8 protein-coding genes (1 of these 8 cut by a window edge) are annotated in these 41,339 nt (G+C 75.9%); all 8 read left to right on the top strand.

The features are described from left to right. A protein-coding gene (locus tag DTB53_RS22625) for a siderophore-interacting protein (RefSeq protein WP_012377808.1) crosses the window boundary here: on the top strand, positions 1-121 show its end. 773 nt of this gene lie to the left of the window's left edge; only the last 121 of its 894 coding nucleotides appear in the window; the start codon falls outside the window, past its left edge; it ends in the stop codon at positions 119-121. A gap of 300 nt (positions 122-421) precedes the next feature. Next, positions 422-1,489, top strand: a complete 1,068-nt coding sequence (locus DTB53_RS22630; protein ID WP_012377807.1) for a FecCD family ABC transporter permease — start codon at positions 422-424, stop codon at positions 1,487-1,489. Continuing rightward, positions 1,486-2,634: a FecCD family ABC transporter permease gene (locus tag DTB53_RS22635; RefSeq protein WP_012377806.1), complete on the top strand. Its 1,149-nt coding sequence runs from the start codon at positions 1,486-1,488 to the stop codon at positions 2,632-2,634. The genes DTB53_RS22630 and DTB53_RS22635 overlap by 4 nt, the downstream gene beginning before the upstream one ends. Positions 2,635-2,798: 164 nt before the next feature. Further along, positions 2,799-3,017 carry an MbtH family protein gene (locus tag DTB53_RS22640; RefSeq protein ID WP_003964309.1) on the top strand — a complete coding sequence of 73 codons (219 nt, stop codon included), beginning with the start codon at positions 2,799-2,801 and terminating at the stop codon, positions 3,015-3,017. Continuing rightward, positions 3,014-5,041, top strand: a complete 2,028-nt coding sequence (locus DTB53_RS22645) for a multicopper oxidase family protein (RefSeq protein ID WP_052295613.1) — start codon at positions 3,014-3,016, stop codon at positions 5,039-5,041. The genes DTB53_RS22640 and DTB53_RS22645 overlap by 4 nt, the downstream gene beginning before the upstream one ends. Before the next feature lie 228 nt (positions 5,042-5,269). Then, positions 5,270-22,690, top strand: a complete 17,421-nt coding sequence (locus tag DTB53_RS22650) for a non-ribosomal peptide synthetase (protein ID WP_042495437.1) — start codon at positions 5,270-5,272, stop codon at positions 22,688-22,690. After that, positions 22,687-38,268, top strand: a complete 15,582-nt coding sequence (locus DTB53_RS22655; RefSeq protein WP_012377803.1) for a non-ribosomal peptide synthetase — start codon at positions 22,687-22,689, stop codon at positions 38,266-38,268. The genes DTB53_RS22650 and DTB53_RS22655 overlap by 4 nt, the downstream gene beginning before the upstream one ends. Then, the coding region (locus DTB53_RS22660) for a non-ribosomal peptide synthetase (protein ID WP_172595282.1) at positions 38,265-41,339 on the top strand (3,075 nt) is incomplete at its 3' end. The genes DTB53_RS22655 and DTB53_RS22660, both read left to right, overlap by 4 nt.

Consider the following 41,339-nt stretch of genomic DNA (forward strand, 5'->3'; position numbering starts at 1 on the left):
GTACGAGGCGCTGCCCGACGCCGTGCGCGCCGAGTTGGAGGCCCTCTGGGACAACCCGGCCGGTGACTCCGAGGACCTCACCATCCGCTACGAGGCCCGGCTGAGCGACCTCGGGCTCTGACCGGGGCCCGGGTCCGGCGGGGCCGTCACGTCGCCGCTCCGCCGGACCGGCCTCCTCAACCGGCGCCAACTTGGGTAAGGTCAGCCTTACTTCGCGGGGGTTCCGTTTCGCTCGAACCGGTCGACCGGCCAGTGGTACAGGCCGGTCGGCAGCGTGCTGCGCCGCCGCGACGACAGCGGACGCGACGGAAGGCAGCACCATGCGGGTGGTCATGTTCGGCTCCGGGATCCGGAGGCCTCACGCGCCGCGGGCGTCGGACGCCCGCTCCCATCGGCCGCTCCGGACGGGCGGGGCGCCGGCGTGACCGCCCCGCCCGCCGCTCTCGGCCGCCGGTCCGCCGCCCGCAAGCCGCCGCCGGAACCCACCGCCGTCCGGTCCGCCCTGCGCGGCGGCGGCCTCCTCGTCCTCACCGGGCTGCTCCTGCTCCTCGTCGTGCTGAGCACCTGGATCGGCACCAAGGACACCACGCTCGGCCAGGTGTGGACCGCGCTCTGGAACGACGACGGCTCGTACGCCACCGACGTGATCCGCCAACTCCGCCTGCCGCGCACGCTCGTCGGTCTGATGACCGGTGCGGCGCTCGGCGTGGCGGGGGCGGTGATGCAGGCCGTCACCCGCAACCCCCTGGCCGACCCGGGGCTCCTCGGCGTCAACGCGGGGGCCTCGGCGGCGGTCGTGTTCGGCATCGGCGTCGTCGGCCTGGCCGGTTTCGGTTCGCTGGTGTGGTTCTCCTTCGTCGGCGCGGCGCTCACCACCGTGATCGTGTACGTGCTCGGCGCCTCAGGACGGGCGGGGCCCACGCCCGTGCGCCTCGCGCTGGCCGGTGCCGCGGTGAGCGCCAGCCTGAGCGGCGTCATCGCCGGACTCACCGTCTTCGACTCCGCGACCTACGACTACCTGCGGTTCTGGATGGTCGGATCGCTTGCCGGGCGCGAACCCGAACTCGTCGTGCAGTTGCTGCCGTTCGTGGCCATCGGCCTGGTCATCGCCCTGCTGCTGGCCCGGCCGCTGAACTCCCTGGCTCTGGGAGAGGAGTTGGGGAGGGCGCTCGGGGCGCGCATCGCCCGGACCCGGATCGCCGCGGTGATCGCCGTCACCCTGCTCTGCGGCGCCTCGACGGCCGCCGCCGGGCCCATCGGCTTCGTGGGCCTGGTCGTTCCGCTGGTCGCACGCTGGCTCACCGGGCCGGACCTGCGCTGGGTGCTGCCGTACTCGATGCTGCTGGCCCCGGTGCTGCTGCTGGTCTCCGACATCATCGGCCGAGTGGCCCTCCCCGGTGACGAGTTGGAGGTCGGCGCCGTGACAGCGGTGATCGGCGCGCCGGTGTTCATCGCGATGGTCTGCCGGCGCAAGGAGGCTTCGCTGTGACGGCGACGGAGATCCGCCCCGCCCCGAAGCCCGGCGGGACGTCGGACGCCGCCCGCCCGGTGCGCTGGTGGTCCGGACGGGTCAGCTTCCGCCTGCACCGGCGCACGGCCCTGGTGAGCGGCTGCGCCCTGCTGCTCGCGGCGCTCCTGCTGCTGGTCAGCCTGGGCGTCGGCTCCTACCCCGTGCCGGTGCCCGACGTGGCGCGCGCCCTGTTCTACGGGACGGGCGACCGGCTGGCCGTCCACTTCGTCAACCGGGAGCGCCTGCCCCAGGCCCTGCTGGCGATCCTGGTCGGGGGTGCGCTCGGAATGAGCGGCGCGATCTTCCAGAGCGTGTCGCGCAACGCGCTCGCCAGCCCTGACGTCATCGGGTTCAACAGCGGGGCGGCGACCGGCGCCATCCTGGTCATCGTGGCGTTCGGGGGCGCCGCCGCCCCGGTGGCCGCCGGAGCGATCGTCGGCGGCCTGGTCACCGCACTGCTGGTCTCGGTCCTGGCGAGCAGGGGAGGGCTGCACGGCATCCGGCTGGTCCTCATCGGGCTCGGCGTGACGGCGATGCTCGGCTCGGTCAACTCCTACCTGCTGACGCGGTCCTCCCTCAACGACGCCCAGAACGCGCACATCTGGCTCGTCGGGACGCTCAACGGGCGGGGCTGGAGCTCCGTGCAGATCATGGCCGTCGCCCTGGCACTCCTCCTGCCGCCGGTGCTGCTGTTCGGCAGGCGCCTGCGGATGATGGAGCTCGGCGACGATCTCGCCACCGGTCTGGGCGTCCGGGTGAACAGCTCGCGGCTCGCCCTGACGGTGCTGGGGATCGGGCTGTGCGGCGTGGCCGTCGCGAGCGCCGGGCCCATCCCGTTCATCGCCCTGGCCGCCCCGCAGATCGCCGCCATGGTCAGTCGCAGCCCGGGTGTCAGCCTGGTCTCGGCGGGGGCGGTGGGCGCCGGACTCCTCTCGGCCGCACACCTTGCTTCCAGCCAGTTCTTCTCCGCCCTGGTGTGGGCCGACCGGCAGGTCGGATGGGTCCACGTCGTGGAGGAGTCCCAGCGCAACAACCTGCTGCCGGTGGGCGTCACCACCGCCGTGCTGGGCGGTGCGTACCTGGGCTGGGTGCTGTTCAAGCGGCGCGGAACCGGCACCGCGTGAGGGGGAGCCCTGGAAGCGGAGAGGGCCGGAGCGCTGATTTCCGGCCATCAAAACCGGTGGGGAAGAAGAGAGTTGTGGGATTCGGTGCGTCAACCGCGAAAGGGATGGGTAGGGTCGCTAGCGATCAAGTAAAGATAGCCTTACCTAAGTAGATGGAGGATGCGGTGACCAATCCGTTCGAGGACGAGGACGGCACCTACCTGGTGCTCGTCAACGACGAAGGACAGCACTCCTTGTGGCCCGCGTTCGCCGAGGTGCCCGCCGGATGGACCGTGGCCCACCCGGAGGACACCCGCCAGGCCTGCCTGGACTACGTCGAGCGGAACTGGACCGATCTGCGGCCCAAGAGCCTCATAGAGAGCATGGCGGCCGATCCCACATGAGAACTCCCCCCAAGCTGTCGGACCTGGTCGCCCGCCGGGGGTTCCTCATCGGAGCCGGCGTGGCCGGCGCGGGGGCGGCGCTCGGCACCGGACTCGCCCTCCCCGGCGGATCCGGGAGCGCCGTGGCCGCGACCGCGCCACCGCGGTCCGCCCTGATGACGGCGGCCCTCGGCGCCCCGCTCGACGACCTGCCCGAGGCCGTGCGCGAGGCCGGGAAGGCCGGGCCCCGGCCCGGCCCCGCCGCCACCGAGCGCGCCGCCCGCGCGGCGAAGGCGGCGAAGGCCCTCGTGCCCTTCCTGGACCCGCTGCCCGTTCCCCGGGTGATCACCGGCCGCAAGGGGGAGTTGACCGTCACGATGCGTTCGGCCCGCGTGCGCCTCCACCGCAGTCTCCCGTACACCCGGCTGTGGACGTACGAGGGCACGCACGTCGGGCCCACCATCGAGGCGCGGCGCGGCAGCCGGCTCCGTGTCGCCTGGGAGAACGACCTCACCGGCGACTACCCGCTGCCGGCCGTCCGGGTGCCGTTCGCCTACGACCCCGAGCTGCCCCTCATGTGGGACCGCCCGGGGCGGGAGGGGGCCGGGGTCCGCGCCGACGTCGCCGCCCTGCCCCCGTGGGCCGTGGTGCACCTGCACGGAGCCGTCACCGGCGGCGGCAACGACGGCTGGGCGGAGAACGCCGTCCTGCCGGGCGCGGCCCAACTCGCCGAATATCCCAACGAGCAGCCCGCCGCCGCACTCTGGTACCACGACCACGCCATGCACATCACGCACCTCAACGTGATGACCGGCCTCGGCGCGGGCGCCTACCTCATCCGGGACGAGGAGGAGCGCCGGCTGCGCCTGCCCGCCGGCGACCGGGAGGTCCCCCTCGTCTTCTTCGACCGCAATCTCGACCTCGACGACGACGGGGCGTTCACCGGCGACCTCCTCTACAAGGGGATCGTCGTCGCCGACGACCCCTATGAGCTGGTACGTCCCTTCACCGGGCCGTTCAACCTGGTCAACGGAGTCATCTGGCCGCACCTGGAGGTGGCGGCGGGGTGGTACCGCTTCCGCGCCCTCAACGCGTCGAACAACCGCCCCTACCTCCTGAAGATCCTCGACGAGGAGGGCGGCGAACTCCCCGCCGACGCCTTCCGGCTCATCGGCACGGACAGCGGTCTGCTGCCGAGGTCCGTGCCGGTCACCGGCGGCGTCCCGCTGACCCCCGGTGAACGCGCCGACCTCCTGGTGGACTTCTCCGCACTGCGCGGCAGGCGCCTCCGGCTCGTCAACGCCCTGCCCGAACCGGGGGCGCGGCCCGACCTGATGGAATTCCGCGTCGCCTCGCGGGCCGGACACGACACGTTCGTCCCGCCGAAGCGCCTCGCGACCTCCTTCACCCCGGTGGAGCCACCGGCCGACGCCCCCGAACGCCTCGTCATCGTCACCCCCGTCTACCCCAAGGACCCCGAACTCTGGGAGATGGAGGAGACCGAGGCCCCCGAGGGAAGCCTCCCCGTCGACGGAATCGTCCAGATCCAGGACGAGCGCGGCACGGTCCGCACCTTCCGGCGGGTCTCCGCCACCTTCGAGGACCCGGTCCGGTTCACCGTCGCCCGCGGCGCCACGGAGCGCTGGCGCTTCCTCAGCCTGGAGAAGTCGGCGGGCGCCTACCCGCACCCGATGCACCTCCACTCCGTCGCGTTCCAGGGGCTGAGCCGCGAGGTGTATGACGTCAGCTCCTTCACCTTCTTCGAGCTGCCCGGCGGCGGATACGGGGCCGGCACCACCACCCCGATCCGCTGGCGCGAGAACGCCCCGCTGACCGCGGCCGAACAGGGACCCAAGGACGTCATCTCGCTCGCGCCCGCCCAACTCATCACCGTCGGAGCCACGTTCGACGGCCCGCCCGGCCGGTTCATGCACCACTGCCACGTCTACGAGCACGAGGACATGATGATGATGCGTCCCTTCGTCGTGCAGCCGAAAGCCGTCATGGACCTCGCCCCCCACCACGGCCACAGACCGCGCGCCTGACCCACGCCCGCGGGGACGACCGCACCGGGACACCGGCCCGCACCACCGGCCGGTCCCGGTGCGCCCCCGCGCCCGTGCGGGCCCGCCCGAGGCCTGCCCCGCACCCACCACCAACGCCACCACCGTCGCGCCGACGGTCTCGTCCGCGTGCCCTGCGGCACGCCCAGCCCACGAACCTGTCCACCCCGCCGGGAGATCCGGCCGGGGTTTTCTGCCGGGAGAATGCGCATGAGCACCCACCGCGAACGCCTGCCGCTGACCGAGGCCCAGCTCGGTCTCTGGTCCGCGCAGCGAATCGACCCGGCGAGCCCCGTGTACCTCACCGCGGAGTACGTCGAGTTGACGGGACCGCTGGACGAGCGGGCGTTCGTGGCGGCCGTGACCCGGGCCGTCGGCGAGGCCGACGGCCTCTCCGTACGCTTCACCGCCGACGGCGACGACGTCCACCAGGAAACCGGCGCGATCCCGCCGACGGGTCCCGGCCTCCACGACCTGCGCACGGCCGAAGACCCGGGCACCGCCGCCCTGGACTGGATGGAGGAGGAACGCACCGCCCCGGTCGACATGGAGCACGGCGCGCTCTACCGGCACGCGCTCCTGCGCACCGGCGACGAGCGCTGGCTGTGGTACCACCGCTGCCACCACATCCTGCTCGACGCCTACGGTTACGCCCGCGTCGCCGAACGCGTCGCCGAGCTCTACGGCCACGCGTGCGCGGGCACCGAACCCCCCGCGTCCCCGTTCGCCCCGCTGCGCGACGCGGTCCAGGAGGACCGGCGCTACACGGACTCCGAACAGCACGCCGCCGACGCCCGGTTCTGGCAGGACCTGCTCGCCGACCGCCCGCACCCGCCGACCCCGGCCCGCACCGCACCCACCCGCGTCGCCCCCCGCTCCCTGCGCAGCCGCCGCACCCTCGGCGCCGCCGACGCCGAACGGCTCGCCGCCTTCGCCCAACGGTCCCGTGCCACCTGGCCCGAGGCCGTGACCGCCGCGTGGGCGCTGTACCTGACCCGCCTCACCGGCACGCCCGAAGCCGTCATCGGACTCCCCGTCAGCAACCGCACCGGCAGCGTCCTCGCCCGCACCCCCGTCACCGCCGTGAACGTCGTACCGCTGCGGGTCGCCGTCGACGAACGGGAGCCCGTCGGCGACCTCCTGCGCCGTGTCACCGCGACCCTGCGCCGCCAGCGCCGCCACCAGCGCTACCGGGGCGAGCGACTCCGCCGCGACCTCCAGCTGTTCGGGCACGGGCGGCGGCTCGTCGGCCCCCAGCTGAACATCAAGCCGTTCGCCACGGACCTCGCCTTCGGCGACTGCGCGGGCACGGTCCACTCGCTGGCCGCCGGAGCCGTCGAGGACCTCAACGTCACGGTGGGCGGACGGGGCGGCCCGGACGGTCTCACCGGCCTCGACCTCGTGCTGGACGGCAACCCCGACCTGTACGGACCCGCGGAGCTGGACGCCCACCTGCACCGCTTCGCCACCCTCCTGGACCGGCTCTCCCGCGCGGAGCCCGATCTCCCCGGGGCCCGCGTCGGACTCCTCGACGAGCCCGAACGCCTGCGCGTCCTGGAGGAGTTCAACGCCCCCGACGACGGGGACGCCGAAGCCGCCCCGGCCCCCGACCTCGTCGAGGGCTTCACGGACCAGGCCCGTCGCACCCCGCACGCGGTGGCCCTCCGCTGCGGCGACGCCCACCTCACCTACGCGGAGCTGGCCGACCGGGCCGGCCGGCTCGCATCGGCCCTCACGGCCCGGGGCGCGGGCCGGGGCAGCCTGATCGCCGTCGCCCTTCCCCGGGGCGAAGCGCTCCTGGTCGCGCTGCTGGCCGTGGCGTCGGCCGGCGCCGCATACGTCCCCCTGGACCCGCGCTACCCGGCCGACCGGCTGCGGCACATGCTGGCGGACAGCCGCCCCCTCCTCCTGGTCACCGACCGCGCCCACCCCTGGGGCGCGGATCTGCCCCGGCTCACCGTCGCCCTGGACGGAACACTCCCCGACGCGACCCCGGGGGCCGGTACGGAGTCCCTGTCCGCGCCCGCCGACGGCGTCCCGGCGGGGCCGCCCCGTTCCGGCGACCCGGCGGACCGCCGGCCGGGCGACCCGGCCTACGTCATCTACACCTCCGGATCCACCGGCCGCCCCAAGGGCGTCGTCGTGCCCCGCCCGGCCCTCGCCAACCTCCTGGCCGCCATGGGCCGGCTGCTCGACCTGTCCGGCGAGGACCGCCTGCTCGCGGTCACCACCGTCTCCTTCGACATCGCCGCCCTCGAACTCTTCGTTCCGCTCCTCGCCGGGGCCACCGTGGTGCTCGCGGCCGACGACGACGTGAGCGACCCGTTCGCGCTCTCGGCGCTCATCCGGTCGAGCGCGCCCACCGTGATGCAGGCCACCCCCTCGCTCTGGCGCGTCCTCGCCGAGGCGGCCCCCGACGCCCTGGGCGGCCTGCGCGCGCTCAGCGGGGGAGAGCCGCTGCCCGCCGACCTCGCGGACGTCCTGTCCCGGCACGCGAACGGCCTCGTCAACCTCTACGGGCCGACCGAGACCACCATCTGGTCCACCGCGGCCGTCCTCCACCGGGGCACACCGCCGCACGTCGGCCGGCCCGTGCGCCGCACCCGCGCCCACGTCCTGGACCGCACCCTCGCCCCCGCCCCCGTGGGGGTCACCGGGGAACTGCACCTCGCGGGTGACGGGGTCGCCGACGGCTACCTCGGCCGCCCCGCCCTCACCGCGACGCGTTTCGTCGCCGACCCCTTCGGGGCGCCCGGCGCCCGGATGTACCGGACCGGCGACCTGGCCCGGTACCGCGACGACGGCACACTGGAAGTGCTGGGCCGCGCCGACAGCCAGGTGAAGATCCGCGGCCACCGCGTGGAGCCCGGCGAGGTCGAGGCCGCCCTGCTGGCACACCCCTCGGTCGCGGAGGCCGCGGTCGCCGCCGTCCCCGCGCCGGGCGGCGACCTGACGCTCGCCGCGTACTGCGTGCTCACGCGTACGGGGAAGGAGCCCGGCGCGGGGGCGGCGGGCGAGGGCGATTGGGCCGACCCGCTGCGCCACGCGCTCGCCGAGCGGTTGCCCGAGCACCTGGTGCCCGGGCACTTCGTGGCGCTGGAGCGGCTGCCGCTGACGCCGAACGGCAAGACCGACCGGGCCGCCCTGCCCGCCGTCGCCCCCGCCGCCGCTCCCGGGGCCGGACGCGCCCCGCGGGCAGGGGCGGAGGCCCTGCTGTGCGACCTGTTCGCCGCGGTGCTCGGCCGGAGCGAAGCATCCCCCGACGACGACTTCTTCCTCCTCGGCGGCCACTCGCTGTCCGCGGCCCGACTGGTGACGGCCCTCCGCTCCCGCACCGGCGTCGAACTGCCCGTACGGGCCCTGTTCGACCACCCCACCCCGGCCCGGCTGGCCGACGCCCTGGAGCGGGTGGGGGGCCTTGAGGGGCCCGGCCGGACCGCCGGCGCGCCGCCGCTGGTCCGGCGGCCCCGGCCCGCGCGACCGCCCCTCTCCTTCGGGCAGCGGCGGCTCTGGTTCCTCGCCCGCAGCCAGGGCGAGGACGGCTCGTACAACATCCCCCTCGCGATCGACGTCGCGGCCCGGCTCGACCCGGCCGCACTGCGCCGCGCGCTCGGTGACGTCGCCGCCCGCCACGAGATCCTGCGCACCGTGCTCCCCGTCGAGGACGGGGAGGCCTGGCAGCAGGTGCTGGACATCACGGCGGCGGAGCCCGGACTGGCCGAAGCCCACGTGCGGGAAGCGCGGTTGGGCGAGCGCGTCAGGGCGGAGGCCGCCAGGCCGTTCGACGTCGAACGCGAAACCCCGCTGCGTGCCGTGCTGTTCACCGTGGAGCCGGATCCCGCCGAACCGGGCTCTGCCGAACCGGGGCCGTGCGGGGCGGAGACCGTCGCGCCGGTCCGGCAGACCCTGCTGCTCGTCCTGCACCACATCGCCGCCGACGAATGGTCGCTGCCGCTCCTCCTCGACGACCTCGCCGCCGCCTACGCCGCCCGCCTGGACGGCAGCGACCCCCACCCGCCGCGGCTGCCCGTGGACCACATCGACTTCACGCTCTGGCAGCAGGACCTCGTGACCGCGCGCCAGGAAGCTGACGCCCAGTTCTGGCGCACCCGGATGCGGGGAGCCCCCGAACAGCTGACCCTGCCCTGGGCCCGGCCCCGGCCCGCCCGCACCGGCGGCCCCGCCCGCACCCACGACTTCGGCATCGACGCCGAACTCCACCAGCGGGTCAAGGCCTTGGCCCGGCGCACCCGCACCACCACCTTCATGGTGCTGCACGCCGCGTTCGCCGCCACCCTCTCCCAGCTCGGCTGCGGCGACGACCTCGTCATCGGCACCCCCGTCGCGGGGCGCGACGACGAGGCGCTCCGCGGCAGCGTCGGCTTCCTCATCAACACCCTTCCGCTGCGCACCCGTCTGGACGCCACGACCGGCTTCCTCGACCTGCTGGAGCGGACCAGGGACGACGACCTCGCCGCCCTCGCCCACCGGAGCCTCCCGCTGGAGCGCATCGTGGCGGAGGTCAACCCGCCCCGACTGCCCGGCGTGAGCCCGCTGTTCCAGGTGCTGTTCGCCGTACGGGAGGAGTTCCCCGACCGGGCCGTGCTGCCCGGCCAGACCGGCCGGCCCCGTCTCGTCGCGACCGGGGCCGCCAAGTTCGATCTCCAGTGCACCGTCAGCGAGGACCCGGCGACCGGTGCGACCGGGCAGCTCGAATACCGCACCGAGCTGTGGGACGCCGCCGCGGCCGACCGCTTCGCCCGGGCGCTGCTGCACGTCCTGGACCAGCTCACCGCCCATCCCGAGCGCCCCGTCGCCACCACCCCCACCGGGGCCGGGGGAGCGGTCGCGGCACCGGAGCCGCACCCCGTCCCGGCCACCTCGCTCGCCGAGCTGTGCGCCGCCCAGGCCGCCCGGACCCCCGGCCGAACCGCCCTGGTCAGCGGAGCGGACGAGATCACCCACGCGGACCTCGACGCGCGGTCCGCCCGGCTCGCCCGGCTGCTGGCCGACCGCGGGGCCGGCCCCGGCGCCCTCGTCGGCGTCAGCCTGCCCCGGGGCGCCGACCTCCTCGTCACCCTGCTCGCCGTCGCCCGGACCGGGGCCGCCCACCTCCCCGTCGACCCCGGCTTCCCCGCCGAGCGGATCCGGATGCTGCTGGCCGACGCCGCACCGGCGCTCCTGGTCACCGACCGCGCCACCGCCCGCACCCTCGACGCGGACCCGCGCAGCGTCCTCCTCCTGGACGACCCCGCGACGGTGCGCGCCGCCGCCGGGGCCGCCCCGCTCGCGCCCCGGGCCGCCCACGGTGACGCACCCGCCTACGTCATCCACACCTCGGGCTCCACCGGCCGCCCCAAGGGCGTGGTCGTCACCCGGGCCGCCGTCGTCAACTTCCTGCTCTGCCTGGCCGACACCCTGCGGTTCCACGGCCGCGAACGGCTCCTCGCGGTGACCACCGTCGGCTTCGACATCGCCGTCCTCGAACTGTTCCTGCCGCTGGTCACCGGCGCTACGGTGATCCTCGCCGACCGGGAACAGGTCCGCGACCCCGCGCTCCTCGCGGAACTGATCGACACCGCCCGCCCCACCGCCATGCAGGCCACCCCCTCCCTGTGGCGGGCCCTCCTGGACACCGCCCCCGACGCGGTGCGCGGGCTGCTCGCCCTCGCCGGGGGCGAGGCCCTCGCCCCCGACCTCGCCCGGCGGCTCGTCGCCCACGGCGCTGACCTCGTCAACCTCTACGGCCCCACCGAGACCACCATCTGGTCCACCGCCGGCCGCCTCGACGCGACGGACGCCGAGGCCCCGCACGTCGGGACGCCCCTGTGGAACACCCGCGCCCTGGTCCTCGGACGGGGTCTGGTCCCCCTGCCCGTCGGGGTGACCGGCGAGCTCTACCTCGCGGGCGACGGCCTGGCCCAGGGCTATCTGGGCCGCCCGGGACAGACCGCCGAGCGCTTCACCGCCGACCCCTGCGGCCCGCCCGGCAGCCGTATGTACCGCACCGGCGACCTCGCCCGGCTGCGCGCCGACGGCGCCCTGGAGATCGTCGGCCGCGCCGACCACCAGGTGAAGATCCGCGGCCACCGCGTCGAACCCGCCGAGGTCGCCGCCGCACTCCGCGCCCACCCCGCCGTCGAGGACGCCGCCGTCGTCGCCCACCGCGGCCCCGCCGACCCGGCGCCCCGGCTGATCGCCCACCTCACCGGACTCACCGGCTCCCCCGAGGCCCGGACCGCCACCGCCGCCCGGATCCGCGAGGAGCTGCGCGCCGTGCTCCCCGGCCACCTCGTACCGGACCTCTGCCTGCCGCTCGACGCCCTGCCGCTCACCCCGAACGGCAAGCTCGACCGGGCCGCCCTCCCCGCACCCCGGCCCGCCGCCGCACCCGTCGGACGCGCCCCGGCCGGGCAGGGGGAGGAACTGCTCGCCGCACTCTTCGCCGACCTGCTCGGCCTCGAACAGGTCGGCGCGGAAGCCGACTTCTTCGCCCTCGGCGGCCACTCCCTGCTCGCCGCCCGGCTCGCGGTCCGGGCCGCCGAGGCGCTGGGCCGGCCGCTCTCCGTCCGGCAGATCTTCGACACCCCGACCGTCGCCGCGCTCGCCGCCCGGCCGGCGGCCCCGGAGACCGCCCTGCCCGCCCTCGAACCCGTGCCCCACGAGGGGCCGTTGCCGCTCTCGCCCGCCCAGGCGAGGCTGTGGTTCCTGAGCCGGCTCCAGCCCGGCACCGCCTACCACCTGCCCTTCGTCCTGACCCTCACCGGGGACGTCGACCACGACGCCCTGGCCGCCGCCGTCGGCGACCTGGCCGAACGGCACGCCGTGCTGCGCACCGTGTTCCCCGCGGCCGACGGGGCGCCCGTCCAGCACATCCTGGACCGGCCCGAACCGGTCCGCCGCAGGACCGCCCGGAGCGCCGAGGAAGCGGAGGAGCTGCTCGGCGCACTCAGCGCCGAGCCCTTCGACCTGGCTGCCGAACCGCCCTTCCGGGCCACCGTGCTGGCCGAACCGGACCGGACGAGGGTCCTGCTGCTGATCCATCACATCGCGGCCGACGAATGGTCCGTGGAACCCCTGCTCACCGACCTGTCCGCCGCCTACCGGACCCGGCTCGCCGGAGGGCCCCCCGGCCTGCCGCCGCTCGGCGTCGCCTACACGGACTACGCCCACTGGCAGCACGCCCTCCTGGACGGCGGACACCTCGACGGTCAGGCCGGCTTCTGGCGGCGGACGCTCCGAGGCGCACCCGCCGTCCTCGACCTGCCCACCGACCGTCCCCGGCCCGAAACCCCCACCGGCCGCGGCGGATTCGTCCCCTTCGCCCTGCCCGACGAGGTCGCCTCCGGTCTGCGCGCCCTGGCCGCCGACGCCGCAGTGACCCCGTTCATGGTCACCCAGGCCGCGCTGTGCGCCCTGCTCGCCGGGCTCGGGGCCGGGGACGACATCCCCCTCGGCGTCCCCACCGCAGGCCGGGGCGAACGGCGCACGGAGGAGCTGATCGGCTTCTTCGTCAACACCCTCGTCCTGCGCACCGACCTGTCGGGCGACCCGACCTTCCGTGAACTCCTCGCCCGGGTCAGGGCGGTGGACCTCGACGCGTTCGACCACGCCGAACTGCCCTTCGAGCGGGTCGTGGAGGAGCTCAACCCCGAACGCGGCCCGGCCAACCCGCTGTTCCAAGTGATGCTGACGTACCAGAACCGCACCTCGGTCCCCTTCACCGCACCCGGCGTCGACGCCGCGTTCACCCTGCGGGAGACGGACACCGCGAAGTTCGACCTCATCGTCGGTTTCACCGACCACCTCGCCGACGGCTCCGTCGACGGGGCGATCAACTACAGCGCGGACCTGTTCGACGCCACCACCGTCCGGGCGCTCGCCGACCGGCTGGTGGCCTTCCTCGCCCGCGCGGTCGCCCGTCCCGACACCCGCATCGGCTCCATCGGGCTCCTGACCGCGGGGGAGGAGGACACCCTCCTGCGCCGGTGGAACCCGGCCGGCGACCACCGGGGCGCCCCCCCGGTCCTCGACCGGTTCGCCCGCGCCGCCGCCGACCACCCCGCGGCCCCGGCGCTCACCGATGGGGGCGACACCCTCACGTACGCCGAACTCGACGCCCGCACCAACGCGTTGGCGCGCCTGCTGATGTCGTACGGGGTCGGACCCGAGGACCGGGTCGCCCTGCTGCTGCCCCGCTCGGCGACCCTCGTGGAAGCGGTACTCGCCGTCGCCAAGACCGGGGCCGCCTACGTCCCCGTCGACCCGGCCCACCCCCGGGACCGCATCGCCTGGACCCTGCGGGACGCCGCCCCCGCCCTCGTCGTCACCGACAGCGCGACCGCCGGCCGCACCCCCGCCACCTGCACCGCGCCCGTCATCGTCCTGGACGAGGAGCCCCATGCGGGGAGTCGGCTCCGGCAGCCGGACGGCCCGGTCGCCGACGCCGAACGCACCGGCCCGCAGCGCCAGGACAACGCCGCCTACCTCATCTACACGTCGGGCTCCACCGGCCGCCCCAAGGGCGTCGTCGTCACCGGCCGCAACCTCGCCCGCCTCTTCGACGCCACCGCCGAGGACGCCTTCGGCCCCGACGACGTCTGGACCCTCTTCCACAGCTACGCCTTCGACTTCTCCGTCTGGGAGATGTGGGGCGCCCTCCTGCACGGTGGCCGCCTCGTCATCGTCCCCGGCGCCGTCACCCGGTCCCCGGACGAATTCCTGGAGCTGCTGCACCACGAGGGCGTCACCGTCCTCAACCAGACCCCGTCCGCCTGCTACCAGCTCACCGAGGCCCTCACCGCCCCCGGTTCCCCCGGCCTCCCGCCCGCCCTGCGCCTCGTCGTCCTCGGCGGCGAGGCACTCGACCCCGCGCGCCTCGCGCCCTGGCTCCGGGACCCCGAAGGGCCCCGGCTGGTCAACATGTACGGGATCACCGAGACCACCGTGCACGTCACCACCCACGACCTCGCCCCCGGGACCCCGGCCCCGGGCGCGAGCCCCGTCGGCCGGGCCATCGACGACCTGCGCGTCTACGTGCTGGACCGGCGTCTGCGCCCCGTCCCGCCCGGGGTCGGAGGCGAGCTGTACGTCGCCGGGGCCGGGCTCTCCCGCGGCTACCGCGGACGCCACCCGCTGACCGCCGAACGCTTCGTCGCCGACCCGTTCGGCGCGCCCGGCACCCGCATGTACCGCAGCGGCGACCTGGCCCGCTGGTCCGCCGACGGCGTCCTCCACTACCTCGGCCGGGCCGACAGCCAGGTCTCCCTGCGCGGGTTCCGCGTCGAGACCGCCGAGATCGAGACCGTGCTGCGCGACCCGGGCGGGGCACGCTCCGCCGCCGTCCTCCTCCGTGAGGACCTGCCCACCGGACCCGGCCTCGTCGCCTACACCACGGGCGGGACCCCGGCCGACGCGCTGCGGGCCGCCTGCGCGGCCCGGCTGCCCGCGTACATGGTGCCGACCGCGTTCGTCGCCCTCGACCGGCTGCCGCTGACCAACAACGGCAAGCTCGACCGGGCCGCCCTGCCGCTGCCGGACACCGCCCCGGACGGACCGCCCACCGGACGCGCCCCCCGTACCCCCCACGAACACCTCGTCGCCCGGCTCTACGGCGAGGTCCTCGGCCGGGCCCCCGTCGCCGCCGACGAGGACTTCTTCGCCCTCGGCGGCCACTCCCTGCTGGTCACCCGGCTCGCCGGACGCGTCCGCGCCGAACTCGGCCTCGACGTCCCCGTCCGCACCCTGTTCGAAGCCCCCACCGTCGCCGCGCTCGCCGCCCGGCTCACCGGACTCACCCGCACCCAGGACGCCCGTGTCCCCGGCCCGGCGCCGGCCGCCGTACGCCCCGAACGGCTCCCGCTGTCGCCCGCCCAGGCCCGGCTGTGGTTCCTCCACCGGCTCGGCGGATCCGCGCTCACCTACGCCGTACCGCTGCTGCTGCGGCTGCGCGGCCCCCTCGACGAGAGCGCCCTCGGCCGCGCCCTCGCCGCCCTCGCCCGACGCCACGAGATCCTGCGCACCTGCTACCCCGAACACGAGGGACGCCCGGTCCAGCAGGTGCTGCCCGAGGCCGCCCCCGTACCCCTGGCGAGCGCGCTGCTGGACGGCGAGAGCGCCCAGGACGCGGCGCGGCGGCTCGCGGCCGAGCCCTTCGACCTGGCCGACCGGCCCCCGCTCCGCGCGCATCTGCTCACCGGACCCGGCGACGAGCGGTCCCTGCTGCTCCTGGTCCACCACATCGCCTACGACGAAGCCTCCACCGGGCCGCTCGTCCGGGACCTCGCCCGGCTGTACGCCGCCGAACTCGACCCGGACCACGGGGCGCCCGAGCCCCCCGCCCTCCAGTACGCCGACTACACCCTCTGGCACCGGGAGGCGACCGCGGCCCGGGAGGACGGGCTGCTGGCCTACTGGCGCACCGCGCTCGCCGGAGCCCCCGAGGAGACCTCCCTCCCGCTGGACCGGCCCCGGCCCGCGGAGGTCGACGAACACGGGGACTCCGTCGAGTTCACCGTCCCCGCCGACCTCCACCGGGCCGCCGCCCGCCTCGCCCGCGACAACGGCGCCACCCTGTTCATGGTGCTCCAGTCCGCCCTCGCCGTCCTGCTCACCGGACACGGAGCGGGCCACGACCTGCCGATCGGCACCCTGCTCAGCGGCCGGGGCGAGAGAGCGCTGGAGGAACTGCCCGGCCTGATCGCCAACACCGTGGTCCTGCGCACCGACACCTCCGGCAGCCCCACCTTCACCGAACTCCTCGCCCGGGTCCGCGCGGTCGACCTCGACGCCTTCGACCACGGCGACCTGCCCTTCGAGCGGCTCGTCGACGCCCTCGCCCCGCAGCGCTCCCTCTCCCGCCACCCGATCTTCCAGGTCGCCCTGATCCACCAGAACGCCCCGCACCGCACCCTCCCCTTCGGGCCGGCCACCGTCGAGGCGGAACTGGTCGAGACCCGCGCCGCGAAGTTCGACCTGACCCTCGCCGTCGTCGAGGAACCCGGAACGGACGGGCTGCGCGCCGCTCTCAACTACCGCACGGCCCTCTTCGACCGCCCGACCGTCGAGGCCCTCGCCCACCGGCTGACCACCCTGCTCCACCGGCTCTGCACCCACCCCGGCCTCCCCGTCGACCAGGTGCCCGTCCTGGACGAGGCGGAGGCACGGCGGGTGCTCACCGCCTCGGCCGGCCCCCACGTCCCGCTGCCCGGGCGCACCCTCGTCGACCTGGTACGCGAACAGGCCGCCCGGTCCCCGGCCGCCGAGGCCCTGCGCGACGGAACCCGCAGCTGGAGCTACCGCGAGTTCGACACGGAGGCCGACCGGCTCGCCGGACTCCTCGCCGAACACGGCGTCCGACGCGGCGACACCGTGGTCGTCGCCGTGCCCCGCTCCGCCGAACTCGTCCTCGCCGTCCACGCCGTCCAGCGCGCCGGGGCCGCCTACCTGCCGGTCGACCCCGCCCAGCCGGCCGCGCGCGTCAGCTCCCAACTCCAGGACGCGGAAGCGGTCCTGCTGATCACGGACCCCGCCGCCGCCCTGCCCGGGGAAGCCGTCGGCGGCCTGCCCGTACTCGACGTCACCGCAGACGAGGTGCCCCGCTTCACCACCGTCCTCGACGGGCCCCGCCCCGCCGACCCCGCCTACCTCCTCTTCACCTCCGGCTCCACCGGCCGCCCCAAGGGCGTCCGCGTTCCGCACGACGCCGTGGCCAACCGGCTCCGCTGGGCCCAGGACGCCTACCGGCTCACCGAGGAGGACCGCGTCCTCCTCAAGACCCCGGCGACCTTCGACGTATCCGTCTGGGAACTCTTCTGGCCGCTGCTCGCCGGCGCCACCCTCGTCACCGCGGGACCCGACGACCACCGCGACCCGGTCGCCATCGCCCGGCTCCTGCGCGAACACCGCGTCACCACCGTCCACTTCGTGCCGTCGATGCTCGCCGCCTTCACCGGCACCGCCGCCCCCGCCGACTGCGCGACCCTCCGCCGCGTCCTCGCGAGCGGCGAGACCCTCACCCCGGCCGCCGCCGCGGGACTGCTGCGACTCGCCCCGGGCGCCGAACTGCACAACCTCTACGGGCCGACCGAGGCGGCCGTCGACGTCACCGCCCACCCCGTCACCGCCGCCGACATCGCCTCGGGACGCCTCCCCATCGGCCGCCCGGTGTGGAACACCACCACCCTCGTCCTGGACGCGCGGCTGCGCCCGGCCCCGCCCGGCGCGGCCGGCGAGCTCTACCTCGCCGGAGCCCAACTGGCGTACGGCTACCACCGCCGCGCCGCCCTCACCGCGACGCGCTTCGTCGCCGACCCGTACGGCCCGCCCGGCAGCCGTCTCTACCGCACCGGCGACCTGGCCCGGCTGCGGGCCGACGGGGCACTGGAGCACCTCGGGCGGGTCGACGACCAGATCAAGCTGCGGGGCCAGCGCGTCGAGCCCGGCGAGATCCGCGCCGTGCTCGACGCCCACCACGGGATCGCCGCAGCCGCGGTGGTGGCCCACGAGGACACCGCCACCGGCGTCACCCACCTGATCGGCTACGTCGTCCCCCGGACGGGGGAGGGCGCGGCGCTCCCCGCCGGTCTGGCGGAACACCTCGCCGCCCGGCTCCCCGCCCACCTCGTCCCCACCGCCCTCATCCCGCTGCCCGCCCTGCCCGTCACCGCCAACGGCAAGCTCGACCGCGCCGCGCTCCCGGCCCCGCGCCTCACCTCCCCGGAGACCCGGACCGCACCCCGCACGGACGAGGAACTGCGGCTCGCCGCCCTCTTCGCCGAACTCCTGCGGACCGAGCACATCGGCGTCGACGACAGCTTCTTCGCCCTCGGCGGCGACAGCATCCTGTCCATCCAGCTCGTCGCCGCGGCCCGCAAGGCCGGACTCCACTTCACCCCCCAGGACGTCTTCCGCCACCGGACCGTCGCCGGCCTCCTCGCCGTCGCCGAACCCACCACCCCGGCGGCCCCGCCCCGCGCCCTGCCCGCCGCACCGGACGACGGGGCCCCCGGCCGGCCCACCCCGCTCCAGGAAGGACTGCTGTTCCTCTCCCAGTACGACGGCCCGGGGTCCACGGGCGCCGGTGACCCGCTCGACGTCTACCACGTCCAGGTCGCCATCCGTCTCACCGGAGACCTCGACACCGACCGCCTGCGCACCGCGCTGCGCACCGTCGTCCGCCGCCACGCGCCCCTGCGCACCGCGTTCACCGGAGACGGGAACGGCTGGACCCAGCGCGTGCACACCGACCCCGAGCCGGAGTTCGCCGTCCTGGACCTGCGCCGCCGCAAGCCCAGGGAACAGGAGCGCCGCGCCGCCCGGCGGGCCGACGACGAGCGCCGCCGCCGCTTCGACCTCTCCGCCCCGCCGCTGCTGCGCGCCACGCTCGTCCGACGCCCGGAGACCTGCGAACTCGTCCTCACCGGACACCATCTGGTCCTCGACGGATGGTCGTTGCCCCTCCTCGTCCGCGAACTCCTCCACACCTACGCGGAACGGGAACTGCCCGAACCGCCGGACTACGTGCTCCACCGCGCCTGGCTCGACGCCCGGGACGAGCAGAGCGCTGCCGAGGCCTGGCGCGACGCGCTGGACGGTGTCACCGAGCCCACCCGGCTCGTCCCCGACGACCCCGGTGAGCAGGAACTCCCCGACCAGCAGACGGTGTGGGTCGACGCCGAACTCACCGAGCGCATCGCGGCGTTCGGCCGGGAACGGGAACTGACGCTGAGCACCCTCACCCAGGCCGCCTGGGGCCTGGTGCTGAGCGCCCACACGGGTCGGCGCGACGTCGTGTTCGGCACGGTCGTCTCCGGCCGGCCCGCCGAGGTGCCCGGTGCGACGGAGATGATCGGCCTGTTCGTCAACACCGTTCCCGTACGCGTCACCGTGCGCCCCCAGGAGACGCTCGCCGCTCTGGCGGCCCGCCTCCAGGACGAGTTCACCGCCCTGCTGCCCCACCACCACCTGGGCCTGGCCGCCATCCAGCGGGCGGCCGGACACGGTGTCCTCTTCGACACCCTCACCGCCCTGGAGAACTACCCGGCCGACGGCATCCCCGCGCTCGCCGGGGCCACCGGCCTCGGCCTGGAGGAGATCACGGGCCGGGACGCCACCCACTACCCGCTGACCTTCGCCGCCGTGCCCGGCGAACGGCTCGCCCTGCGCGTCACCCACCGCCCTGCGGCCGTCACCCCGGCACGCGCGCGGGAGCTCGCCGGACGCGTCGAACATCTGCTGAGGGTGCTCGTCACCGCCCCGGACACCCGCGTGGCCGCCCTGGACGCCCTGACGGCCGCCGAACACGCGGAGCTCACCGCGGACCGCGCCGGGCCGCCGGCCCCCGCGCCCCGCACCTGGGCCCGGCTCGTCGCCGAACAGCGCGACCGCAGGCCGGACGCCGTGGCCGTGGACGCGCCGGACGGCTCCCTGACCTACGCGCAACTGGACCTGCGGGCGAGGGAATCGGCCGGGACGCTGCGCGCGGCGGGGATCAGGCCCGGACAACTCGTCGCGGTGATCCTGCCGCGCTCCGTCGACCTGGTCGTCGCCCAGCTCGCCGTCCAGCAGGCGGGCGCCGCCCACCTGCCCATCGACCCGGACTACCCCGAGGACCGCATCGCCGCGATGCTCCAGGACGCCCGTCCGGCGGGGATCCTCACCCACCGGGCGCTCGCCGACCGCTACCCGACGGCGCTGTACACGGACGCGCCGCCGCCCGCGGCAGCGGAAGCCTCCGCCGCGACCGCCCCGCACCCCCGCCACGCCCCGGCCACGGATGTCACCCCCGACCACCCCGCCTACGTCATCTTCACCTCCGGTTCCACCGGACGCCCCAAGGGCGTGGTCACCCCGCACCGGGGCCTCACCGCCCTCGCCGCCGCCCAGGCGGAACGACTGGGCATCGACGACGGCAGCCGGGTCCTCCAGCTGGCCTCCCCGTCGTTCGACGCCTCCGTGATGGAGACGCTGATGGCCCTGGCGACCGGCGCCACCCTCGTCGTCCCGGAACCGGGTCCGCTCGCCGGACCGCTCCTCGGCGAGACGATCGCGCGGCGCCGCGTCAGCCACGCCCTGATCCCGCCCACCGCCCTCACCGGCCTCGAACCGGACGGGCTCGACCACCTGCGCACCCTGATCGTCGGCGGCGAGGCGTGCACCGCGCCGCTGACCGCCCGCTGGGCACCCGGCCGCCGCATGATCAACGCCTACGGGCCGACCGAGGCCACCGCCTGCGTCACCATGAGCGCGCCCCTGGCCCCCGGCGCGACCCCGCCCATCGGCACCCCGCTGCACGGCGTCCGCGTCCACGTCCTGGACACCCTGCTCCGGCCCGTGCCTCCCGGCGGGACCGGCGAACTGTACGTGGCCGGACCCGGCGTCGCCCAGGGCTACCTGGGCCGTCCCCGGCTCACCGCCGAACGCTTCACCGCCGAACCCGGCGGCCCGCGGGGCAGCCGCATGTACCGCACCGGCGACCTGGTGTCCCGTACCCCGGAGGGCTCCCTGCTCTACCACGGACGCGCCGACGACCAGGTGAAGATCCGGGGCTTCCGCGTCGAGCCGGGGGAGATCGTCGCCGCCCTCCAGGCCCGACCGGAGATCCGCGCGGCGGCCGTCGTCCTGCGCCAGGACGACCCGGCGGGCCCGCGCCGGCTGGTCGCCTATCTGGTACCTGCCGCGCCGTCCGGCGGCAGCCGGCCCGAGGCGGGGCGACTCGACACCGCCGCCCTGCGCACCGCCCTCGCCCGCGTCCTGCCCGACCACATGGTGCCCAGCGCCTTCGTGGGCGTTCCCGGGCTGCCGGTGACCGCGAACGGAAAGCTGGACCGCGACGCGCTGCCCGCCCCCGACTTCGGCGCGGCCGCCGGCGACACGGCCCCCGAAGGGCCGGCCGAGGAGACGCTGGCCGCGATCTTCGCGGAGGTGCTGGGGATCCCGTCGGTGGGCGCGGAGGACAGCTTCTTCACCCTCGGCGGCGACAGCATCCTCTCCATGCGACTGGTGGCCCGCGCCCGCGCCGCGGGCCTCCGCCTCACCCCGCGCGAGGTCTTCGAACTGACCTCGGTCCGGGCGCTCGCCGCGCTGGCCTCCGGCCGGGAGCCGGACCCGGCAGCCGGACCGGCGGCCTCCGCCCTCCCGGACAGCGGCCCCGCGCCCCTCACGCCCATCATGCGGTGGATCGCCGAACGGCCCGGCCCCACCGGCAGGTTCAGCCAGTCCATGCTGCTGACCCTGCCGCCCGGGATCACCCCGGCGGCCACGGCCGAGGTGCTGGGCGCGGTCCTGCGCCACCACGCGGTCCTGCGCGCCCGCATCGACCTGGACGCCGGGACCTTCGTGGTCCCGGAGCCGGCCGACGGGCCCGCCCCGGCCCTGGACGAGGGCCCCTCCGCCACGGGCGCCGACCCCGGGGCCCTGGCCCGCGAGGTCGACGAACTCGCCACCGGGCTCGACCCGTCCCAGGGGCTGATGGTGCGGGCCCGCAGCTATCCGGGGAACGCGGGAGAGCCGGGCAGGCTGCTGCTCGTCGTCCACCACCTCGCCGTCGACGGCGTCTCCTGGCGCATCCTGCTCGACGACCTGGCCCAGGCCTGGGGCGACGTGTCCCGGGGGCGCGCCCCGCACCTGCCGCCCGCGACCACCTCGTTCCGGAGCTGGGCCCACGCGCTGGGCCGCCAGGCGTCCGCGCGCGCGGGCGAACTGCCCGTCTGGCAGGGGATACTGGCCGCACCCGACCGGCTTCCCGCACCGGCCTCCGGCCGCGCCGAACCGCCCGCCCTGGGCACGGTCGCCGACGCCCGCCACCTCGTCCGGACCCTGGACGGCGCGCACACCCGCACCCTGCTCACCGGAGCCGCCGAACACCGCGGCGCCCGCGTCCAGGACCTCATGCTCACCGCCCTCGCCCGCGCCGTGCGCGAGTGGAGCGGGCGCGAGCGGGTGGACTTCGCGGCCCACGTCGAGGGCCACGGCCGGGAACAGCAGATCGAGGACGGCGCCGATCTCTCCCGTACCGTCGGGTGGTTCACCAGCCTCTACCCCGTACGTCTGGCCGCGACGGCCGCCGAGCCTCCCGGGGACACCCTCGCGCGGACCCGCGATCATCTGGCACGCCTTCCCGACAGCGGGATCGGCTACGGCCTGCTGCGGTACGCGGCGCAGCCCCCCGCGGGTCTCCGTCCTGAGGAGACGGACGGCCCCGGCGCCCCTCTGATCGCGTTCAACTACCTGGGGCGCTTCGGCACGGCGCCAACCGGCGGGGGAGCGGCCTGGGCCCCGGCGCCCGGGGCCGGCGTGCTCGGGGGCGCCGTCGACGCGGGGCTGACCATGGCGCACGCGGTCGAGATCAACGCCCTCACCCGGGACACCCCCGAGGGCCCCCTGCTCGACACCCGGCTCACCTGGGCCCCGGCGGCCCTCGACGACCGGGCGGCGCACGCCCTCGCCGACTGCTGGCAACGCGCGCTGACCGCCCTCGCGGCGGACGCCCCGCCGCCCCCCGGGCCGGAGCCCACGACCGGGCCGGCCGACCCGTCCGCGGCCCGGCCCACCGACAGGCCCGCCCACGGACTGTCCCCGCTCAGCCCCGAACAGACAGCCAAGCTCGAAGCACAGTGGAGGAACCGGTGAGCGCGGACCACGGCCTGGAAGACATCCTTCCCCTGGCGCCCCTTCAGGAAGGCCTGCTCTTTCACGCGGACCTCTCCCACGCCCCGGGAGGCCCCGGCGCGACCGGTGGACTCGACGTCTACACCATGCGTCTGGTCTTCCGCCTCGACGGCGACCTCGACACCACCGCCCTGCGCCGCGCGGCGGACACCGTGCTGGACCGCCACCCCCACCTGCGGGCGGCCTTCCTCCAAGAGGGCCTCGACCGGCCCGTCCAGGCGATCCCCCGGACGGCCGAGGTGCCCTGGCGCGCGATCGATCTGCGGGACGCCCACCCCGACCGGCAACGGGCCGAGGAACAGCGGATCCTGGACGAGGAACGCGCTCACCGCTTCGATCTGACCCGGCCCCCGCTGCTGCGGCTCACCCTGCTGCGACACGGCGACCAGGACCACACCCTCGTGCTGACGGCCCATCACATCCTGCTGGACGGCTGGTCGGTACCCCTGCTGGGCAAGGAACTGTTCACCGCCTACGCCCAGCACGCCAAGGCCCCCGCCGCTCCCGCCCTGCCCGCGGTCCGCCCCTACCGGGACTTCCTGGCCTGGCTGGCGGCCCAGGACCGCCCGGCCGCCGAGAGCGCCTGGCGCGAGGCGCTCGCCCCGCTGGCCGCCCCCACCCTCCTCGCACCGGCCACCGCCGGCGCGGCCGTGCCCGAGCCGCCCGTCCAGCTCGATCTGCGGCTCTCCGCCGCGACCGGCGAAGCGCTCGGGGCGTTCGCGGCGGCCCGGCAACTGACCACGGCCACCGCCCACCAGGCGGCCTGGGGGATCACCCTGGCCCGGCTGACCGGTCGCGCGGACGTGGCGTTCGGCACCACCGTCTCCGGCCGTCCCGCCGACCTCGACGGCGCCGAGTCCATGATCGGGCTGTTCATCAACACCCTCCCGGTCGTCGTGCACGCACCCGCGCGCGCCCCGCTCGCCGACGTCGCCGCAGCCCTCCAGGCCGACCGCGCGAAGCTCCTCGGCCACGAACACCTCGGACTCCCGGACCTTCAGCGACTGGCCGGGACCGGGGAGCTGTTCGACACCCTGCTGGTGGTGGAGAACTTCGGCGTCGACACCCGGGGGCTCGCCGACGCCCAGGCGGCGGGCGGTCTCACCGTGCGGTCCGTCCGAGGTGAGGACGCCACGCACTACCCCGTCACCGTCGTCGTCCACCCGGGTCCCGAGACCCGGATCGCCCTGCGCTACCGGCCCGACCTCGTCACCGCCGACCGCGCCCGGGCCCTCGGCACCGCCTACGTCCGGATCCTGGAGGCCCTGGCCGCCACCCCCACCGCCCCGGTGGGCGCCGTCGGTCTCCTCACGGCCCAGGACCGCCGCCGCGTCCTCGACGACGGAGAGGCCGCCCTCGCCCCCGGGACCGAGGAGCGAACCGGGACCCTCCCCGACCGGTTCGCGCGGGCCGTCGCCCTGGAGCCCGACGCCACCGCCGTGACCGATGGCGACCGGGCGCTGAGCTACCGCGAACTCGACGCCCTGTCGGACCGGGTGGCCCACCTGCTGAGCGCCCACGGCGCGGGCCCCGGCACCTGCGTGGCCCTCTCGCTCGAACCCTCCGCCGAGCAGATCGGCGCGATCCTCGGCGTCCTGAAGACCGGTGCGGCCTACCTGCCGCTGCCCGCCGACGCCCCCGCCGACCGCATCCGCCCCCAACTCGCCTCCGCGCGACCGGCGACCGGCCTCACCGCCTCCGCGCGCCGGCGGGACGGCCTGCCCGCCACCGACGGGTCCGCGGACCGCCCCGGCGCGGGATGGCTGACGCTCGACGACCTCCCGCCGGCGGACCCGGGGGTCACCCCGTACACCGTGCCGGGCATCTCCCCGGCCGACGCCGCCTACGTCATCCACACCTCCGGCTCGACCGGACGCCCCAAGGGCGTGGTCGTCGAACACCGCAACGTACTGCGGTTGCTGGACGCCACCGACGACGACTTCGGGTTCGGCCGGGACGACGTCTGGACGCTCTTCCACAGCTACGCCTTCGACTTCTCCGTCTGGGAGATCTTCGGGGCCCTGCTGTACGGCGGACGCCTCGTCGTCGTGGACCACGCCACGACCCGCGCGCCCGAGGAGTTCGCCGCCCTCCTGCGCCGCGAACACGTCACCGTGCTCAACCAGACCCCGTCCGCCTTCCACCAGCTCGCCGACGTCCTGCTCGGCCGGGAGGCCGGCAACGGAGGCGAACTCGCCCTGCGCACAGTGGTGTTCGGCGGCGAGGCGCTCGACCCCGGACGGCTCGCGGGCTGGTTCGAGCGGTACGGCGACGACGGCCCCGAGCTGGTCAACATGTACGGGATCACCGAGACCACCGTGCACGTCACCCACCGCACGCTGGAGGCCGCCGACACGGACGCGACGGCGGTCCCCACGAGCCCCGTCGGGCGTCCCCTCGACGACCTCGGCGTCCGGCTCCTCGACGCCGCCCTGCACCCCGTCGCCCCCGGGGCGACGGGGGAGCTGTACGTCGCCGGGCCCGGCCTGGCCCGGGGCTACCTCGGCCGGCACGCCCTCACCGCCACCCGCTTCGTCGCCGACCCCTACGGGCCGCCCGGCACCCGGATGTACCGCACCGGGGACCTCGCCCGCTGGACCGCCGACGGCGAACTCGACCACCTCGGGCGCGCCGACGAACAGGTGCAGATCCGCGGCTTCCGGGTGGAGCCCGGCGAGGCGCGCGCCGCGCTCGCCGCACTCGACGAGGTCGCCGACGCCGTCGTCCTCGCCCGCCCCGCCCCCGGCGGCGGCACCCGGCTCCTCGCCTACGCCACCCCCGCCGCCGGCCCGCTCGCCCCGGAACGGCTCCGCCGGGCCCTGCGCGAGCGGCTCCCCGACTACCTCGTCCCGGCCGCCGTCATCCCCGTGGACCACTGGCCGCTGACCGTCAACGGCAAGCTCGACCGCAACGCCCTGCCCGAACCCGAGGCCGCAGCAGCCACCCCCGGCGGGCGCGCCCCGGCCACCCCGCAGGAGGAGATCGTCGCCCACCTCTTCGCGGACATCCTGGAACGCGAACGGGTCGCGGCCGACGACGACTTCTTCGCCCTCGGCGGCCACTCCCTCCTCGCGACCCGCCTCGCCTCCCGGATCCGGGCGGCCCTCGACGTGTCCCTGTCGGTACGCGACGTCTTCGAGGCCGCGACCGTCGCCGCCCTCGCCCGCCGCGTCCAGCACGCCGGACGGGCCCCCGAACCGCTGCGGCCCCGGCCGCGCCCCGCCGACCTGCCGCTCTCCCCGGCACAGACCCGGCTCTGGTTCCTCCAGCAGCTCCACGGCGTCGGGGCCGACTACAACATCCCCTTCGCCGCCCGGCTGACCGGCCCCCTCGACCTTCCCGCGCTGCGGGCCGCCGTGACCGACGTGATGACCCGCCACGAGTCGCTGCGCACCGTGTTCCCCGCCACCGACGGCCGCCCGCGCCAGCACGTCGTCGAGGAGTCCGACCTCCCCGCCCCGCTCACGGTCACCGACGCCACCGGCGCCGACGGGGAGCTCCGGCGGTACATCGAGGAGACGGCCGCCACACCCTTCGACGTCGAACGGGACGTGCCGTTGCGCGCGGGCCTGCTGCGGCTCGCCCCCGACCAGCACCTCATCGTGCTGGTCGTCCACCACATCGCCGCCGACCAGTGGTCGGCCCGACCGCTCCTCACCGACCTCGCCACCGCCTACGCCGCCCGCACCGGGGGCGCCGCCCCCGCGTGGCCGCCGCTGCCCGTCCAGTACGCAGACTTCACCCTGTGGCAGCGCGAGGCCCTCGGCTGGGACGACGACGCGCCCGCCGCGGACGGCCCGGCCGCCGCCCAGCTCGACCACTGGCGGACCACGCTGTCCGACCTGCCCGCCGAACTGCCCCTGCCCACCGACCGGCCGCGTCCGCCGGTCCCCAGCCATCGCGGCGGCTTCGTCCGCTTCACCGTGCCGCCCGGGGTGCACACCGCGATGCGGGCGCTCGCCCGGACCGAGTCCACCTCCCTGTTCATGGTCGCCCACGCGGCGCTCGCCGCCCTCCTCGCCCGCACCGGGTCGGGCCGGGACATCGTCATCGGCACCCCCGTCGCCGGCCGCCACGACACCGCGCTGGACGACCTCGTCGGCTTCTTCGTCAACAACCTCGTCCTGCGCACCGACCTGTCCGGCGACCCCTCCTTCCGCGACCTCCTGCGCCGGGTGCGGGAGGCCGACCTCGCCGCCTACGCCCATGCCGACATCCCGTTCGAACACCTCGTCGACGCGCTCGCCCCGCACCGCTCCCTGGCCCGCCACCCGATCTTCCAGGTGATGCTGGCGTACGAGAACCGGCGGACGGGCGAGATCGGGCTGCCCGGGCTCACCACCACGACCGTCCCGGCGTACGGCCGCTCCGCCAAGTTCGACCTGACCTTCACCCTCGCCGAACGCGACGGGGCCGACGGCATCGAAGGCGTCCTGGAGTACGCCGAGGACCTCTTCGAGCCCGCCACCGCCCGGGCGCTCGCCGACCGTCTGGTCCGCCTCCTGACCGAGGCCGTCACCGCCCCGGCGACCTTGCTGCACCGGCTGGAGGTCCTCGGCCCCGCCGAACGCGCGGAACTCCTCGGCCGCCCCGACGGCCTGGGCGCCCCGCACGGCGACTCCTCCACCACCCTGCCCGGCCTCTTCGACGCGGTCGCCGCCGCCCACCCCGACGCCCCCGCCGTCGCCGGACCGGACCTCGCCACGGGAGACCGGACCGAACTGGACTACCGGGGGCTCGACACCGCCGCGAACGCCCTGGCCCACGACCTCATCGCCCACGGGGTACGGCCGCAGGACCGGGTGGCGGTCATGCTGCCCCGCACCGTGGAAGCCGTCGTCGCCCTCCTCGCCGTCGCCAAGACCGGTGCCGTCTACCTCCCCGTCGACCCGGACTACCCGGCGGAGCGGATCGCGCACATGCTCACCGACGCCGCCCCCACGCTCGTCCTCACCACCCCCGGAACACCCGCCTCCGACGGTGTACCCCGGCTGGAGACCGACGGGGCCCTGCGCACCCGGTCCGCCGACGACCCGGGGCTCTGGCGCACCCAACGGCCCGACGCGGCGGCGTACATCATCTACACCTCCGGCTCCACCGGCCGGCCCAAGGGCGTGGCCGTCACCCACACCGGGCTGCCCGCCCTCGCCCGGACCCTCGCCGACGCCTTCGGGGCCGGACAGGGCGACCGGGTCCTCCAGTTCGCCTCGCTGAGCTTCGACACCTCGGTCTGGGAAATCGTCATGGCGCTGTTCTCCGGAGCCGCGCTGGAGATCGTGCCCGCCGACCGGCGCCTGGGCGAACCGCTCGCGGCCTTCCTCGCCGAGCACCGCGTCACCCACCTCACCGTCCCGCCCGCCGTCCTCGCCGCACTCCCCGAGGACGCCGTCGCCCCCGGCACCACGCTCATCGTCGCCGGGGAGGCCTGCACCCCCGCCCTCGTCCGCGCCTGGGCCGGGCGCACCCGCATGTTCAACTCCTACGGCCCCACCGAGACCACCGTCGACGCCACCCTCTGGCGCTGCGACCCCGACCGCCTGCGCGCCGACGACAACAGCCCGGTCCCCGTCGGCGCGGCCGTCGCGGAGACCGCCGCCCTCGTCCTGGACGCGGCGCTGCGGCCGGTACCGCCCGGCACCCCCGGTGAGCTGTACGTCGCCGGGTCCGGGCTCGCCCGCGGCTACCTGGGCCGCCCCGGCCTCACCGCGACCCGCTTCGTCGCCGACCCGTACGGCGCGCCCGGCACCCGGATGTACCGCACCGGCGACCTGGCCCGCCGCCGCTTCGACGGAGAGCTGGAGTACCTGGGCCGGGCCGACCACCAGGTGAAGCTGCGCGGCTTCCGCATCGAACTGGGCGAGATCGAGTCCGCCCTGACCGCGCTCCCCGGCGTACGCCAGGCCGCCGCCGTGCTCCGCGAGGACCGGCCCGGCAGCAGACTGCTCGCCGGCTACGCCGTCCCCCGGACGGGGGCCGATCTCGACCCCGGTCGTCTGCGCACGGCGCTGGCCCGCACCCTGCCCGACTACGCCGTCCCGGCGACCGTGACCGTGCTGCCCGCCCTGCCGCTCGGCCCCACCGGCAAGGTGGACCGCGCGGCGCTGCCCGCCCCGGCCACCACCACCGCCGACGACGCCCCGCCGACCGGCGCCGCCGCCGCACTGGCGGGACTGTTCGCCGACGTCCTGCGCCTGGACGCGCCGCCCGGCGGTGACGACTCCTTCTTCGCGCTCGGCGGCGACAGCATCTCCTCCATCCAACTGGTCTCCCGGGCACGGCAGTCGGGCCTGGTGGTCAGCGCCCGGCAGATCTTCGAGCACCCCACCCCGCGCGCCCTCGCGGAGGTGGTCGCCCCGCACGCCCCGGCCGGCCCTCGGCCCGCCGCCTCCGGCCGGGACGTCCCGGCCGCGTTCACCCCGCTCATGCACTGGCTGCGCCGCAGCCCGGACCACTGGGGCGCCTTTCACCAGTCGATGCTGGTCACGGTGGCGTCCACGCTCACCGAGGGCCGGCTGCGGACCGCGATCGGGCACCTCCTGGCCACCCACGACCTGCTGCGCGCCCGCGTCACCACCGATCACCCCGACGGCCGCCCCCGGCTCACCCCCCTGGGCCCCGCGCCCGACCCGGCGACGCTCCTGACCGTCGCCCCGGTCACCGGCGACGACACCGAGCTGCGCCGCGCCGTCGACGCCCAGTCGCGCGCCCGGGCCGGCGAACTCGACCCGGAACAGGGTCCCTTGATCCGGGCCGTCTGGTTCCCGCGCGGGCCCGGACGGGACGGCCGACTGCTGCTGCTCGTCCACCATCTGGCCGTCGACGGAGTGTCCTGGCGGATCCTGCTGCCCGACCTGGCGCACGCCGTCGCCACCGGAACACCCCCTGCCCGGCCCGGCACCTCCTTCGCCCACTGGGCGGACGCCCTCTACGGGGACCCCGGGCGCTTCGCCGCCGAGCGGGCCCACTGGGACGGCGTGCTGGCGGACCGCCCCGCCCCGCTCGTCCCCCCGGACGCCGCCGGCACCCCGCACACCCCGGGCGAACTCCGCACCGAACTGGCCCCCGAGCTCACCGCGCCCCTGCTCACCGCCACCGCCGCCGCGTTCCACGCGCGCCCCGACGAACTCCTCCTGGCCGCGCTCGTGCACGCGGTCGGCGGCGACCGCCCGGTCCTGGTCGACCTGGAGTCCCACGGCCGCCACGAGGAACTCGTCCCCGGGGCCGACCTCTCCCGCACCGTCGGCTGGTTCACCACCCAGTACCCCGTCCGGCTGGAGCCCGGCACCGGAGGCGTCGGCCAGGACGTCAAGCACGTCCGCGAGCGGCTCGCGGCGGTCCCCGGCCGGGGCGCCGGCTACGGGGCGCTCCACCAACAGGCCCCCAGCGGCGCCCAGATCGCCTTCAACTACCTGGGCCGGTTCACCGCCGACACCCCCCACGGGCACTGGGCCCCCGCCCCCGAGTCCGACGCCGTGCACCCGGGACCCCAGCCCGTCCTCCTCGGCGGACACGTCCTGGACCTCAACGCCTCCACCCTCGACGGCCCCCGGGGCCCCGTGCTGACCGTCCGCTGGACGTACGCCGCCGACCTCATCGGCCCCGACCGGATCCGGGCCGTCGCCGACCGGTTCACCGCGGCCCTCACCGAACTGGTCCGCCGCCGCGACGAACCCGGCTTCGCGGGACACAGCGCCGCCGACTTCCCGGTACCGCTCGACCAGCACGAGATCACCGAGCTCGAAACGGCGGTCCCCGCACTCGACGGCGTACTGCCCCTGACCCCCCTCCAGCACGGTCTCGCCTACCACGCGCTGACCGAGGAGGCCGGGACCGATCCCTACGTCGTCCAGCTGGAGCTGGAGATCACCGGACCGCTCGACCCGGACCGGCTGCGCGCGGCCGCCCGGGACGTGATGGACCGGCACGCCAACCTCCGGGCCGGGTTCCGCCGCCTCGCCACCGGCCGCCTGGTGCAGTTCACGACCGCCGACGCCCCGCCGCAGTGGACCGAGCACGACCTGCGCGCCCTCCCCGACGCCCACCCCGGCCGCACCGCCCTGGTCGTCGACGACCGCGCCCGCCCCTTCGCCCCGGACCGGCCCCCGCTGCTGCGGTTCACCCTGATCCGCACCGCCGAGGACCGGTGGCGGCTGCTGTTCACCAGCCACCACCTGCTGCTCGACGGCTGGTCCACGCCGCTCCTGCTCACCGATCTCTTCGACGCCTACGCCGGACTGCCCCCGGTGCGCCGCCGCCCCTACGCGGACTACGCGCGGTGGCTCGCCGGCCGCGACCGGCCGGCCGCCGAAGCGGCCTGGCGCGCCGCCCTGGACGGCGTCACCGAACCCACCCTCATCGCCCCCTCCGGCGGCCCGTCCACCGCCCTGGTCCCCGAGGAGACCGCGACCGTCCTCGACCCCGCGCTCACCGCGGCGCTCCAGGACCGCGCCCGCGCCACGGGCACCACCCTGAACACCCTCGTCCAGACCGGCTGGGGGCTCGTCCTGTCCCGGATCACCGGACGCGACGACGTGGTCTTCGCCAGCGCCGTGTCCGGCCGCCCCGCCGAACTCGACGGTGTGGAAGGGATGCTGGGCCTCTTCGTCAACACCCTGCCCACCCGGGTACGGACCGCCCCCGCCCGCACCCTGGGCGAGGCGCTCACCGACCTGCACGAGCGCCAGGTCGCCCTGCTCGACCACCAGCACCTCGGACTCGCCGACATCCAGGGCATCCTCGGCATGCCCACGCTCCTGGACACCATGACCGTCTTCGAGAACTACCCCTTCGACGACGACGCGCTCTCCCGCAGCGAGAGCGCCGCCGGACTCGACGTACGCGGCGTCGGCGGGCGGGACGCCACCCACTACCCCCTGACCCTCGCGATCACCCTCCAGGGCGACCGGCTGCGGCTCGTCCTCAAGCACCGCCCCGACCGCTACGACACCCCGGCCGCCCGGGCCGTCCTCGACCGGCTGACCCGGGCCCTGGAGCACCTCGCCCACCGGCCGGACCTCCCCGCCGGCCGGCTCGACCTCGCGCCGGAGACCTCGGCAGGCCTCACCGGGCAGCCGGGCGCCCCCGCCGCCCTCGGCTGCGCCGGCACGGTCGCCGCCGTCGCCGCGAGGACCCCGGACGCCATCGCCGTGCGACCCCTCGACGGCGGACGGCCGGTGACCTACGCGGAACTCGTCGCGCGGGCCGCCCGGTTCGCGGACCGCCTGCGGGACGCCGGGGCCGGACCCGAGCAGGTGGTCGCCCTCCTGCTGCCGCGCTCCGTGGACCTGGTCGTCGCCGAACTCGCCGCCGCCTGGACCGGAGCCGCCTATCTCCCGCTGCACCCCGACTGGCCCGCCGAACGCGTCCGCACCGTCCTCGGCGCGGCCGGCGCGGTCGCCCTGGTCGCCGGGCCCGGGGGCGCCACCGCCGCGTACGGTCCCCAGCCGGTGCTCCACCCGCCCGCGGACCACGCGCCGGCGGGACCGCCCGGTGTGCCGCCCGCGACCGCGGCCCCGCACCGCCTCGCCTACGTGATGTACACCTCCGGCTCCACCGGCGAACCCAAGGGCGTCGCCGTCCCCGAAGCCGCCGTCCTCGCCCTCGCCTCCGACAGCCGGTTCGCCGGCGACGCCCACCGGCGGGTACTCGTCCACTCGCCGCACTCCTTCGACGCGGCCACCCACGAAATCTGGGGCACCCTGCTGCGCGGCGGCGAACTGCTCCTCGCCCCCGACGCGCCGCTGGACCCAGCCCGCTGGCGCTCGCTGCTGACCGGCGAGGAGGCCGCCGGGCCGACGGCACGCAGGGCCGCCGGAAAGGCCGCGGTCGCAGGCGCGGGCAGCGCCTGGTTCACCGCCGGACTCTTCGCCCTCCTCGCCCAGGACGCCCCCGAGACGTTCACCGCCCTGCGCGAGGTGTGGACCGGCGGCGACGTGGTCGCCCCCGGAGCCGTGGCCGCCGCGCACGCCGCCGCGCCGGGACTCCGCGTCGTCAACGGCTACGGACCCACCGAGACCACCACGTTCGCCACCGCCCACCCCCTCGACCCCGAAGCGCCCCACGCAGGGCCACTGCCCATCGGAGCGCCGCTCGACGGCACGACCCTCCGGGTGCTCGACACCGCCCTCCGCCCCAGCCTGCCCGGAGTGCCCGGCGAGCTGTACATCGGCGGAGCCGGGCTCGCCCGCGGCTACCACGGCCGCCCCGCCCCCACCGCGGCACGCTTCGTCGCCGACCCCCACGGGCGGCCGGGGGAGCGGCTGTACCGCACCGGCGACCTGGTGCGCGTCCGGCCGGACGGGGCCCTGGACTTCCTCGGCCGCACCGACGACCAGATCAAGCTGCGCGGCCACCGCGTCGAGCCCGGGGAGACCGAGGCGGCCCTCCTCGCCGAGGCGGGCGTCGCCGGCGCCGCCGTCGTCCTGCGCACCGACCTCCCGGGCGGCCCCGCCCTCGTCGCCTACGCGGTCCCCGCACCGGACACCGCCCTGGACACCGACGCGCTCCGCGCCCGCCTCGCCGCCCGCCTCCCCGACTACCAGCTCCCCGCCCACCTCGTCGCCGTCGCGGTGCTGCCGCTCACCGAGAACGGCAAGCTCGACCGCGCGGCCCTGCCCGCCCCCCGCACCGCCGAACCGGCGGGCCCCGGCCACCTGCCGCCCCACGACCAGCGCACCGAACTGCTCTGCCGGATCTTCGCCGACGCCCTCGGACTGCCCGGCTTCGGCCCGCACGAGGACTTCTTCGAGCGCGGCGGGCACTCGCTGTCCGCGATGAGCCTGGTCGGGCGGGCCCGGACACTCCTGGACACCGAGCTGTCCGTCGGCGACCTGTTCACCGCGCGCACCCCTGCCGCGACCGCCGCCCTGCTGCGCGGAGCCCGGGGGAGCGCCCGGTCCCCGGAACCGGCGCACCTGCCACGCCCCGCCGAACCACCGCTCTCCGCCGCCCAGCAACGCCTCTGGTTCCTCCACCGGCTGGAGGAGGAACCCACCGCCGCGTACAACGTCCCCATCGCCCTCCGCCTCACCGGCACACTCGACGAACGGGCACTGGAACAGGCGCTCGCCGACCTCACCGCACGCCACGAGGTGCTGCGCACGGTGTTCCCCGAACGCGAGGGCCGTGCCGTGCAGCGCGTCCTCGCCCCGGACGACGCCCCCGCACCCCTCACCGTCCGGACCACGACGCCGGACGCCCTGGACGCCGCGCTGGCCGGGGCCGCGACCCTGCCCTTCGCCCTGGAGCGGGAGACGCCGCTGCGCGCCGCCCTGTTCCGGGTGGCCCCCGAGGGCGGGGCGGGCCCGCGCCACGACGTGCTGCTCCTCGTCCTCCACCACATCGCCGGGGACGAGTGGTCCGTGCGCCCGCTCCTCGACGACCTCGCCACCGCCCTCGCCGCCCGCTCCGACGGCAGCGCTCCCCGGTGGGCGGCGCTGCCCCTCCAGTACGCCGACCACACGCTGCGACAGCGGACGCTGCTCGGCGACGAGGCCGACGAGGAGAGCGAGATCAGCCGGCAGGTCCGCTACTGGCGGGACCAACTCGCCGGGCTCCCCGCCGAACTGCCCCTCCCCGTGGACCGGCCGCGCAGGCCGGACACCGGCCACGACGGAGGCATCGTCGAGTTCGCCCTCTCCGCGGAGGTCAGCGCCGGACTGCGGCGGCTCGCCTCCCGCACCGGCGCGACCCCGTTCATGGTCGCCCACGCCGCGCTCGCCGTGCTGCTCCACCGGATCGGCGGCACCGACGACATCCCCGTGGGAACCCTCGTCGCCGGCCGCGACGACGCCGCCGTGCACGACCTCGTCGGCTTCTTCGTCAACACCCTGGTCCTGCGCACCGACGTCGGCGGCGACCCGACCCCGGCCCAGCTGGTGGCCCGCGCCAGGGCGGCCACCCTCGACGCGCTCGACCACGCAGACGTCCCCTTCGAGCGCCTGGTGGACCTGCTGGACGTCGAACGCTCCCTGGAGCGGCACCCGTTGTTCCAGGTGATGCTGAACTACCAGACCCGTACCGCGGAAGGACCGGAACTCGGCGGCCTGGGCAGCACGCCCGTCGCGGTGCACACGCACACCGCCAAGTTCGACCTCACCGTCACCCTGGTCCAGGAACCGGGCGCCGACGGCGTGCTGAACGGGGGCATCACCTACCGCACCGGACTCTTCGACGAGGCGACCGTACGCGGCATCGCCGACTGGTACGAGCGCGTCCTGGCCGCCTTCGCCGAGCGGCCCGAGCGGCCCGTGGGCGGTATCCGCCTGCTCACCGAAGACCAGCGGCACCGGCTCCTCGACTCCTGGAACAGCGCCGAGGAGCCGGTGCGGGTGCTGTCCGTCGCCCGGGAGTTCGCCGAGCGGGCCGCCCTGGAACCCGACGCCCCCGCCGTGATCGACGGCGACCGCACCGTCCCGTACGGCGAACTCCTGCGCGACGCCCGGTCGCTCGCCGCCCCGCTCCGCGCCCACGGGGTGCGCCGCGGCGAACCCGTCGCCGTCCTGCTGCCCCGCTCCGCGGGCCTGGTCACCGCCGCCCACGCCGTGCTCCAGGCCGGCGGCGCCTACCTGCCCCTCGACCCGGACCACCCGGCGGCCCGGCTCTCCGCGATGCTCGACGCGAACCCGCCCGCCGTGCTCCTCACCGACCGCGCCCACCGGGACCTGCTGCCCGACGGGTTCGACCGGCCCGTCCTGCTCCTCGACGACCCGCGCCCGCCCGCGCCCGCCGGCCCCGCCCCCGCCGCACCCCACCCCGCGCAGCCCGCGTACATCCTGCACACCTCCGGCTCCACGGGCCGCCCCAAGGCCGTCGTCGTCCCGCACGGGGCGCTCGCCAACCGGCTCGCCTGGACCCAGCGGCGCTTCCCCCTGGGGCCGGGGGACCGCATGCTGGCCAAGGCGGCACCCGGTTTCGACGTCTCGGTCTGGGAGCTGACCGGGCCCCTGCTCGCCGGGGCCGCCGTCGTCGTCGCGGGACCCGACGGGCACCGGGACCCCGCCTGCCTCGTCCGGCTGATCCGCGAACACGGCGTCCACGCCGTCCACTTCGTGCCCTCGATGCTCGCCCTGTTCGCCGCCGAACCCGACGCGGCGCACTGCACCTCGCTGCGCTGGATCTTCAGCGGCGGCGAGGCCCTCACCGACACGCTGGTGCGGCGCTGTGCGGAGGTGTTCGCCGCCCCCGTCGTCAACCAGTACGGGCCGACCGAGGCGGCCGTCGACGTCACCGCCCGCCCCGCCGTACCCGGCGAAGGGCCCCTCGTCCCGCTCGGCGCCCCGGGTGCCGGAACCCGCGCCTATGTGCTGGACGCGGCCCTACGGCCCGTACCGCCCGGGGTGAGCGGCGAACTGTACCTGGGCGGAGCCCAGCTGGCCCTCGGCTACTCGGGCCGGAGCGCGGGGACCGCCGAACGCTTCGTCGCCGACCCGTTCGGCGCACCGGGGGAGCGGCTCTACCGCACCGGCGACCTGGCCCGCTGGAACGGGCGGGGCGAGCTGGAGTACCTGCGCCGCGCCGACGACCAGGTGAAGCTGCGCGGGGTACGGATCGAACCGGCCGAGGTGCGCACCGCCCTGCTCGGCCACCCGGACGTCCGGGACGCCCTTGTCCTCGTCCGCGACGACCTGCCGTCAGGGGCCGCCCGGCTCGTGGGCTACGTCACCCCCGGCGACCCGGCCGCGCCACCGCTCCCCGCCGACCTGCTCGCCCACGGCGCGAAGCTCCTGCCCGCGGCCCTGGTGCCCTCCGACGTCGTCGTCCTGGACCGCTTCCCGCTCACCGTGAGCGGGAAGGTGGACCGCTCCGCGCTCCCCGCGCCCGCCGTCGCGGACCCCGCGGCGGGGGAGCGGCCCAAGGACCCGGCCGAGGAGCTCCTGGCCGAACTGATCGCCGACCTGCTGAAGCTCCCCGCCGTCGGGCGGGAGAGCAGCTTCTTCGCCCTCGGCGGCGACAGCATCACCTCCATCGTGCTGGTCAGCGCCGCCCGGCGGAGGGGTCTCGTGATCAGCCCCCGCGACGTCTTCGAGCAGCGCACCGTCTCCGCCCTCGCCCGCGTCGCCCGCCGGGAGGAGGCCGCGGCCCTGGTCCACGACCCGGGAGCCGGAGCCGTACCGCTCACGCCCGTCATGCACGCGCTGCGCCGGCGCGGCGGCGACCACCGCACCTACCACCAGTCCCTCCTGGTGACGACCCCGCCCGGCCTCACCGCCGAGCTCCTGCGCCGGGCGCTCGGGCGTCTCGTCGCCCACCACCCCGTTCTCGCCGCCCGGCTGGACGGAGCCGAGGACGGCACGTGGACGCTGCGCGTTCCCGAGGACCCGGCCCTCGCCGACGACGCGCTGACCACCGTGGGGTCCGCTTCCCTCGCGGACGCGATCACGGCGGCCTCACGCACCGCCGTCGGCGAACTCGACCCGTACAGCGGCCGGATGCTGCGCGCGACCCTGTTCGACCCCGGCGACGGGGGACCCGGCCGGCTGCTCCTGGTCGCCCACCACCTGGTGGTCGACGCGGTGTCCTGGCGGATCCTGCTGCCCGACCTCGCCCAGCTGTGCGCAGGACCCGGCGCCTCCCTGCCCCCGGTCGAGACGTCGTTCCGCACCTGGTCCCGGGCCCTGACCGCCACGGCCGCCGACCGCCGCGCCGAACTCCCCTACTGGAGCGAGGTGCTGGGCGGTGCCGGGCCCGCCCCGTACGGCCGGGAACCCGACCCCGCCACGGACACCCCGGACACCGTCCACCGGCTGATCACCACCGTCCCCGCGGACCTGGCCGAACCCGCGCTCACCGAGGTGACGGCAGCGTTCCACTGCACCGAACAGGACGTCCTGCTCACCGCGTTCGTCCTCGCCCACAGCCGCTGGCGCAACGAGGAGAGCACCCTCGTCCTGCTCGAAGGGCACGGCCGTGACGCCGCACTCCCCGAAGTCGCCGCCCCCGCCCGGACGGTGGGCTGGTTCACCAGCCAATACCCCTTCCGGGGGCGTCTGACCGAAGCCGGCCCCGACACCACCATCGCCGATCCGAACGCGGCCGGACGGCTCCTCAAGCAGATCAAGGAGCAGCTCCGCGCCGTCCCCGACCACGGCATCGGCTACGGACAGCTGCGCCACCTGGACGCCGCGTCCGGGGCCGCGCTCGCCGACCGCACCGAACCTCTGACCGGCTTCAACTACCTGGGCCGCTACGACGTCGGCGAGGCCGACGCCGCCGCGCCCGAACCCTGGACGCCGAGCCCCGAGTCGGCCGCCGTCTGGCGTCCGGCCCCTGCGCTCGGCGTCCACACCGCGGTGGATCTCGACCTCACCGCGCTGCGCCGCCCCTCCGGCACCGAGCTCTCGGTCAGCTGGCACCACGCGAGCCGCCTCGTGAGCGACGAGGAGATCACGGTCCTGGACCGCTGGTGGCGCACCGCCCTGGAGACCCTGGTGGCGGCCGCCCGCACCCAGGCCGCCGGGCACACCCCGTCCGACCTCGGCCTGCTGACGCTGAGCCAGGACGAAATAGACGAGTTCGAAGACGAGTGGAGGACCACGTGACCGGCGCACCCCAGGGACTGCAGGACATACTCCCGCTGTCCCCGCTCCAACAGGGGCTCTACTTCCTGTCGTCCTACGACGACAGCGCGCTGGACGTCTACAACGTGCAGCTCGGCCTGGACCTGACGGGACCGCTCGACACCGACCGGCTGCGCCGCGCCGTCGCGGCACTCCTCGACCGCCACCCCAACCTCAAGGCGGCCTTCCGGACCCGCCGCAACGGCGACCCGGTCACCGTCGTCCCGCACACCGTGGACATCCCCTGGCAGGAGACCGACCTCTCCGGCGTCGACGCGGCCGAGCGCGACCGGCGGGTCGCACGCCTCGCCGACGCCGACCGGCACACCCGCTTCGACCTGGCCCGGCCACCGCTGGTCCGCTTCACCGCGATCCGCCTGTCCGCCGAACGCCACCGGCTCCTGTTCACCCACCACCACCTCCTGCTGGACGGCTGGTCCACCGCCCGCGTCGTCCAGGAACTCTTCGCCCTGTACGCGGCCGACGGCTCGACCACCGCCCTGCCCGAGGTCCGCCCCTACCGCGACTACCTGGCCTGGGCCGCCGCCCAGGACACCGCGGCCGACGAGCGCGCCTGGCGCGGGGCGCTGGCCGGCCTCGACGGCCCGACGGTCATCGCACCCGGTCTCGACGGGCAGCCGCAGGCCCAGCCGGCCACCCGGGACGTGGAGCTGTCCCCGGGCTCCGCCAGGGCCCTGGCGGCCACCGCCCGGGCGCTGGACGTCACCGTGCCCGTCGTCGTCCAGACCCTGTGGTCCCTGGTCCTGGCCGACCTGACCGGACGCCGGGACATCGTCTCGGGAACCACCGTGTCCGGCAGGCCCGCCGAACTGGCCGGAGCCGATTCCATGGTCGGGCTGTTCATCAACACCCTTCCGGTACGCGTCCGGATCCGGCACGACGAGACCCTCGCCGAACTGGTCCGGCGCACCGCCGGCGAGCAGGCCGCCCTGCTGGCGCACCACCATGTCGCGCTCGCCCGGATCCAGAAGCTCACCGAGACCGGCGGCCCGCTGTTCGACACGCTGTGCGTGTTCGAGAACTACCTCGTCGACTCCGGACCCGACGACCCGGAGGACGCGCGGGAGAAGGAGTTCGCGGGACTGCGCGTCGAGGCCGTCACCGGCCGGGACGCCACCCACTATCCGCTCACCCTGGTCGCCGCCCCCGGGGCCGACGGAGGGCCGCTCCTGCGGCTGAGCTACCGCGCCGACGCCATCGGCGGGAGAGAAGCCGCGCGGATCGCCGCCCGGCTGCGCCGCGCCGTGGAGGAGTTCACCGCCGACCCGCACCGACCGCTGCCGCGCACCGACCTCCTCACCCCCGAGGAACGCGACCGGGTTCTGAACACCTTCAACGCCGACACCACCGACGTCGAACCCGCCACCCTGCCCGAACTCTTCGAACGGCAGGCCGCCGCACACCCCGACCGGCCCGCCGTCGAAGCGGCCGGACGCGTGCTCACGTACACGGAACTGAACACCCGCGCCAACCGGCTCGCCCACGCCCTCATCGCCACGGGCGTGGGCCCCGAGGACGTCGTGGGCGTCGCCCTGCGCCGGGGAGCCGACGTCCACATCGCCCAGCTCGCCGTCGGCAAGGCCGGCGGCGTCTTCGCCCCGCTCGACCCCGACCAGCCCGCCGAACGCCTCGCCGGCCTGATCGCCGGCAGCGGCGCCGCCGTCGTCCTCGCCCACTCCGGCACCGACCACACCCCCTGGTCCGGCGACGCGACCGTCATCGCGACCGACCGGCTGCCCGAGGGGCTGCCCGGCCACGACCCCACGGACGCCGACCGCCGCGCCCCCCTGCGCCTCCACAACGGCGCCTACCTCATCCACACCTCCGGCTCCACGGGCCGGCCCAAGGGCGTCCTCGTCGAACACCGTCCGCTCGTCGACCTCGTCACCTGGGCCCACGCCCGCTTCGCCACCCGGCCCGGCGACCGCGTCACCCAGTTCGCGTCCCCCAGCTTCGACGTCACCTTCGCCGAACTCGCCAACTCCCTCTTCGCCGGGGCCACTCTGGTGGTCGTCCCGGAGGAGGAGCGGGCCGGAGCACCGCTCGCCGACTTCCTGAACCGTGCAGCCATCACCCTGGCCGTGATCCCGCCGACCGTCGTCGCCTCCCTGCCGCTCGACGCCTCCCTCCCCGCGGGCATGTCCCTCGTCGTCGGCACCGAGGCCCTGCCCCCCGAGGTGGTCCGCGCCTGGGCCGACCGGCACCGCCTGTTCAACGCCTACGGGCCCACCGAGGCCGTGGTGAACTCCGCCACCTGGGAGGTTCCGGCCCGGTGGGCCGGCGGCCCCGTGCCGATCGGCCCCCCGGACGTCAACAAGCGCGCCTACGTCCTCGACGACGCCCTGCGCCCGGTCGCCCCCGGCGTCCTGGGCGAGCTGTACATCGGCGGCCCCGGCCTCGCCCGCGGCTACCTCGGGCGTCCGCTGATCACCGCCGACCGCTTCGTCGCCGACCCGTTCGGCGCGCCCGGGACCCGCATGTACCGCACCGGAGACCTGGCCCGCTGGAACGAGCGGGGAGAGCTGGAGTACGCGGGCCGCACCGACCACCAGCTGAAGATCCGCGGCTTCCGCGTCGAACCCGGCGAGGTCGAGGCCCGGCTCACCGCCCACCCCGCCATCGCCCAGGCCGTCGTCACCGGCCACACCGATGGCCGCGGCGTCCGCCGGCTCGTCGCCCACGCCGTCCCCGCCCCGGGCGGCGACCCCCGGCCGGCGGACATCGTCGCCTGGGCCGCCGAGGGGCTGCCCGACCACATGGTCCCCGCGGCGGTCGTGCTGCTCGACGCACTGCCGCTCACCGCGGCGAACAAGACCGACCGATCGGCCCTGCCCGCACCCGACTTCACCGCCACCGGTGCGGGGACCGCCCCCCGCACCGACCGGGAGAAGGAACTCGCCGCCCTCTTCGCCGACATCCTCCACCTGCCCGAAGTCGGCGTCGAGGAGAGCTTCTTCGCGCTCGGCGGCGACAGCATCTCCGCCATCCAGCTCGTCGGGGCCGCCCGCCGCAGGGGCCTCAGGCTCAGCCCC

Origin of the sequence: Streptomyces griseus (assembly GCF_900460065.1) — a bacterium.
Taxonomy (GTDB): Bacteria; Actinomycetota; Actinomycetes; order Streptomycetales; family Streptomycetaceae; genus Streptomyces; species Streptomyces griseus.

Bases quoted from the DNA above. Each gene is read 5' to 3' on its own strand.
- DTB53_RS22645 (WP_052295613.1), top strand. From the start codon at position 3,014: ATGAGAACTCCCCCCAAGCTGTCGGACCTGGTCGCCCGCCGGGGGTTC.
- DTB53_RS22650 (WP_042495437.1), top strand. From the start codon at position 5,270: ATGAGCACCCACCGCGAACGCCTGCCGCTGACCGAGGCCCAGCTCGGT.